The 56,977-nt window shown below is 70.3% G+C and carries 49 protein-coding genes (2 of these 49 only partly in view); 35 read left to right on the top strand and 14 right to left on the bottom strand.

The window, feature by feature from the left end; translation table 11 throughout:
• Both AB3M82_RS02990 and AB3M82_RS02985 read left to right on the top strand, forming a co-directional pair.
• Window positions 1-931 carry the 3' portion of a CDP-glycerol glycerophosphotransferase family protein gene (locus AB3M82_RS02990; RefSeq protein WP_412955499.1) on the top strand. It extends 326 nt beyond the left edge of the window, so only the last 931 of its 1,257 coding nucleotides appear in the window; its start codon lies beyond the left edge, outside the window; the stop codon is at window positions 929-931.
• The gene (locus AB3M82_RS02985) at window positions 928-2,364 is read left to right on the top strand and encodes a CDP-glycerol glycerophosphotransferase family protein (protein ID WP_412955498.1); all 1,437 of its coding nucleotides are present in this window, start codon (window positions 928-930) and stop codon (window positions 2,362-2,364) included. Before AB3M82_RS02990 ends, AB3M82_RS02985 begins: the two co-directional genes overlap by 4 nt.
• A 19-nt stretch (window positions 2,365-2,383) precedes the next feature.
• On the opposite strand, the gene AB3M82_RS02980 is transcribed toward AB3M82_RS02985, so the two are convergent.
• Window positions 2,384-3,454: a glycosyltransferase family 2 protein gene (locus AB3M82_RS02980; RefSeq protein ID WP_412955497.1), complete on the bottom strand. Its 1,071-nt coding sequence runs from the start codon at window positions 3,452-3,454 to the stop codon at window positions 2,384-2,386.
• A 75-nt stretch (window positions 3,455-3,529) separates the two neighbouring features.
• Between AB3M82_RS02980 and AB3M82_RS02975 the strand changes: the two genes are divergently transcribed.
• From AB3M82_RS02975 to AB3M82_RS02950, 6 genes are all read left to right on the top strand, one after another.
• Window positions 3,530-4,810: a CDP-glycerol glycerophosphotransferase family protein gene (locus AB3M82_RS02975; protein WP_412955496.1), complete on the top strand. Its 1,281-nt coding sequence runs from the start codon at window positions 3,530-3,532 to the stop codon at window positions 4,808-4,810.
• Window positions 4,807-5,580, top strand: coding sequence for a biotin--[acetyl-CoA-carboxylase] ligase (locus AB3M82_RS02970; RefSeq protein WP_412955495.1), 774 nt, complete (start codon window positions 4,807-4,809; stop codon window positions 5,578-5,580). Before AB3M82_RS02975 ends, AB3M82_RS02970 begins: the two co-directional genes overlap by 4 nt.
• 51 nt (window positions 5,581-5,631) lie before the next feature.
• Window positions 5,632-6,186, top strand: coding sequence for a PH domain-containing protein (locus tag AB3M82_RS02965; RefSeq protein ID WP_412955494.1), 555 nt, complete (start codon window positions 5,632-5,634; stop codon window positions 6,184-6,186).
• Between the two features lie 82 nt (window positions 6,187-6,268).
• The gene (locus AB3M82_RS02960) at window positions 6,269-7,420 is read left to right on the top strand and encodes a 5-(carboxyamino)imidazole ribonucleotide synthase (protein ID WP_412955493.1); all 1,152 of its coding nucleotides are present in this window, start codon (window positions 6,269-6,271) and stop codon (window positions 7,418-7,420) included.
• A 137-nt stretch (window positions 7,421-7,557) separates the two neighbouring features.
• Window positions 7,558-8,025 carry a 5-(carboxyamino)imidazole ribonucleotide mutase gene (gene purE, locus AB3M82_RS02955; protein WP_412957992.1) on the top strand — a complete coding sequence of 156 codons (468 nt, stop codon included), beginning with the start codon at window positions 7,558-7,560 and terminating at the stop codon, window positions 8,023-8,025.
• Between the two features lie 50 nt (window positions 8,026-8,075).
• Entirely contained in the window at window positions 8,076-9,476 is a 1,401-nt protein-coding gene (locus tag AB3M82_RS02950) for an LCP family protein (RefSeq protein ID WP_412955492.1), read from the top strand.
• 179 nt (window positions 9,477-9,655) lie between these two features.
• Here AB3M82_RS02950 and AB3M82_RS02945 read toward each other — a convergent pair whose 3' ends face one another.
• Complete coding sequence (locus AB3M82_RS02945; RefSeq protein WP_412955491.1) at window positions 9,656-10,252, bottom strand: LAVTG motif-containing sortase-dependent surface protein; 597 nt, start codon at window positions 10,250-10,252, stop codon at window positions 9,656-9,658.
• 142 nt (window positions 10,253-10,394) lie between these two features.
• Window positions 10,395-12,158, bottom strand: coding sequence for a DUF4012 domain-containing protein (locus AB3M82_RS02940; protein ID WP_412955490.1), 1,764 nt, complete (start codon window positions 12,156-12,158; stop codon window positions 10,395-10,397).
• Window positions 12,159-12,275: 117 nt separating this feature from the next.
• Between AB3M82_RS02940 and AB3M82_RS02935 the strand changes: the two genes are divergently transcribed.
• The 3 genes from AB3M82_RS02935 to AB3M82_RS02925 all read left to right on the top strand — a co-directional run bounded on the left by AB3M82_RS02935 (window position 12,276) and on the right by AB3M82_RS02925 (window position 17,494).
• On the top strand, window positions 12,276-13,349 hold the full coding sequence (locus AB3M82_RS02935; protein ID WP_412955489.1) for a glycosyltransferase: 1,074 nt from the start codon (window positions 12,276-12,278) through the stop codon (window positions 13,347-13,349).
• A 75-nt stretch (window positions 13,350-13,424) separates the two neighbouring features.
• Window positions 13,425-16,295 (top strand): hypothetical protein, encoded by a 2,871-nt coding sequence (locus AB3M82_RS02930; protein ID WP_412955488.1) that lies wholly within the window; start codon window positions 13,425-13,427, stop codon window positions 16,293-16,295.
• A 29-nt stretch (window positions 16,296-16,324) separates the two neighbouring features.
• Window positions 16,325-17,494 (top strand): acyltransferase family protein, encoded by a 1,170-nt coding sequence (locus AB3M82_RS02925; protein WP_412955487.1) that lies wholly within the window; start codon window positions 16,325-16,327, stop codon window positions 17,492-17,494.
• A gap of 87 nt (window positions 17,495-17,581) precedes the next feature.
• Here AB3M82_RS02925 and AB3M82_RS02920 read toward each other — a convergent pair whose 3' ends face one another.
• Together AB3M82_RS02920 and rfbB are read right to left on the bottom strand one after the other, a co-directional pair.
• Window positions 17,582-18,988 carry a sugar nucleotide-binding protein gene (locus AB3M82_RS02920; protein WP_412955486.1) on the bottom strand — a complete coding sequence of 469 codons (1,407 nt, stop codon included), beginning with the start codon at window positions 18,986-18,988 and terminating at the stop codon, window positions 17,582-17,584.
• A complete protein-coding gene (gene rfbB / locus AB3M82_RS02915) occupies window positions 18,988-19,986 on the bottom strand; it encodes a dTDP-glucose 4,6-dehydratase (RefSeq protein WP_412955485.1) in 999 nt (332 codons plus the stop codon). The genes AB3M82_RS02920 and rfbB overlap by 1 nt, the downstream gene beginning before the upstream one ends.
• 78 nt (window positions 19,987-20,064) lie before the next feature.
• On the opposite strand from rfbB, the gene rfbA reads away from it, so the two are divergent.
• The 8 genes from rfbA (at window position 20,065) to AB3M82_RS02875 (ending at window position 29,082) form a co-directional block, all read left to right on the top strand.
• Entirely contained in the window at window positions 20,065-20,934 is an 870-nt protein-coding gene (gene rfbA / locus AB3M82_RS02910) for a glucose-1-phosphate thymidylyltransferase RfbA (RefSeq protein WP_412955484.1), read from the top strand.
• A gap of 83 nt (window positions 20,935-21,017) precedes the next feature.
• A complete protein-coding gene (locus tag AB3M82_RS02905) occupies window positions 21,018-22,961 on the top strand; it encodes a rhamnan synthesis F family protein (RefSeq protein WP_412955483.1) in 1,944 nt (647 codons plus the stop codon).
• Window positions 22,961-24,850, top strand: a complete 1,890-nt coding sequence (locus AB3M82_RS02900; RefSeq protein ID WP_412955482.1) for a rhamnan synthesis F family protein — start codon at window positions 22,961-22,963, stop codon at window positions 24,848-24,850. Before AB3M82_RS02905 ends, AB3M82_RS02900 begins: the two co-directional genes overlap by 1 nt.
• Window positions 24,851-24,924: 74 nt before the next feature.
• Window positions 24,925-25,827: an ABC transporter permease gene (locus tag AB3M82_RS02895; protein ID WP_412955481.1), complete on the top strand. Its 903-nt coding sequence runs from the start codon at window positions 24,925-24,927 to the stop codon at window positions 25,825-25,827.
• A gap of 3 nt (window positions 25,828-25,830) precedes the next feature.
• Window positions 25,831-27,042, top strand: a complete 1,212-nt coding sequence (locus AB3M82_RS02890; protein WP_412955480.1) for an ABC transporter ATP-binding protein — start codon at window positions 25,831-25,833, stop codon at window positions 27,040-27,042.
• Window positions 27,039-27,911, top strand: a complete 873-nt coding sequence (locus tag AB3M82_RS02885) for a glycosyltransferase family 2 protein (RefSeq protein ID WP_412955479.1) — start codon at window positions 27,039-27,041, stop codon at window positions 27,909-27,911. Before AB3M82_RS02890 ends, AB3M82_RS02885 begins: the two co-directional genes overlap by 4 nt.
• A gap of 71 nt (window positions 27,912-27,982) precedes the next feature.
• The gene (locus AB3M82_RS02880) at window positions 27,983-28,711 is read left to right on the top strand and encodes a glycosyltransferase family 2 protein (RefSeq protein WP_412955478.1); all 729 of its coding nucleotides are present in this window, start codon (window positions 27,983-27,985) and stop codon (window positions 28,709-28,711) included.
• Entirely contained in the window at window positions 28,708-29,082 is a 375-nt protein-coding gene (locus tag AB3M82_RS02875; RefSeq protein WP_412955477.1) for a DUF2304 domain-containing protein, read from the top strand. The genes AB3M82_RS02880 and AB3M82_RS02875 overlap by 4 nt, the downstream gene beginning before the upstream one ends.
• Before the next feature lie 6 nt (window positions 29,083-29,088).
• On the opposite strand, the gene AB3M82_RS02870 is transcribed toward AB3M82_RS02875, so the two are convergent.
• Complete coding sequence (locus AB3M82_RS02870; RefSeq protein ID WP_412955476.1) at window positions 29,089-30,582, bottom strand: DUF2142 domain-containing protein; 1,494 nt, start codon at window positions 30,580-30,582, stop codon at window positions 29,089-29,091.
• 181 nt (window positions 30,583-30,763) lie between these two features.
• Between AB3M82_RS02870 and AB3M82_RS02865 the strand changes: the two genes are divergently transcribed.
• On the top strand, window positions 30,764-31,828 hold the full coding sequence (locus AB3M82_RS02865) for a glycosyltransferase family 2 protein (protein ID WP_412955475.1): 1,065 nt from the start codon (window positions 30,764-30,766) through the stop codon (window positions 31,826-31,828).
• An 11-nt stretch (window positions 31,829-31,839) separates the two neighbouring features.
• Window positions 31,840-32,931: a UDP-N-acetylglucosamine 2-epimerase gene (locus AB3M82_RS02860; RefSeq protein ID WP_412955474.1), complete on the top strand. Its 1,092-nt coding sequence runs from the start codon at window positions 31,840-31,842 to the stop codon at window positions 32,929-32,931.
• An 80-nt stretch (window positions 32,932-33,011) separates the two neighbouring features.
• On the opposite strand, the gene AB3M82_RS02855 is transcribed toward AB3M82_RS02860, so the two are convergent.
• Window positions 33,012-34,292, bottom strand: a complete 1,281-nt coding sequence (locus AB3M82_RS02855; RefSeq protein WP_412955473.1) for a lipopolysaccharide biosynthesis protein — start codon at window positions 34,290-34,292, stop codon at window positions 33,012-33,014.
• A 157-nt stretch (window positions 34,293-34,449) separates the two neighbouring features.
• On the opposite strand from AB3M82_RS02855, the gene AB3M82_RS02850 reads away from it, so the two are divergent.
• Genes AB3M82_RS02850 through AB3M82_RS02830 form a run of 5 tightly spaced genes read left to right on the top strand, consistent with a single transcriptional unit; the run spans window position 34,450 to window position 40,493 of the window.
• The gene (locus AB3M82_RS02850; RefSeq protein WP_412955472.1) at window positions 34,450-35,088 is read left to right on the top strand and encodes an acyltransferase; all 639 of its coding nucleotides are present in this window, start codon (window positions 34,450-34,452) and stop codon (window positions 35,086-35,088) included.
• Window positions 35,085-36,182, top strand: a complete 1,098-nt coding sequence (locus AB3M82_RS02845; RefSeq protein ID WP_412955471.1) for a DegT/DnrJ/EryC1/StrS family aminotransferase — start codon at window positions 35,085-35,087, stop codon at window positions 36,180-36,182. Before AB3M82_RS02850 ends, AB3M82_RS02845 begins: the two co-directional genes overlap by 4 nt.
• Entirely contained in the window at window positions 36,182-37,186 is a 1,005-nt protein-coding gene (locus AB3M82_RS02840) for a Gfo/Idh/MocA family oxidoreductase (protein ID WP_412955470.1), read from the top strand. Before AB3M82_RS02845 ends, AB3M82_RS02840 begins: the two co-directional genes overlap by 1 nt.
• On the top strand, window positions 37,167-38,318 hold the full coding sequence (gene glf / locus AB3M82_RS02835) for a UDP-galactopyranose mutase (protein ID WP_412955469.1): 1,152 nt from the start codon (window positions 37,167-37,169) through the stop codon (window positions 38,316-38,318). Before AB3M82_RS02840 ends, glf begins: the two co-directional genes overlap by 20 nt.
• 60 nt (window positions 38,319-38,378) lie before the next feature.
• On the top strand, window positions 38,379-40,493 hold the full coding sequence (locus AB3M82_RS02830; RefSeq protein WP_412955468.1) for a hypothetical protein: 2,115 nt from the start codon (window positions 38,379-38,381) through the stop codon (window positions 40,491-40,493).
• 29 nt (window positions 40,494-40,522) lie between these two features.
• On the opposite strand, the gene AB3M82_RS02825 is transcribed toward AB3M82_RS02830, so the two are convergent.
• Both AB3M82_RS02825 and AB3M82_RS02820 read right to left on the bottom strand, forming a co-directional pair.
• Window positions 40,523-41,464 (bottom strand): NAD-dependent epimerase/dehydratase family protein, encoded by a 942-nt coding sequence (locus AB3M82_RS02825; RefSeq protein ID WP_412955467.1) that lies wholly within the window; start codon window positions 41,462-41,464, stop codon window positions 40,523-40,525.
• Window positions 41,461-42,465: a glycosyltransferase gene (locus AB3M82_RS02820; RefSeq protein ID WP_412955466.1), complete on the bottom strand. Its 1,005-nt coding sequence runs from the start codon at window positions 42,463-42,465 to the stop codon at window positions 41,461-41,463. Before AB3M82_RS02820 ends, AB3M82_RS02825 begins: the two co-directional genes overlap by 4 nt.
• A gap of 88 nt (window positions 42,466-42,553) precedes the next feature.
• On the opposite strand from AB3M82_RS02820, the gene AB3M82_RS02815 reads away from it, so the two are divergent.
• The 3 genes from AB3M82_RS02815 to AB3M82_RS02805 are packed head-to-tail and all read left to right on the top strand — an operon-like array spanning window position 42,554 to window position 44,579.
• A complete protein-coding gene (locus tag AB3M82_RS02815) occupies window positions 42,554-43,054 on the top strand; it encodes a GtrA family protein (protein WP_412955465.1) in 501 nt (166 codons plus the stop codon).
• Window positions 43,051-43,845: an ABC transporter permease gene (locus AB3M82_RS02810; RefSeq protein ID WP_412955464.1), complete on the top strand. Its 795-nt coding sequence runs from the start codon at window positions 43,051-43,053 to the stop codon at window positions 43,843-43,845. The genes AB3M82_RS02815 and AB3M82_RS02810 overlap by 4 nt, the downstream gene beginning before the upstream one ends.
• The gene (locus tag AB3M82_RS02805) at window positions 43,845-44,579 is read left to right on the top strand and encodes an ABC transporter ATP-binding protein (RefSeq protein WP_412955463.1); all 735 of its coding nucleotides are present in this window, start codon (window positions 43,845-43,847) and stop codon (window positions 44,577-44,579) included. Before AB3M82_RS02810 ends, AB3M82_RS02805 begins: the two co-directional genes overlap by 1 nt.
• A gap of 48 nt (window positions 44,580-44,627) precedes the next feature.
• Here the strand turns inward: AB3M82_RS02805 and AB3M82_RS02800 are convergent, their stop codons facing one another.
• Together AB3M82_RS02800 and AB3M82_RS02795 are read right to left on the bottom strand one after the other, a co-directional pair.
• Window positions 44,628-45,242, bottom strand: a complete 615-nt coding sequence (locus AB3M82_RS02800; protein ID WP_412955462.1) for a hypothetical protein — start codon at window positions 45,240-45,242, stop codon at window positions 44,628-44,630.
• A complete protein-coding gene (locus AB3M82_RS02795; RefSeq protein ID WP_412955461.1) occupies window positions 45,239-46,201 on the bottom strand; it encodes a glycosyltransferase in 963 nt (320 codons plus the stop codon). Before AB3M82_RS02795 ends, AB3M82_RS02800 begins: the two co-directional genes overlap by 4 nt.
• Window positions 46,202-46,421: 220 nt before the next feature.
• Between AB3M82_RS02795 and galE the strand changes: the two genes are divergently transcribed.
• Window positions 46,422-47,417, top strand: a complete 996-nt coding sequence (galE, locus tag AB3M82_RS02790; RefSeq protein WP_412955460.1) for a UDP-glucose 4-epimerase GalE — start codon at window positions 46,422-46,424, stop codon at window positions 47,415-47,417.
• Between the two features lie 6 nt (window positions 47,418-47,423).
• Here galE and AB3M82_RS02785 read toward each other — a convergent pair whose 3' ends face one another.
• On the bottom strand, window positions 47,424-48,722 hold the full coding sequence (locus AB3M82_RS02785; RefSeq protein WP_412955459.1) for an O-antigen ligase family protein: 1,299 nt from the start codon (window positions 48,720-48,722) through the stop codon (window positions 47,424-47,426).
• Window positions 48,719-50,134 carry an O-antigen ligase family protein gene (locus AB3M82_RS02780; RefSeq protein WP_412955458.1) on the bottom strand — a complete coding sequence of 472 codons (1,416 nt, stop codon included), beginning with the start codon at window positions 50,132-50,134 and terminating at the stop codon, window positions 48,719-48,721. The genes AB3M82_RS02785 and AB3M82_RS02780 overlap by 4 nt, the downstream gene beginning before the upstream one ends.
• A 69-nt stretch (window positions 50,135-50,203) precedes the next feature.
• Between AB3M82_RS02780 and manA the strand changes: the two genes are divergently transcribed.
• The 4 genes from manA (at window position 50,204) to AB3M82_RS02760 (ending at window position 56,366) form a co-directional block, all read left to right on the top strand.
• Window positions 50,204-51,328: a mannose-6-phosphate isomerase, class I gene (gene manA, locus AB3M82_RS02775; protein ID WP_412955457.1), complete on the top strand. Its 1,125-nt coding sequence runs from the start codon at window positions 50,204-50,206 to the stop codon at window positions 51,326-51,328.
• Window positions 51,329-51,502: 174 nt separating this feature from the next.
• Window positions 51,503-51,820 carry a WhiB family transcriptional regulator gene (locus tag AB3M82_RS02770; RefSeq protein ID WP_412955456.1) on the top strand — a complete coding sequence of 106 codons (318 nt, stop codon included), beginning with the start codon at window positions 51,503-51,505 and terminating at the stop codon, window positions 51,818-51,820.
• 86 nt (window positions 51,821-51,906) lie between these two features.
• The gene (locus AB3M82_RS02765; protein WP_412955455.1) at window positions 51,907-54,987 is read left to right on the top strand and encodes a glycosyltransferase; all 3,081 of its coding nucleotides are present in this window, start codon (window positions 51,907-51,909) and stop codon (window positions 54,985-54,987) included.
• Window positions 54,984-56,366 carry a DUF5719 family protein gene (locus AB3M82_RS02760; protein WP_412955454.1) on the top strand — a complete coding sequence of 461 codons (1,383 nt, stop codon included), beginning with the start codon at window positions 54,984-54,986 and terminating at the stop codon, window positions 56,364-56,366. Before AB3M82_RS02765 ends, AB3M82_RS02760 begins: the two co-directional genes overlap by 4 nt.
• A gap of 13 nt (window positions 56,367-56,379) precedes the next feature.
• On the opposite strand, the gene AB3M82_RS02755 is transcribed toward AB3M82_RS02760, so the two are convergent.
• Complete coding sequence (locus AB3M82_RS02755; RefSeq protein WP_412955453.1) at window positions 56,380-56,808, bottom strand: metallopeptidase family protein; 429 nt, start codon at window positions 56,806-56,808, stop codon at window positions 56,380-56,382.
• 79 nt (window positions 56,809-56,887) lie between these two features.
• Here AB3M82_RS02755 and AB3M82_RS02750 point away from each other — a divergent pair, with 79 nt between their 5' ends.
• Window positions 56,888-56,977, top strand: partial view of a DUF3499 family protein gene (locus tag AB3M82_RS02750; RefSeq protein WP_412955452.1) — the start only. It continues 117 nt past the right edge of the window; the window shows 90 of its 207 coding nt (coding positions 1-90); the start codon lies at window positions 56,888-56,890; its stop codon lies beyond the right edge, outside the window.

The following is a 56,977-nucleotide window of genomic DNA, read 5'->3' as shown; positions in this document are numbered from 1 at the left end:
CAACCGCTACGCCGATGCGGGCGCGTTCGTGGTGCAGTTGTGGCACGGGATCCCGCTGAAGCGCATCGGCCTCGACTCGCCGGCGACCACGCAGGTGCCCCCCGTACCCGGGGCGCGGTACCTGCGCCGCCTCGTCGGCCTCCTGTACCGGTCCGCCGCGCGCCGCATCCGCGTGCTGCCGGCAGCGTCCCACCGCTCTCGGGGGAGGCTCGAGTCCGCCTTCGGACTCCCCGGCGACCGCGTCCTCGTCACCGGCGAACCCCGGGTCGACGTCCTCTCCGCGCGATCGGCGGACGAGCGCCGCGCCGCCGCATCCGCTCTGCTGCGGGAGAAGCTCGGCGAGGTCTCCGACACCGCCCGCCTCGTGCTCTATGCCCCGACCTGGCGCGACGGAGCGCCCGACCCCGCGGTGCCGACCGCCGAGGAGTGGATGCGCATCGTCCAGGTCCTCGAAGCCCACGACGCCGTCCTCCTCGTGCGGTCGCACCCGCTCGGGGCGGGGGCGTACGCGCCGCCGGTCCCGTCTCGACGGGTGCGGATGCTGGGCGCCGACGTGCTTGCGGACGTGACGCCGGCGCTGCCCGCCGTCGACGTGCTCGTTACCGACTACTCGTCGCTGGCGTACGACGTCGGGCTGCTCGCGATGCCCGTGGTCTACCTCGCGCCGGACGCGGAGGACTACGGCCGCACGCGGGGCTTCTACGGCCGCTTCGAGGAGGTCGCCGGGCCTGGCGCTGCGGCCTCGTGGTCCGAGGCCGCAACGGATCTCGAGGGGCTCCTCGCCGACGAGGCGGCCTTCGCAGCGCGCGCGGAGAGGTCCGCTACGCTCAGCGCGGAGATGCATGCGTTCCGGGACGGGCGCAACACCCGGCGGGTGTACGAGGCGATCCGCGCGCGGGCCATCCGCGCGCCGAAGGGAGCAGCAGCATGACGACGGCGCGCATCGACGAGGCGGCGCAGACCCTGATCGTCGCCGGGACCGGACCCCGCCCCGCGCACGCCGAGCTCGTCGGTCCGCGCGCCCGTGTCGAGGCCCGACTGACCGGGGGAGGCAAGACCTGGACCGCGACGTTCCGGCTGCAGGCCGCGCGCTGGGGCGGTCCCGCCCTCCCGCTGCCGTCCGGCCGCTACGAGATCCGGATCGCCGACGCCGACCTCTCCGAGGCGTCCGTCGCACCGACTCTGCTCCCCGGCCTCCGCGTCGCGGTGACCGCCGACGTCGTCCGCATCGCCCCGCCGATCGACCCCGTGTACGAGTCGGCGGAAGGGCAGGCGACGCTCGAGGAGCGGTACATCGCGCAGGCGGGCGGCACCGAGAACGCGGTCTTCTTCGAGAGCTTCTACGGGCGCAGCGTCGGCTGCAACCCTCAGGCCATCGACCGTGAACTCGCGGCGCGGGCGCCGGGAGTGCGCCGGTACTGGAGCGTCGTGGACTTCTCCGTCCCGGTGCCCGAGGGGGCGGTGGCGGTCGTGGAGGGCAGCCCGGAGTGGTGGCGCGCCCGCGGTGCCGCACGGCTCCTGATCGTGAACGACTGGCTGCGTCGGCGCTTCGCCCGCAAGCCGGGGCAGAAGGTGCTGCAGACGTGGCACGGCACGCCGCTCAAGCGCCTGGCGCTGCACCGACCCGGTTTCGACCCCCGGCGCATGGCGGCGGTCGTCAAGGAGTCGCGCCGGTGGGACGTCCTGCTCGCGCAGAACACCTACGCCGAGCGCATCCTGCGCAAGGCCTATGCGTTCTTCGGGCGTCCGATCTGGGTCGACGGCTATCCGCGCAACGACGCCCTCGTGACGGGCGATCCGCAGGTCGTGCGGGCGGCGCTCGGCATCGGCGCGGACGAGCGCGTGCTGCTCTACGCGCCCACGTGGCGCGACGACCGGTCGGAGATGGTCGACTTCGTCGACGCGGAGCGGCTGGCCGAGCAGACCGACGCGGTCGTGCTCGTGCGCGGCCATTCGCGGACGCTGCCGGAGGGGCGCGACCACGCCGGGGCGCGGGTCATCGACGTCACCGGCTATCCCGAGACGTCGCAGTTGCTCCTGGCGGCCGACGCGCTCATCACCGACTACTCCTCGGTCATGTTCGACTTCAGCGTCACGGGCAAGCCGATGTACTTCCTCGTGCCCGACATCGAGCACTACCGCGGCACGCTCCGCGGGTTCTACTTCGATCTCGTCGAGCGCGCTCCGGGACCGCTCGTCCGCACGCAGGAGGAGCTCGTCGCCGCCCTGCGCGACGAGAAGAGCGCCGCCGCGTACGCGAGCCGCTATGCCGCATGGCGTCGGCAGTTCAACACCCTCGACGACGGGCACGCGGCGTCGCGGGTCGTGGACCGTCTTCTGGACCAGGGGTACCTCAGCCGCTGAGGGCCCGGGCCGATCGGGCTCAGGGGAGCGGGGTGTTCCGCGTGCCCAGTCGCGACGCGTCGATCGTGTCCTGCGCGCCTCGCAGCACGCCGCCGAGGAACCCGATGCCCCAGGAGAAGTGCATGGTGGGCAGCACCGCGAGTGTCCAGAGCCGCTGGCGTACGCCCCCTCCGCCCGGCGCGAGCGCCACGGCGATCACCAGCAGCAGGTAGGCCACCAGTGGCAGGTACACGACCGAGATCAGGAGCGAGGCGAGTCCGGCGACGACACCGGTGAGCTGGAGGATGCCGACGACCACGGCGAGCGCCGTCAGCAGCACGAGCGCGGGCGGGGCGAAGTAGCGCATGCTGTTGCGTCGACCGAAGCGGCGCACGAGCTCGCCGCGCCAGGCCCCGGTTGCGCGGAACTGGCGCGCCAGCCGCACCCAGCTCTCCCGCGGCCAATAGGTGACGGACAACGTCGGGTCGAACCAGACCCGGTGGCCGGCCCGACGGATGCGAAGGTTGAGTTCCCAGTCCTCGCCACGTCGGATGGTCTCGTCGAAGAGGCCCACCTCGTCGAGTACCGGCCGACGCATCACGCCCAGGTACGCCGACTCCGCCTCACCCTCCTCGGTGCCGCTGTGGTAGGCCCCGCCGCCGAGACCGACGGGGGAGTTGTAGAGGCGGGCGACGGCACGCTGGAAGGGCGTGCGTCCCTCCGCGTGCATGACGCCCCCGACGTTGGCGGCGCCGGTGCGGCTGAGTGTCGTCAGGGCTCGGGCGGCATAGCCCGGGGAGAGTTCGGAGTGCGCATCGACGCGGATGATCGTGGAGTAGCGGCTCGCGCGGATCGCGGCGTTCAGGCCCACCGGGATGTGCGCCGCGGGGTTCTCGACGAGGTGGATGCGCGGATCGGCTGCCGCCAAGCGCTCGGCGACCTCGTTCGTGCCGTCGCTGGACGGACCGAGGGCCAGGATGAGCTCCACGGGCTCGTCGAGGTCCTGGGCGAGCACCGAGAGGACGGCGTGCTCGAGGTAGGCCCTCTCGTTCAGCACGGGCATCACGAAGGAGACTCCGAGGGGAGCGGCGGTCGGGACGTCGTCGTGCATTCGTCGATCATGTCACGCGGGATCGCTCCTTCGCTGGATCGCGCTGGCGTCGAGGGGACTCAGTATCCTGGAGGGATGGGTGCGGTGTCTGATGCGAAGAAGGCCTATCGTCTGCTGAGGCGGGCCCTCGCCTCGCGCAGCGCGGTCCAGCGGGTGCGACGTCGGCTGGCGACGCTCGAGCCGTACCCGGAGGACCACTTCCGCATCGCGGTCTATTTCGCGGACGGCGACGTGAACATGTACCAGATGCGTCAGTGGTACCGTCCGCTCGCGAAGCTGGCCGAACGCTGGCCCGTCGTGGTTCTGGCCCGCCACGCGACCGCAGCCGAGAAGCTGCTGGAGGAGGATGCCCCGCCCGTCGCGTTCGTCCCGCGGGTCCGCGACCTCGAGCGGTTCGTCGCGAAGCAGGACATCCGTATCGTCCTCTACGTCAACCAGAACACCCGGAACTTCCAGATGTTCCGCTACGGGCGCCGGTGGCACGTGTTCATCAACCACGGCGAGTCCGACAAGATGTACATGACCACCAATCAGTACAAGGCGTACGACTACGCGCTGGTCGCCGGCCAGGCCGCCCGCGATCGCCTGTCGCGCACGCTCTGGGACTACGACGTCGACAGCCGCACCATCGAGATCGGCCGGCCGCAGGCGGACCACTACTCGGGCACGCTGCCGTACACGCCGGACGACCGCCGGGTGGTGCTGTACGCCCCCACCTGGGAGGGGGATCGTCCCAGCGCCCACTACGGCTCCATCGCCACGCACGGCGAGCGTCTCGTCGGCGCCCTGCTCGCCACGGGCCGCCATCGCGTGATCTACCGTCCGCACCCCCGCAGCGGGGTGGTCGACGAGGCCTACGGAGCCGCGCACCGGCGGATCGTGGAGGCGATCGCCGCTGCGAACGCCGCGGATGCCGGTGCGCAGCACCTGTACGACGACGGCCCGGAGCTGAGCTGGCAGCTGTCGGCCGCCGACGTCGCCGTGGTGGACATCTCGGCGATGGTCTACGACCGTCTCGCGGCCGGGAAGCCGCTTCTCATCACCCGCCCGTCCGACGAGCGCGCCTCCGTCGACACCAACGGGTACCTCTCCGATTGCGAGTGGCTGACCGCGGATGCGGCATCCGACATCGTCGAGGAGGTCGAGCGGGTCCGCGCCGACGAAGCGGCGGTCGCACGCCTGCAGATGTGGGTGCGGCACTACTTCGGCGACACCACGCCCGGTGTCGCGACCGAGAAGTTCCACGCCGCGATCGCGCAGCTGCTCGAGAAGTGGGACTACTGGCAGGCCCATGAGGTCGGCGCCGTGCGTCCGGACGAGGACGACGACGACGACGAAGGCGACCCCGAGGCGTGAGCGGGGACTTCCCGCGGGCACGGGCCGCGGCCACCCGGCTCGAATCCGTCCCGCAGAGCGGGTCGACCAACGCCGACCTGCGGGCGCTCGTCGCCGAGGAGGCGGCGTGGCCGCATCTGTCGGTGCTCCTGACGCGGAACCAGACCGCGGGACGCGGGCGCCTGGACCGGTCGTGGGTCGCGCCGGCGGGAACGGCCCTGGCGGTCTCGGTGATCCTCCGGCGGCCCGCCGATCCGTCGTCGCGCGCCTGGATCCCGCTGCTCGCGGGAGCGGCCATGGCGGATGCGATCGCGGCGCAGCTGCCGGACGCGGCCGTCTCGGTGAAGTGGCCGAACGACGTCCTCGTCGCCGATCGGAAGATCAGCGGGATCCTCGCGGAGGTCGCCGGCGACGCCGTGGTCGTCGGCGCCGGGGTCAACACCGCGATGGACGAGGCACAGCTCCCGGTGCCGACCGCGACCTCGTTCGCCGTGAGGGGCGTGGCGGTCGACGAGGACCTGCTCGTCGCGGATTACCTCGGCGCGCTCGCCCGTCGCCTGGACGACCTGATCGCTGCGGGCGACCCCGTCGCGAGCGGGGCGTGGGAGGCCGTGAGCGAACGCTGCAGCACGATCGGACGAGCCGTCCGCGTGATGCTCCCGGGCGACGAGACGCTCGACGGCACGGCCGTCGGACTGGATGCGGAGGGCCGCCTGCGCGTCGTGGCACAGGGCCGGGAACGAGCGGTGCCCGCCGGCGACGTGGTGCACGTCCGCCCGCGACGAGACTGACACGCCGTCTCCGGCACCCGCCATGTCGGTGATCGCAGGCACAATGGTGGGGTGACGCAGCCTGTGACGCTCGGCGGTCGGCCGATGATGCCGCCGCCCGGCGCGCCCATCGAGGAGCGGCTCATCGCGCGCTTCCGGGGCCACGCGCGTCGGCTCTTCTGGTCCGCCCTCGTCCTCGTCGCCGTCTTCGGTGCGACCGCATTCTTCTACGACAACCTCCCGAGCCCGTTCGAGAACTGGATGCTGCTCGCTGCGGCGGGGGCCGTGGTGCTCCTGCTGGTCGTGATCCCGTTCGTCGTGTGGATGTCGAAGTCGGTGACCGTGACGACGCGCCGCGTCATCCTGCGCCGCGGCGTGGGTGCGCGTCAGAGGCGGGAGATGTCGCATGCCCGCGGCTACACGATCTCGGTCCGCCGCGGCCCCCTGCAGCGGCTCTGGGGTGCGGGGACGATCACCCTCTCGAACGGGGTCGACGCGCCGCTCCGGCTCGTCGACATCCCCCACGTGACCCTGGTGCACGAGACGCTCGCGGATCAGATCGAGGTCAGCCAGATCCTGGCCCACCGCGACGCGCAGTCCTCGGGCGACGGCTTCGGGGTCGACTGACCTCGAGAGAGCCCCGGTGCACCAGGTGGCCGCGCCGGGGCGACGACCGGCATGTCGCCCGGGCCGCCGACCATGCACGAGAATGGTCGAGACGAAACGGAGACATCACATGGCGTTGCGCGTGGGCGTTATCGGCGGAGGACAACTGGCCCGGATGATGATCGCCCCGGCGGTCGAACTCGGCCTGGACATCCGGGTGCTCGCCGAGGGAGAGGGCATGTCCGCCGGACTCGCGGCGACGGCGGTCGGGGACTACCGCGATCTCGACGTCGTCCGCGCGTTCGCCCGCGACGTCGACGTCGTCACGTTCGACCACGAGCACGTGCCGCAGGACGTCCTCCGTGCCCTGGTCGCCGAGGGGGTCGCCGTGCACCCCGGGCCCGACGCGCTCCGGTTCGCCCAGGACAAGCTCGACATGCGCGCCCGGCTCGCCGAGCTGGGCATCCCGCAGCCGGACTGGGCTCCCGTGCGCAGCGCCCGCGAACTGCAGGACTTCCTCGACGCGCACGACGGGCGAGGAGTGGTGAAGACGCCGCGCGGCGGATACGACGGCAAGGGCGTCCGCGTGGTGGGCGATCCCGGGGAGGCCGCCGACTGGCTCGACGGACTCGCCGACGGCGAGGCCCTGCTGGTCGAGGAGCTCGTGCCGTTCGTGCGGGAACTCGCGCAGCAGGTCGCGCGCCGGCCGAGCGGCCAGGTCGCGTCGTACCCGGTGGTCGAGACCGTGCAGCGCGACGGCGTCTGCGCCGAGGTGATCGCGCCCGCTCCGCACGCCGTCGAACGGCTGACGGAGGTCGCAGAGGAGATCGGCGTGCGGATCGCGGAGGGGCTGGGGGTGACCGGGATGCTCGCGGTCGAGCTCTTCCAGACCGACGACGACCGCATTCTGGTGAACGAGCTCGCGATGCGGCCGCACAACAGCGGGCACTGGAGCCAGGACGGCGCCGTGACCGGGCAGTTCGAGCAGCATCTGCGCGCGGTCGCCGATCTCCCGCTCGGCAGCACCGCGCCGCGGTCGCCGTGGTCGGTCATGATCAACATCCTCGGCGGCCCCTCCGAAGGATCTCTGGGCGACCGGTTCGAGAGCGCGATGGCCGCGTACCCCGAGGCCAAGATCCATACGTACGGCAAGGACCCGCGTCCCGGACGCAAGGTGGGCCACGTCAACGTCTCGGGCGAGGAGCTCGACGACGTCGTCTACACGGCGCGCGCCGCGGCCTCCCACTTCGACTGAGGGATCGGCTGCCGTCACTCGGCATCCGAGTCGGCGGCTGCCGCGTGCCGTTGGGGGAATCTCCAGCGCCAGACCGTAGCCTGAAGGGCGTGACTGAGCCACTGCACTCCTCGTCCGCGCCCCTGGTCGGCGTCGTGATGGGATCCGATTCCGACTGGCGAGTGATGAGTGATGCGTCGCAGGCGCTCGCCGACTTCGGAATCGGCCACGAAGTCGAGGTGGTGTCCGCGCATCGGACCCCCGACAAGCTCATGAGCTACGCCCGCGAGGCGCGTAGCCGCGACATCCGCGTGATCATCGCCGGTGCCGGCGGCGCGGCCCATCTCCCCGGCATGCTCGCCTCGATGACGCCACTGCCGGTGATCGGGGTGCCGGTCCCGCTGGCCTACCTCGACGGGATGGACTCGCTGCTCTCGATCGTGCAGATGCCCGCCGGCATCCCCGTCGCGACCGTCTCGATCGGCGGCGCCCGCAACGCCGGTCTGCTCGCCGCGCGCATCCTCGGCACCGCGGATGCCGCGCTCGCCGATCGCGTCGAGGCCTACGCCCGCGAGCTGGAGGAACAGGTCGAGGCGAAGAACGAACGGCTGAAGGGCTCGCTGTGACCATCGCGCCCCCACGTGCGGGAGGGCGTCCGCTCATCGAGACGCGCCCGATGCGTCACCCGGACTCCAGCCAGTCCGGAGCGATGACGAAGCGCGGGTGGTGGCTCATCGCCCTCAATCTGCTGTTGCCCGGCGCGGCGCAGGTGCTCGCCGGCAACCGGCGGCTCGGCCGGATCGGGCTGCGCGCCACCCTCACGGGCTGGTTCCTCGTGATCGTGACGGCGGGGCTGGCCCTGTTCGCCCGACCCGTGCTGCTGTGGCTGACGGTCGGTGCCGGATGGGTGTCGGCCGTGGTCCTGACGCTCGTGCAGATCCTGCTCGTCGGCTACGTCGTCCTCTGGATCGTGCTCACGCTCGACACCCTGCGGCTGGTGAGGCTCGTCAAGGTGCCCCCCGCCTCGCGTATCGCCATCCCCGTCGTCGCCTTGATCCTGCTGGGGCTCGTCGGGGCGGGAGCGGGCTACGCCGCCACCGTCGTGGAATCCACTCGCAGCACCGTCGGATCGATCTTCGGTCAGAGCGGCCCGAGCCTTCCTCCTGACGACGGCTACTACAACATCCTCCTGCTCGGCGCCGACAGCGGCGACGGCCGGGACTCCATGCGTTTCGACAGCATCTCCGTCGTCTCGGTCAACGCCGACACGGGTGCGGTGACCATCACCGGCATCCCTCGCGAGCTTCCGAACGCGCCGTTTAGCGAGGGGAGCCCGATGCGGGAGCTCTACCCGAACGGCTTCGAGGGTCACGGATCCTCGTCGTGCGGATGGAACGGCTGGATGAACCACGTGCGCAACGCCGCCGAGGTCTGCCGCGACGACAAGGGCGCCGGCCTGTACCCGCAGGCGACCGCGCAGGGTTCTGAGCCCGGCATCGAGGCGACGAAGGACGCGGCCGAAGGGGTGCTCGGGATCAAGATCCCGTACTACGTCTTCGTCGACATGCATGGGTTCGCCGACCTGGTCGACGCTCTGGGCGGCGTCGACATCACCGTGACCGAGCGCCTGCCGAAGGGCGGGCCGCCCGAGGGCTGGCACGGAACCGACGCCAATGAGTGGGCGATCGGATGGATCGAGCCCGGCGAGCAGCACATGGACGGCGACACCGCCCAGTGGTACGCCCGCTCGCGCTACACGACCAGTGACTGGGACCGCATGAAGCGACAGCGCGAGCTGCAGGCGGCGATCCTCGCGCAGTTCACCCCCGAGACCGTGCTGACGCGGTTCAAGGAGGTGGCGGCGGCCGGGACCGCTCTGATCGACACCGACCTGCCGCAGGACAAGCTCCCGGAGTTCTTCGACCTCATGATGAAGGCGAAGGAGCTGCCGGTCACGTCGATCGAGCTCACTCCCGAGAGCGGCGTCGACGAGCACCAGCCGGACTACGCGTACATCCACGAGATGATCCAGCAGGCGCTGCACCCGCCCACGCCGACGCCCACGCCCGCACCGTAACCCGATATCGCGCCGCTCCGCGGTCCGGATGGGCAGCGAAAGAGCCCACGGCCCTCTCGGGAGAGTGCGGAGAGAGCCGTGGGCTTCCGGTGTGACCACCGGATTCACCAGACGACGGTGATCGGAGGGGGAGGGATCACCGTCGTCCAGCCGACCGCCGCCGATGGCGACGATCTGGACTATGCGCGCTTGCGGCGCGTCGTGGCGACGACGAGGATGCCCCCTCCGACGGCCAGGGCCGCAGCCCCACCGCCGATGAGCCACGGAGAGACGTCCCCGCCGGTCAGGGCGAGCTCCATCGGGCTGCCGGTCAGCGGAAGCTCCGTTCCCGCCGCCGCGACCGCAGGGTCGCGCATGCAGCCGGACGAGGCGTCGTTGACCGTGATGACCGCGGTGTACTGGCCGATGCCGGCAGCCGCGGCGGCTTGCGCCGTCGTGGCGACCCCGCCCGAGGTGAACGTGACGGCGTATGAGCCGCTGCCACCGTCCGGCGGTCGGAATGTGACCGTCAGGCTTCCGTCGGCGGCCGCGGTGTTCCCGGACACGGCGGCGTCGGCCGCGTTGATCCCCGAGACGGAGACGCCGACCTGCTCCCCGGACAGGAACGAACCTGCTCCGAAGACGATGGTCGAGACGTCGCAGATGTCGATGATCGGGTCGTCGACCGTCACCTTCGGTTTGTCGGCGTAGGGGCCGGGATCGGCGGTTGCGGCGGTCGGCCCTGCGAGCAGGATGACGCCGGCGGCAAGGCTGATGGCAGCCAGCTTCTTCAGCATGATTTCTCCCCAGATGTCACGCGGAATCGCCTCCGGACACACCCCTGCGTCCGACTGCGCGGTCTCTTCCTGCCCCCACGGCAGGTTGTCAGAGACCAGATATTCCCCAGTGAGATGAAGGTACCCCATCACGGGGCGAAAGTCACGAAGCGCAGCGCAGTTCTTCTCGCGTCGTGTCCGGCGCCTCGATCGTCGGGGTGCTGACCACCCGGGTGAGGCGCTCGCCGGCCCCGGTGCCCTGGAACTCCACCGTGATCGTGCTGGATTCGCCGGGTGCGAGGAGGACGTCGTGCTGCACGGTGGACCGTGACCCGATCATCGCGGTCTGCACGGGTTCCTCCGTCCCGTCGCGGTCCGCGTGCGACAGGGAGGCGCCCTCCGGTCCGTACACGGCGACGAGGGTGCGGATCGTTCCGGCGGGAACGCCGTAGAACTCTCCGCCCGTGACGTACGGCGGCAACGTCGTCGCGGCATCCGCGGGAGCGTCGTTGGTGAACGTCACGCGGATCTGCGTGGTCGGCTCACCCTCGCAGGTCCCGATCGCCGTCGTGATCGACTGCCGCGCGTAGAAGTCCATCTTCCCGCCGGTCGTGTCGTTGTAGAGGACGCCGACGTGGCTCTCGTCGTCTCCGTCGGCCGGGATGGCGCCGCTCAAGGACGAGTCCGCGAGCACGCGCTGCTCCTCTTCGTGCGCGCTCCAGATGCGGATGCGGTTCTCGCCGGCGGACGCCGTCAGCGCCTCGAGCAGCGCGGGCGCATCGCCGTTCGTGAGTGCCGCGCCGAAGAGTCCGGCGGCGGCCTGCGCGAACACCTGGTCCTGCACGACCGGGTCGGGGATCGTGGCGTAGATGTCGGACAGCAGGATCCGGACCACGTCGTCGGCCGTCGCGGTGAACGGGCCGAAGCTCAGCGGGCCGACGGCGTCGGTCAGGTGGGCGGCGACCACCGCGTCGACCGCGACCACCCCGTCGACGGTCCCCCCGAACACCCCCTGCCAGCGGGTCGCGATCGCGGGACCGGCCTCGGTGAAGTCGGGGATGCTGCTGAGGTTCTGCAGGTAGCGTCCCGGGCCGTCCTCGAAGAGGGCGACGGTGGACTCGCTGAGGGTGAGCGGGGCCTCGAGGGGCGGGAAGTCCACGGCCGATGCCTGGCGCTCGAGCGAGATCCGGCCGTTCTCGGCGCGCAGCAGCGCCACGGACCCGACGATCCCGCCCGACGAGCGCAGCTCGGCGTTGTTCTGCATCGCGAGGACGTAGAACCGCGGACCGTTGGCTCCCAGCATCGAGGGCAGCAGCACGGATGCTCCGTGGAGGGTGCCGACCACGGTCGCGGCCTCGGTGACCGCTGCGCGCATCTCGCCCACGGCATCCGCCAGGGGCGGGAGGGTGGCGTCGGCGTCGATGCGCACGGCGCGGTCCAGCGCCGTGTCGAGTGTCTCGGACGCCGTCTCGAGCGGGGCCTGGATCAGGCCCAGCGGACCGAGGTCGATCGCCCCGTCCCGGAAGCCGAGGCTCGTGAGGTCGATGTCCGCCGCGGCGGCGAGCATCGGTTCGAGGGCGTCCTGGGCGACGTCGTCGGCGATGACGGCGATGTCGCTGACGGCGCGGAAGTTCGGACCCAGCCACGGCACGTAGCCGAAGCCCTGCCAGACCGGGTCGGCGGTGAGATCCCGGGCCGAGGCGGCGTGGATGGCGATGGTGTCCGAGATGTCCGCCGCGCGTTCGAGGTCGCCCTCGGCGATCGCCGACTTCAGACCGGCGGCGCCGTCTGCTACGCGTTGCAGACTCTCAACGGCTCCGATGCCGCGGACCGTGACCCAGCCGACGAGGAGGACGAGGCAGGTCAAGACGATCCCGAGAGCCCAGCCGACCCATCGGCGCTGCCGAGGAAGTCGACCGTCGCTCACGTGAGCATTCAAGCACGACCGCACCGCCCAGCGGGAGTCCGCAGGGAAATCGCTGTCAGAGGCGGGCGCCGGAGCGGCGCACAGTGGTCGCCCGGGAGGCGGCGATACCCTGAGTGCATGGGTGCTCGACTGCGTATGGTTCTGGATCAGCTGGTGCACGTCGTCGACCAGGATCAGGCCCGGGCGTCCATCGATCTGGCCCGGGGACTCGTCCGGACGGCCCCGTCCGGGTGCGCGGTCGACGCGATCGTCTGCGCGTCGAGCGAAGTGACCGTCGAGGGCATCGGGGAGGTCCGCACGCTCGGTCTCGCGCGCCGGGAGCTCGCCGCCTCATGGCAGCTCGGCATCGCGCCCGGTGTGGGCGGCGGCCTCATCCACTCCGCGTCGCTCATGGCGCCACTCGTCCGCCACGACCGCGTCCACGACAACGACCAGACGACCGTGACGCTATGGGGGCTCGACGCGTGGGACGCGCCGGCGGAGTCCTCCAAGTCGAACATCGCCTGGCACAAGGCGATGCTCCGCCGGGCGGTCAAGCACGCCGATGCCGTCGTCGTGCCCACCCACGAGATCGCCCGTCGCCTGAGTGAGATCGCGAAGCTGGGGGAGCGCATCCGGGTGATCGCCGGTGCCGCGCCGGAGGGCTTCGCCATCCCCGTCGACGCCGCTGAGCGGCGGGCGGCCCTGGGACTCCCCGACCGCTACGTGGTGCTCACCGGCACCGCGTCCTCTCTCGCCGAGGGGTTCCGCGGTGCGATCGCGGCCGACGCGCACGCCGTGGTGCTGGATGCTCCCGAAGGAGCCGAGCCTCGGCTCGTGGAGCTGGCGGCGTCCGCCGGGCTGCCCGAGCAGCGCGCCCACATCCGAGGCGCGCTCGATCCCGACGACCGAGCGGCCGTCCTCGCCGGCGCTACGGCGCTCGCGGCCACGAGCCCGGTCGCCGCCTGGCCGTGGCGGGTCATCGAGGCCATGCACCTCGGGGTGCCGATCGTCGCGATCGACGGCGGGGCGCACCGCGACGTACTCGCGGACGGAGGCATGCTGGTCGCCGCCGACGAGTTCGCGGATGCCGTCGCCCATGCCTCCTCGGAGGGAGCGCGACGTCTGTCGGTGCTCGCCGCGGACCGTGCGAAGGCCTTCTCATGGGCCAGTTCGGCCGAGCGGGTGTGGGCGTTGCACGCGGAGCTGTGACCCGATCGCGAAATCCAGAGCGGTTCGATGCGTGTCCACCGCGTGTTCGCGCGGAATTTCCGCCAGAATGACGGTGTGACTGGACACCCCCCACGTCCTCTTCGTGACGGCGCCCCCCACCGCTGGCTCACGGCTCTGCTCGCGGTGGCCGCAGTGGTGATCGGTGTGCTCGTGCCGACCGGTGCCGCACTCGCCGCCCCGGCGACCTCGACCGCGGCGGGGTCGTCGCTCGCGCGGGCCGCCGTCGACCCGGCGACGGGGATCACGAAGACGACCCTGGACGGGTTCACCCCTGGCAACATCATCAGCGACGCCGTGTTCACGAACAAGAACACCATGAGCGAAGCACAGATCCAGGCGTTCTTCGAGAGCAAGGTCGCCCGGTGCCAGGGCGGCACGGACGAGAACGGCAAGCCGATCGTCTGCATCAAGGACTTCCGGATCACCTCGGTCACCCGGCCCGCCGACGCGTATTGCAGCGGCTACACCGGGGCGCCCAACGAGTCGGCGGCGCGCATCATCTACCGCGTCGCGCAGGCCTGCAACATCAACCCGCAGGTGCTCATCGTCATGCTCCAGAAGGAGCAGGGCCTCGTGACCCACACATGGCCGAGCGCCTGGCGGTACAACATCGCGTTGGGTCAGGGGTGCCCCGACACCGCGCCCTGCGATCCGAACTACATCGGGTTTTTCCACCAGATCTACGGCGCAGCACGTCAGATGCAGATCTACATGGAGGGCCGCTGGTTCCAGTGGTACGCCCCGGGCAAGACCTGGAACATCCTCTACAACCCGAACGCCAACTGCGGCAGCGCGCCCGTCTACGTCGCCAACAAGGCGACCTCGGCCCTCTACTACTACACGCCCTACCAGCCGAACGCCGCCGCACTGCGCGCGGGCTACGGCATCGGCGACGCGTGCTCCGCCTACGGCAACCGCAACTTCTACAACTACTTCACCGACTGGTTCGGCTCCACGCAGGCCGTCGCCAACAACCCCTTCGGCAACATCGAGCTCGTGCAGGCGCTTCCCGGAGAGTTCCAGATCTCGGGCTGGGCCGCGGATCGCGACACCCGCGACCCGATCGCACTCCACGTCTACGTGGGATCGGTGGGCAGCGCCCACGTCGCCGACCGGGCGCGCAACGATGTCGGCGCGGCGTATCCCGACCTCGGTCCGAACCACGGGTTCGACATCCGCGTTCCCGCGACCGGGGCCGGGGCCGTGGACGTCTGCATCTACGGCATCAACGTCGGGTCCGGCGCGAACGTGCTCTTCCTGTGTCAGACGATGCAGGCGATGAGCGGTCCACCGCAGGGTCTCCTCGACTCGGTCGTGCCGGTCGACGGCGGCGTGCAGGTCGACGGCTGGGCGGTCGACCCCGACACCACCGGACCCACGTCGGTGCACATCTACGTGGACGCCGTGGGCACCGCCATCACCGCCGACAAGAAGCGCCCGGACCTGGTGCCTCACTTCCCGGCCTACGGTGAGAGTCACGGGTTCTCGGCGAAGATCCCCGCGTCCCCGGGAACGCACAACGTCTGCGCGTACGCCATGAATGTCGGTCCGGGTGCTCCCGTGCTGCTGCGGTGCCAGACGGTCGACGTGCCGGGCACGGTCGACCTCGGCCGTGCTCCCTTCGGCGGCTTCGAGGGCGTCTCCCTGGACGGCAAGGTCGCGACGGCATCCGGTTGGGCGATCGACCCCGACACCACGGCCCCGATCAGCATCCACCTGTACGTGGGCGCGGCGGGCGAGGCGTACACCGCCGACAAGGAGCGTTCCGACGTCGGAGCCGCCTACCCCGCCTACGGGAGCAAGCACGGCTTCGTGGAGAAGCTGACCGTGCCCGTGGGCAAGACCGACATCTGCGCCTACGCGATCAACAACGGCGCGGGAGGACACACCTTCCTCGGATGCCGTTCGGTGACGGTCGCGAGCCCGGTCGGCCCCGATCTCGGACGCGCGCCCTTCGGCTCCTTCGAAGGCGTGGAGGTGCACTCCGACGGCGCGACCGTGAGCGGGTGGGCCATCGACCCCGACACGGCGGACCCCATCTCGGTGCACATCTACGTCGACTCGACGAGCGCGGCGTACACGGCCGACAAGACGCGCAACGACGTGGGAGCCGCGTACCCGGCCTACGGTCCGAAGCACGCCTTCGGTGAGCGGATCGCGATGTCTGCGGGAACGCACCAGGTCTGCGTCTACGCCATCAACAACGGCGCGGGCGGCCATACCTTCCTCGGGTGCAAGTCCGTCACGATCGCGGCTCCGCCCATGGCGGACCAGGGCCGTGCGCCGATCGGCGGGTTCGAGGGCGTGTCGGCCTACACCGGAGGCGCGGAGGTCAGTGGCTGGGCGATCGACCCGGACACCGCGGACCCGATCTCGGTCCACATCTACGTCGACAACACCAGCGCGGCGTACATGGCCGACAAGACCCGCAACGACATCGGCGCGGCATATCCGGCGTACGGTCCGAAGCATGCGTTCGCCGAGCGGATCGCGATGTCCGCGGGCACGCATCAGGTCTGCGTGTACGCCATCAACAACGGCGCGGGCGGTCACTCCTTCCTCGGATGCCGGTCCGTCACCGTGGCGGCCGCGGCGGCGGGTCCGGATCTCGGACGCGTTCCCTTCGGTAACTTCGAAGCGGTCACGGTCGAGGGCGGCAACGCCACGGTGAGCGGGTGGGCGATCGACCCCGACACCGCCGACCCGATCTCGATCCACATCTACGTGGGTTCGACTGGCGCGCCGTACACGGCGGACAAGGCGCGGAACGACGTCGGGGCCGTATACCCCGCCTCGGGCCCGAAGCACGGCTTCGCCGAGACGATCGCGATGGCGGCGGGGACGCATCAGGTATGCGTCTACGCCATCAACAACGGCGCGGGAGGACCGGCACTCCTCGGATGCAAGGAAGTGGTGATCCGCTGAGCGAGCGATCTCCCGCCGCCGAACGTGCTGTGTCAGCTGGCTCGCCGGTATCCGACTCGTCGCGCCTTCCGGCGCTCGACGGCCTTCGAGGTGTGGCGGCGGCGATCGTGGTGGCCTACCACTTCGTGCTCGCAACGCACCTGAGCGACGACTACCTTCGCGTGCTGGCTGGGGGTTCGAGCGACTCTGGCGCGGTGAATCTTCTCGCCAACACCCCGGTGCGCTACCTGATAATGGGGCCGGAAGCCGTGGTCGTGTTCTTCGTCCTCAGCGGTTTCGTCCTCGTTCTTCCTCTGCTGCGGGGGAAGGGTCTGGACCTCTGGAACTACTTCCCCCGTCGGGTGCTCCGGCTCTGGTTGCCCTCAGCAGCAGCGGTCGTCCTGGCCGTCGTCGTGATCCTGGCTACCCCGCAGGACCCCGCCGGCCTTCCCAGCTCCTGGGCGCAGGCTTTCAGCTTCCCCGCTCCGACCGTGACCGACGTCGCGAGTTCCTTCTTCCTCATCACCGGCTCTCCGGTGCTGAACAACCCCTTGTGGACCCTGCGGTGGGAACTCTTGTTCTCGCTCCTTCTGCCGGTCGTCTTCGTCGTGATCGCACTCATCCGCCGCGGACGAACGGCATGGATCATCGTCTGCGGCGCCGCGACCGGACTCGGTGCGCTGTGGGGTGTCCCGGCACTCACTTACGGTCCGATGTTCCTGGTCGGCGGCATCCTCGCGGCCGTCTTCAGCGCTCGTGGCCAGAGCGCATCGCCGTTCCGAACATGGAGTGCGTTCGTCGGGGGACTTGTCCTGCTCGCCGTACCCGACATGGTCCGTCTGTGGACTCCTGAGGGTGCGCGAGTCGTCCTTCATCCGCTGTCGCAAGCCGCCGTCGTCTGGGGTGCAGCCCTGCTGGTGCTGGCTCTGAGCTCTTCATCGCACCTGTCGCGCTTCTTCTCCCTCCGGCCTTTCCGCTTCCTCGGCCGGATCTCCTTCAGCCTCTATCTCGTGCATGTACCGCTTGTCCTGGGTGCCGTTCACCTTCTGCCCGAGCACCCCTACCGGGCATTGATGATCGTCGCTCCGGTGATCTTCGCGGTCTCCTGGCTCTTCTGCCGGTACATCGAAGAGCCAGCGGCTCGGCTGGGGAGGGTCGCGGGCACGCGGACGTCCCTCGTCGTCGGCCGTATCGCCGATCGGGCGTCCGCTCGGCCGTGACCGGACGCCGCACCGCGGCGCCGAATCCGGTCACGTCGGCGAAGATCGGGCGCCAGCGCGGTGCAGACGCCCTTCTCCCCGCGTTCTTCAGCCGAGGTACGCGGCGAGCGATTCCAGCATAGAAGACGGCGTGAACCCGGCCGCGGTGATCTTGTCGAGGCTGAGCACGCTGTTCGCCGGACGCGGGGCCACGGGGCCGGCTGCGGAGGCGAAGTACGCGTCCGTGCTGACGCCCGACACGCGCTCGGGGTCGTGGCCGGTCGCGGCGAACACGCGCTGCGCCAGTGCGGCCCAGGTCAGAGGATCGCCGGCGGAGCTGACGTTGTAGATGCCGTAGGGGCTGCGCTCCCGGAGGAGATGGCGCACGGCGCCGGCGATGTCGGTGGTGAAGGTGAGCCGGCCGGTCTGGTCGTCTACGACGGCCGGGTCGATGCCGCGGTCCGCCAGGGAGGCCATGGTGCGCACGAAGTTCTTGCCCTCGCCGATCACCCAGGAGGTGCGGATGATGTAGTGCCGCGGCACGGTGGCGACGACGGCGTCTCCGGCGGCCTTCGTCTGCCCGTACACGCCCAGGGGGCGTACGGCGTCGTCCTCGGTGTACGCGCCGTCCTTCGTGCCGTCGAAGACGTAGTCGCTGGAGACGTGGACGAGGGTGATGCCGTGCTCGGTGGCGACCCGTGCGAGTGCGGCGACCCCGGTCACGTTCGCCGCCCACGCATCCGCGCGGCCTTCCGGCGTCTCGGCGAGGTCGACGGCGGTGTACGCCGCCGCGTTGACGATCGTGGCGTAGTCGCGCCACCGGCGCGAGTCGACGAACGACGGGTCGGCCAGGTCGATCTCGGCCCGGCCCGCGTACTCGAACTCGGGGGAGTCCCCGAAGGCGTCGCGCAGGGCACGGCCCAGCTGGCCGTTCGCGCCGATGACCAGCGTCTTCTTCGGCGGGATGGGCGTCACGTCGGCGAGGCGCGGGTGCGCGAGGTCCTTCGCCGAGATCTCGACGTCGGCCAGGGGGATCGGCCAGGCGATCGCGGCGGTCTCGTCGGCCAGGTTGAGGAAGGAGTACTCGGCATCCGCCGACCAGTGGTCGTTCACGAGATACGTGTAGGCGGTGTCGGGCTCCAGCGTCTGGTAGGAGTTGCCCACCCCGCGCGGCACGAAGATCGCGCGCGACGGGTCCAGCTCGGTCGTGAAGACGGTGCCGAACGTGGGGCCCTCGCGCAGGTCGACCCAGGCGCCGAAGATGCGTCCGGTCGCGACCGAGACCCACTTGTCCCACGGCTCGGCGTGGATGCCGCGGGTCGTCCCCGCCGCGTCGTTGAACGAGATGTTGTTCTGGACCGGTCCGAAATCCGGAAGCCCGGCGGCGAGCATCTTCTCGCGCTGCCAGTTCTCCTTGAACCACCCGCGCGCGTCGCCGTGCACGGGGAGTTCGGCGACCAGCAGGCCCGGGATGGGGGTCTCGGTGATGGTCAGCGACTTGCCGAACTCCGTCATCACTGGCCCTTGGAGGCGTAGAACGATTCGGTGGCGTCCTTCGACGGCGCCCACCACGACTCGTTCTCGCGGTACCACTGGATGGTCGAGGCGAGGCCCGACTCGAAGTCTCCGAACTTCGGGGCCCACCCCAGCTCGGTGCGGAGCTTGGTCGAGTCGATCGCGTAGCGAAGATCGTGGCCCGCACGGTCCGTGACGTGGTCGTAGGCGTCGGCCGGCTGTCCCATCTCGGTCAGGATCAGCTCCACGACGGACTTGTTGTCCTTCTCGCCGTCGGCGCCGATGAGGTAGGTCTCGCCGATCTCGCCCTTGTCGAGGATCGTGAGCACCGCCGAGGAGTGGTCGTCCGCGTGGATCCAGTCGCGGACGTTCTGGCCCGCGCCGTACAGCTTGGGGCGGATGCCGCGGATGACGTTCGTGATCTGCCGCGGGATGAACTTCTCGACGTGCTGGTAGGGGCCGTAGTTGTTCGAGCAGTTCGAGATGGTCGCCCGGACGCCGAACGAACGCACCCAGGCGCGCACGAGCAGGTCGCTTCCCGCCTTCGTCGACGAGTACGGGGAGGACGGGTTGTAGGGGGTCGACTCGGTGAACCGCTCGGGGTCGTCGAGCTCGAGGTCGCCGTACACCTCGTCGGTGGAGATGTGGTGGAAGCGGCGGTCGTGTCGGCGGGCCGCCTCGAGCAGCGTGTACGTCCCGATGATGTTGGTGTCGAGGAACGGCCGCGGGTCGTGCAGCGAGTTGTCGTTGTGGGACTCGGCCGCGTAGTGCACGACCGCGTCGACGTCCGCGAACAGCCCGTCGACGAGTTCGGCGTCTGCGATGTCGCCCTCCACGAAGCGCACGCGGTCGGCGGGGAGGCCCTCCAGAGAGGCGCGGTTGCCCGCGTAGGTCAGCTTGTCCAGCACGGTGACGTGGGAATCGGTGTTCGCGATGACGTGGTGCACGAAGTTGGAACCGATGAAGCCGGCGCCGCCGGTGACGAGCAGTCTCTGCATGGGAACCAGCGTACCGGGTGCGTCGGAGCCGAACCCCGGCGTTTGTCCAGGTGAGCGCGATCAGGGAGACTGTTACCCATGCGTGGCATCATTCTCGCCGGCGGCACTGGCTCCCGGCTGCACCCGATCACTCTCGGCGTCTCCAAGCAGCTGGTCCCGGTCTACGACAAGCCGATGATCTACTACCCCCTGTCGACGCTGATCCTCGCCGGCATCCGCGACATCCTGATGATCACCACGCCGCACGATGCGGAGTCGTTCCAGCGTCTCCTCGGCGACGGATCCCGCTTCGGCGTCTCCATCACGTACAAGACGCAGCCCTCGCCGGACGGACTCGCGCAGGCGTTCATCCTCGGCGAGGAGCACATCGGCTCCGACTCGGCGGCGCTGGTGCTCGGCGACAACATCTTCTACGGCCAGGGGATGGGCACGCAGCTGCGTCAGTACACCGACCTCGACGGCGGCGTGGTGTTCGGATACTGGGTCGACGACGCCACCGCCTACGGCGTTGTCGAGTTCGACGACGCGGGCAAGGTCGTCTCCCTCGAGGAGAAGCCGGCCCAGCCGAAGAGCAACTACGCCGTACCCGGTCTGTATTTCTACGACAACGACGTGATCGAGATCGCGAAGGCGCTGAAGCCCTCGCCCCGCGGCGAGCTGGAGATCACGGACGTCAATCGCGAGTACCTCGACCGGGGCAAGCTGAAGGTCCAGCTGCTCACGCGCGGCACGGCCTGGCTCGACACCGGGACGTTCGACTCCCTGGCAGAGGCGACCGACTTCATCCGCACGGTCGAGAAGCGTCAGGGGCTGTCCATCGGCTGCCCGGAGGAGGTCGCCTGGCGCATGGGCTTCCTCACCGACGACGAGCTCCGGCGCCTCGCCGAGCCGCTGCGCAAGAGCGGCTACGGCGAGTACCTCCTCAAGGCGCTCGCCCAGGGACGCTGACTAGGCTCGACCGAGTCCAGAGGCATCGCGCTCCGCGCGGTCGATGAGTTGTGCCCTCCGATCGGGGGCGGTGAAGGGATCAGATGACGACGCCGGGGCAGAAACCAGCGAGATTCCCGGACGGCGGGCGCCGTCTCGTCATCTACGTCGTGTACGACCGCCGGGGCACGGTCGAGGACTTCGTGCGGTACGCGCTGGAGGGCATGCGCGACGACGCCGCGCACATCCTCGCCGTGGTGAACGGGTCGCTGGACGACGCGGGTCGCGCGCTGCTCGAGACCGTGACCGACGACATCCTCGTGCGCTCCAACGACGGGTTCGACATCTGGGCGCACAAGGAGGGTCTCGCGCACATCGGCGACCGTATCGCCGAGTTCGACGAGGTGCTGCTGACCAACGACACGTGGTTCGGCCCCGTGCAGCCGTATGCTCCCGTCTTCGACCGGATGAACGCGCAGGACGTGCACTTCTGGGGCATGACCGATCACGAGTGGGAGCCCCTGAACAAGTTCACCAACGAGGGCGAGCTGCCGTACCACCTCCAGTCCTTCTGGATCGCTGTGCGCAAGGAGATGTTCCTCTCCCCGGAGTGGCACGCCTACTGGCGGGATCTGCCGGAGATGCCGTCGTACTTCGACGCGGTGCTCAAGCACGAGACGCAGTTCACCAAGCACTTCCAGGATCGCGGGTACTCCGCCGCCGTCGCCTTCGCGTCCGAGGACTATCCCACCGAGCATCCGGCGCTCTTCAACGCCGACCTCCTCCTCGCCGACGGATGCCCGCTGATCAAGCGGCGCCCGTTCTTCCACTACCCGCCGTTCCTCGACCGCCACGCGGTGATCGGGCGCCGTACCGCGGCGGTGGTGGAGAGCTACGGGTATCCGATCGAGCTGATGTGGAGCAACCTGGCCAAGAACGTCCAGCCCAAGACGCTGAACACGGACGCGGGGATGCTGGAGGTCCTGCCCGACGGTCCGGCGGCGGCGGCCTCCGACTTCCGGATCGCCGTCCTCGCCCACTGCGCCGATCCCCGGACGGTGGATCACCTGACAGGGCGCCTCGCGCTGCTTCCCGTCGGCGTCGACCTCGTCGTCACCACCCTCGACGAGGCCGGCGCCTCCCGCATCCGACAGGCTCTCGACGACACTCCGCTCCCGATGGTGCAGACCGTCGACATCCGCGTGCTCCCGTCCTCGGACGGGCGGGACATGAGCGCGTTCTTCGTGGGATGCCGCGACGTCCTGGAGTCCGGTCAGTACGACCTCGTGGTCAAGATCCACACCCGCGCCCCGCGCAAGCGCGGCGCGAACATCGCGCGCTACTTCCGGCGCTACCAGCTCGAGAACCTGATCTCCAGCCCGGGTCAGTTCTCGGCGCTGCTGGGGCTGTTCGCCCGCGAGCCCGGTCTCGGAGCGGTCTTCCCGCCGATGATGCACATCGGCTACACACTCGCCGGTCGGGGCTGGTCGCAGTACCGCGAGCCGGCTCTCGAGATCTGCAAGCGCCTCGGCATCAAGGTGCCCTTCGACGGCGCGACGCCGCTGGCACCGATGGGCGGGATGTGGGTCGGCCGGCCGGAGGCGCTCCGACTGCTCCTGCAGGACCGTCTCGGGTACGACGACTACGCGGTGACGTCGAGCGGCAAGCGGGACGCAGCCGACCTCGCCCGGGTGCAGGAGCGCCTGGTGCCGATGGCGCTCGGCGAGCTGGGCTACCACTGCCGTACCGTGCTGAACCAGGAGCACGCGGGGATCGCCTACGCCAACCTCGCCTACAAGCTCGATCAGCTGTCGATCACGCCGCCCGGATACCCGCTGGAGCAGATCCAGTGGCTGCACCGCGCCGGATGGGCGGGTGCCGGCGGCATCGTCGCGATGACGCGCATGTACATGCGCCTCAACCACCCGGGCGTTGCGGCGCGCCTCGCGCCCGTTGTCCGCCCGTTCGTCGGGCTGGCGCGTCGGGGGATGCACGTGGTGCGGACCGTCCGGCACCGGGGACGGCCGATCGAAGGGGAGATGCAGTGATGTCGAGCCAGCGCCCGGTAAGCCTCACCGCCGAGAGCAAGCGCGCCGTGATCTACGTGATCTTCGATCGCCGCGGAGCGGTAGAGGAGTACGTCTCGTACGCGTTGAGCGGCTTGCGCGACGACGCCGATCACATCCTCGCCGTCGTCAACGGCGCGTTGAGCGAAGAGGGCCGGACGCGTCTGGAGGCCGTCACCGACGACATCCTCGTGCGCCCGAACGAAGGCTTCGACATCTGGGGCCACAAGGCCGGGCTCGAGCACCTCGGCGACCGGATCGACGAGTTCGACGAGGTCGTGCTCACCAATGACACGTGGTTCGGCCCCGTGCGCCCCTACGCGCCGGTTTTCGAGCGCATGGCCGATCGCGAGGTCGACTTCTGGGGCATGACGGACAACGTCCGCATGAAGAACCCGGCGACCGGTCACGGCGTGGTCCCGGACCACCTGCAGTCGTTCTGGATCGTCGCACGCCGCCGGCTGTTCCAGTCCGAGGCCTGGCGCGACTACTGGCGCTCGCTCCCCGCCATGGACGACTACTACGCCGCGGTCCTGAACCACGAGGTGACCTTCACCCAGCGCTTCGTGGAGGCGGGATTCGTGGCCGAGGCGGCCTTCCCCGCCGAGCGCTATCCCACCGACCATCCCGCGCTCTTCAACGCCGATCTGCTGATCGCCGACGGCTGCCCGCTGGTCAAGCGGAGGCCGTTCTTCCACTGGCCTCCCTACCTCGACCGGCACGGCGTCATCGGACGCTGGATCGCTGAGGACATGGCGTCGCACGGCTACCCGGTCGAGCACATGTACTCGAACCTCGCGCGCAACGTGGCTCCCAAGGACCTCAACGTCGACCTGGGCCTCAACGACGTGCTCGCCGACGTGGACCAGGGATTCGACGCGTCCAAGCCGCCGCGCGTGGTGGCGATCCTCCACATCTTCTACGTCGACATGACCGACGAGATGCTGGATCGGGTCGACACGCTCCCGACCTCCTACGACCTGGTCGTCACGACGCAGGACGAGGAGCGGGCGGCGGCGATCCGCGCGATCATCGACGCGCGCCCTCGCGAAGGGCGACGGGTCGACGTCCGCGTGGTGGCCTCCAACGACGGACGCGATCAGAGCGCGTTCCTGGTCGGCTGTAAGGACGTGCTCCTCAGCGGAGACTACGACCTGGTCGTCAAGCTCCACTCGAAGAAGACCCCGCAGGACGGCTTCAACGTCGGCCGGGCGTTCAAAGAGCAGCAGTTCTCGAACCTCCTGGCGAGCCCGGGGTACACCGCCAACGTCCTCGCGCTGTTCCAGCGGGAGCCCGGACTCGGCCTCGTGTATCCGCCGATGGTGCACATCGGCTACCCGACGATGGGCCGCGCCTGGTGGTCGAACAAGGCGCCGTTCGAGAAGTTGGCCGCCCGGATGGGCATCATGGTGCCGCTCGACGACATCTCGCCGCTCGCTCCGTACGGGTCGATGTTCATCGCCCGGCCCGAGGCGCTGCGTCTGCTCGTCGAGCAGCCGTGGGAGTACTCCGACTTCGGCGGTGCCGAGGCCTACCAGGACGGCGGACTCGCCCACGTGCTCGAGCGCGTGCCGAGCTACGCCGCGGCGGAACTGGGCTACCACACCCGGACCATCACGAACGCCGAGTACTTCGCCGCCAGCTACACGACGCTCGACTTCAACTTCGACGAGATGTCGTCGACCGTTCCCGGGCGCACCTACGAGCAGATCATCTTCCTCCGCGGCATCGGCCACGTCGGGGAGGGCAAGCTCCGCGACTTCGCGCGCATGTACCTGCGCCGAAATCACCCCGGTGCGGGGGAGCGGCTGCGCGCCCTCCGCGAGCGCGTGGTCGGCGGCCTCCGCAGAAGACTGCCGGGCCGGCGCTGAGGCGCGCCGAAACCGGCGAACACGCGCCCTGAGACTAGGCTCAGGGGCGACCCGAACACCCGAGAAGGAATACCGTGGACAGATTCACTCGGCTCGCCGCCGAGCCGTTCACCACGATCGATGCCCGCGGCCTCCGCGACGGCGGACGTGGCGGCAAGGTCGGCGAACTGTACCGTCGGCGCGAGCTGCTGATGCTGCTGATCCGTCGCGACCTCCAGGCACGGTACCGCGACAGCTTCCTCGGCTTCCTCTGGACCGTGATCCGCCCGCTGGTCCAGTTCCTGGTGTACTACATCGTCCTGGGGCAGCTGCTCGGCGCCGCGCGCGGCATCGACAACTTCGCGATCTACCTCTTCGCCGGCTTCACGCTGTACACGTTCTTCGCGGACGTCATCTTCGGCGCGACGGGCTCGATCATCGGCAACGCCGGTCTGGTCAAGAAGATCTATCTGCCCAGGGAGATCTTCCCCCTCGGCAGCATCGGGGCGGCGAGCTTCATGTTCCTGGTGCAGCTCGGCGTGCTCCTGGTGGCGGCGCTGCTGCTGAACGGCCTGCCCGCGCCGGTCCACATGCTCTGGTTCTTCCCCTCGCTCGGGATGGTGCTGGTGTGGGGTGTCGCGATGGGGCTGCTGCTCTCGGCGCTCAACGTGTATCTGCGCGACATCCAGTACCTCACCGAGGTCGTCATGATGCTCGCGATGTGGGCGTCGCCGATCGTCTACTCCTGGAACATGGTGAAGGACATCGTCGCCCAGTACCAGTTGCCGACGTGGCTGCTCGACCTCTATCTCGCGAACCCGCTGACCATCGGTGTGCTGGGATTCCACCGGGCGTTCTGGGGCGCCGGCACCATCGCCGACTACCCGGCGAACCTCGGACTCCGGATGCTGGTCATGGCCGTGATCGGCCTGGCGTTCCTCTGGATCTCGCATCGCGTGTTCACGCGCATGCAGGGCAACTTCGCGCAGGAGCTGTAAGCCATGATCGACAACACCGACCTCGAATCGCGCCCGGACATCATCCGTCTGAGGAACATCAGCAAGCAGTTCCGGGTGCGCAAGGACAACAACCTCAAGGACCGCATCGTCCACTTCGGGCGGCACGGCAAGGCGTTCCGCGAGGAGTTCACCGCCGTCCACGAGGTCTCGCTCGACATCAAGGCGGGAACCACCGTCGGACTCCTCGGCCAGAACGGGTCAGGGAAGAGCACGCTGCTGAAGCTCATCGGCGGCATCGTCGCCCCGACGACCGGGACCGTCGAGTCGCGCGGACGCATGGCGGCGCTGCTCGAGCTCGGCGCGGGCTTCCACCCGGACCTCTCCGGGCGTGAGAACGTCTACCTCAATGCCGCGATCCTCGGCCTCAGCCGCAGCCAGATCGACGCCCGATTCGACGAGATCCTCGAGTTCAGCGGCATCGGCGAGTTCATCGACACCGCCGTGAAGTTCTATTCCTCGGGGATGTACGTGCGGCTCGCCTTCGCCGTGGCCGTGCACACCGACCCCGACATCCTCCTCGTCGACGAGGTGCTCGCGGTCGGCGACGAGGCCTTCCAGCGCAAGTGCATGGATCGGATCCACCAGTTCCGCAACGAGGGCCGCACGATCATCCTCGTCAGCCACTCGGCGCAGCAGGTCCAGGAGTTGTGCGACCGCGGCATCCTGCTGCATCACGGCGAGCTGGTGTTCGACGGCGACATCAACGCGGCCGTCGACGGTCTGCGCGACGTGCTCGCCGGCCGCGAGGTGGGGGAGGCCCCTCCCGAGGAGACGATCCACCCGATCCAGGTCAAGCGCATCGAGCTGGTCGACGACGCCGGCGCGAGTGTGAAGGAGCTGCCCACGGGTGCGCCCTTCACCATCCGGGTGCACGTCGACACGCTGCGCCCGATCGACCGCTGGGAGATCGGCTTCAGCATGGACACGCCGCTGGGACAGATGGTCATGGCGTCCAACACCGAGGTCCTCGGCGTCACGCTCGACCGGATCGCCGGTCCCACGGTGGTCGACCTCCGGGTCGCGGACGCGCGGTTCGGTCCCGGAGACTACTTCGTCAATGCGAACGCCGCCGGGGTGAGCGAGCCCAGCAGTCACGGTCTGATGCGCGGGGCGACCCTGCGCGTGCGCACCGACAACACGACCATGGGCACCGTCTCGGGGATGATCAGCGTGACCTCGGCGGAGAAGGAATGACGGGGACGGCCCGCGTCGCAGCGGTCGTCCTCGCGTACCGACCCACCGCGAGCATCGTGGACAACGTCGCGAAGCTCGCGGAGCAGGCCGATGCCATCTACGTGGTGAACAACTCTCCGGAGGACGCGGCGACGGACGAGGTGCTCGCGGTGGTCGACGCGATCGACGCGGTGACGATCCTCGATCAGGGCCGGAACGTCGGCGTCGCGGCCGGCTTCAACGCCGGGATGCGACGGGCGCTGGCAGACGGCCACGACTTCGTGTGGATCTTCGACCAGGACAGCACCGTCGCAGAGGGCATGCTCACGGCACTGCTCGGCGCCTTCGACGCCCCGGGCCGCCCGGTCGCGATCGCCGGGCCCGCACTGCGCGCCGAAGAGACCGGTCACCTGTACGACGGCGAGCTCCGCAGCGGGGTGCGGGACCAGACCGCGCTGATCTCGTCCGGAGCCCTGTTCTCGCGTGCCGCGCTCGAGCGCATCGGCCTCCATGACGAACGGCTCTTCATCGACTACGTCGACCACGACATCTCGTTCCGCGCCCTTCGGGCGGGTCTCCGGCTGGTCAAGGTGTACGACACCGTCCTGGACCACCGCTTCGGCGCCTCCGTCGAATCCCGCTTCCTCGGGCGACGCATCTACCTGTCGAACTACTCGCCGATGCGTCACTACTACATGACCCGGAACCGCATCATCATGATCCGCCGGTACGGTTTCGGCCGATGGTTCTGGGAGGACGCCGCCTACGCGACCAAGGCCTGGATCAAGGTGCTGCTGTGCGAGAGGGACCGCGGTCCCAAGGTGCGCGCGGCGCTGCGGGGTCTGGTCGCCGGCGTGCGGTTCCGTCAGGTGGATACGAAGGTCGACTGAGCTCCGCTCCCGCCGCCTTCGGCAGGAGGAGGCGGCCCGGGTCGGGGTGAGCGTTGCGGATAAGATGGGCGATGATGTCGGAGAAGTCGGGTCGGGTGCTGGTGATCGTTCCCGCGTGGAACGAGGAGTCGAACGTGGGGATCACCGTTCGGGAGATCCTCGCGGCGGATCCGGGGTACGACGTGGTGGTCGTCGACGACGGGTCGACGGACCGGACGGCCGACGTCGCGCGTGAGGCCGGGGCCTCCGTGCTCGTGCTCCCCTTCAACCTCGGAGTGGGCGGCGCGATGAAGACGGGGTTCACCTTCGCGCAGCGGCACGGGTACGAACGGGCCATCCAGGTGGATGCCGACGGGCAGCACAATCCGGCGAACATCGCCGAGGTGCTCGCCGGACTCGCACGCGCCGACATCTCGATCGGCGCCCGCTTCGCGGATGTCGGCGACTACTCGGTGCGAGGACCCCGCCGTTGGGCCATGCTCTTCCTCGCCTCGGTCGTGTCGCGGGTCGCCAAGGCGCGTCTGACGGACGTCACGAGCGGCTTCCGGGCCGCGAACGCACGCGCGATCTCGCAGTACGTCAAGTACTACCCGGCGGAGTACCTCGGCGACACGATCGATTCGCTGGTCGCCGCGGCGCATGCCGGGCTGAGGGTCACCCAGGTGCCGGTCGCGATGCGCCCCCGCAACTTCGGCCGTCCGTCGCAGGGACCGATCGGCTCGACCATCTACCTCTTCCGCTCGGTGTTCGCTCTGGGGCTCGCGCTGATGCGCGGCCGTCGCTGGGAGGCGGGCGCATGATCGTCATCGTCGGCGTGATCTTCGCGCTCTTCATCCTCGCCATCATCGTGTGGATGCTGCTGAGCCACCGTCTGCGCGAGAAGTACGCGATCCTCTGGCTCGTGATCGGGATCGCGATGCTGGTGCTGACGATCTTCCCCGACCTGCTGTTCTGGCTCTCGGAGGTGCTCGGCGTGCAGGTGCCCGCCAACCTGCTCTTCGTGGCCGCGCTGGCGCTGCTCATCGGGGTGACGCTGCACCAGTCGTGGGAGCTCTCGACGGGGGAGGACGAGACGCGGCGGGTCGCCGAAGAGGTCGCCATCCTCCGGGCCGAGATCGAGTCGTTGCGCGCCGAGCGCGACGATCGGGATCGCGCGCCCCGCGACGAGTGACGCGCCTCAGCGGCTGACAGCGAAGAGGTCCGCGTCGCGCAGGCTGGCCCGCGGAGTCGTGCGGGTGATGCTCGACCACGCGAACCACACGAGCGTGCCGAGCGCGACGGCGAACGCGACCGAGCCGATGATCCAGACACCCATCGGGCTGAGCGGGGCGTTCCACCACCACTCGATGTCCCGGTCCAGGTTGAGGCCGGTCACGTCCGCACCGGTGATGTACCGCCGGAGGTTCGTGTGCAGCGCGAGGCTGTTCGCGCCGATCAGGCCCGCCGCGACGATGCCCGCCTGGATGCGGCTCAGCCCCAGCATCGCGTCGCGGATACCGACGAGGGCGACCCCGGCGAGCATGATCACGAGCGGATACACGTAGCGCGGCTGCACTCCCGAGCCGACCAGGATGCCTTCGCGGACGAGGATGTAGAGAGGCACGACGATCAGCGCCGCGACGACTCCGGCCAGCGCGAGCCACTTCCGTCCGTTGCCGTGCCGCAGACCCCAGAACACGACCGCGGCGAACAGGCCGTAGACGGTGCCCCAGACGAGGGTCGGCATCATGGTGTCGAGCCAGCCCAGACCCCAGAGGCCGAGAGACCCGATCCAGAGCTGGGGGAGCTCCTGGATGTTGGAGAAGAGCAGCGAGACGAAGGGCATGTCCCCGGTCTGACTCTCGCTCGTCAGCACGCCCGACTGGCCGCTGGTGAGGAAGAGGGCGGCCGCGATGACGGCGAGGAAGGCCGGCAGGATCAGCTGCAGGAGGAACGCCTTGGTCGGGCGGAACGCGAGCACGATCGCGACGGCCAGGGCGACGATGCCGTAGGCCGCGGAGTCGCTGCGGGAGCCGGCTCCGAAGATCATCAGAGCGGTGGAGAGCACCGCCAGCCCCGCCTTCCGCCGCCCGGTCTGCTCGAAGAAGCCCCAGACAGCGAGCCACAGCCCGCTCGCCTGGAGGATGGCCCAGCTGCTGGGGTTCGCGCTCGGGATCAGGAACATGCCGAGGGGCACCACGCCGATCAGCGCGGACCACACGAGGTTCGGCCGCATGCGCAACGGGAGCAGGAAGAAGAGCGCGCAGAGCGTGCCGACGAACAACAGAGCGTTGAACGCGCGCATCATCAGAATGGAGACGGAGACGTCGTCGGTCACGAAGACCGTCATGGTGCCGTAGAACACGGGCGGGTAGCCGTTGTCGACCCAGTCGCCGCGCAGGGTGCGCGACATGGCGTCCTCGTCGAGGGGACAGGTGGCCGCCTGGTCGGGCTGGAAGGCGTAGCACTGCGCCGCCTCGGCGAGATCCTCGGGAAGCACGCGGACCGCGTCCGACTCGGTGGTCTCGCAGCGGCCCTCGATCGGACCGTTGGCGCACCAGATGCTGCCCATGTGGTAGTCCTCGTCGGGACTCGATCCCTGAGGGGACGACACGCCCCATGCCACGAAGGCGATGAACAGGGCGAGGGGGACGATCACGGCTGCGACGATGTGTCGTGTCCGGCGGGTCATCGCAGAGGGCTCCTCGGTTCGGGGCGCGCGGCCATGCCGCCGATGGTTTCGGCGGTGCGAACGGTCGCGGGTATTCTTGGGGGGTGCGTCTTCACCGAGTCCCATCCTATCCGCGCGCCCCGCGGACCCTTCGATGCACGCCCGCCTCGACCGGAGATCGTCCGGTGCAGGGGCCTGCGCGGTGAGCGGCTCGGGCGAGCGCGCGCTGAGCGTCGTCATCCCCTCGTACAACTCGGCCCCCTGGCTGCCGTCCACGATCGACGCGCTCGCGGAGGCCGTGCGGGTCGCCGGCGCAGCGGTCGAGGTCATCGTCGTCGACGACGGCAGCGATGACGACTCCGACGCCGTGGTGCGGCGCTTGGCGACGACCTTCCCGGGCGACCTGCAGATCGTCCGGCAGGAGAACAGCGGACGCTTCCTCGCGCGCTGGTCCGGCATCGAGCGTGCATCCGCCGACCTCGTGCTGCTGCTGGACTCGAGGGTGATCCTCGCGCCCGACGCCCTGTCGTACCTGCTGTCGGCCGTGGCCGCGGACCCCGCGCCGGCGGGCTGGAACGGCCACGTGCACACCGATCCGACGTCGCCGCTGGTCGGCCGCTTCTGGGAGGTGCCCACGTTCGTCTTCTGGGGGCGGTACCTGCGCGATCCCCGTCCGTACGACTTGACGCCCGAGACCTTCGACTCCGCACCCAAGGGCACCGGCGCCTTCCTCGCGCGCACGGAGACTCTGCGCGAGGCGTTCCTCCAGGCATGGCCCGAAGGCGACGCCAAGCTGATCTCGGACGACACGAAGATCCTGCGATGGGTCGCGGAGCACGGCGGCATCCGCCTGGATCCCGGGTTCTCGGCGACCTACCGCCCCCGGACGACCGTCCGCGGCTTCGTGCAGCACTCCTTCGACCGCGGCACGCTGTTCGTCGACAGCTACGCCGGGACGTCGCTGCTGCGCTCGATCGTCCTCCTCGTCGCTGCGGCCGCGCCGATCGTGGCCCTCGCCCTCCTCGTGTGGCTGACGGCGATCGGAGCCGGGCTCGTCGCCCTCGGCGTGGCGGCGGTGCTGGTGCTCGGGCTGCTCGCGCCGTTGGTCCCGGCGGCGATCAACCGGTGCCCGGGCCGGGCCGTGCTCGCCTACCTGACCTATGTCCTCGTCTTCCTCGTCCCCTTCTGGAGCGGCCTCGTGCGGGGCATCGTGATCCACCGGTCGGCGTTCTCCGACCGGACCCGTTCCGCCGGCTCCCCGGCCTGAAAGGCGCATTCATGATCATCTTCATCTACGGAACCACCGCCGAAGCCATCAAGATCGCGCCCGTGGTCCGACGGCTCGGTCGCCAGGGCATTCCGGTGCAGCACTGGGTCACGCAGCAGCACACCGAGTCGCTGCGCAAGGCGATGCCCGAGCTCGGCTTCCCGGCGCCCACCGAGGTGATCGCCAACGGCTTCCGCGGGAAGCCGCTGAAGTCGCCCGTCCAGATGATCGGGTGGATGTTCGACGTCGCGCGCTGGTCGTTCGGCAACATCCGCCGTATCCGCAGGTCGCTCCCCGCCGGCTCCGTGGTGGTCGTGCACGGCGACACGATGACGACCGTCCTGGGAACCTTCATCGGCCGCCGCCTCAAGGTCCCGGTGGCGCACATCGAAGCCGGCCTGCGGTCGGGCAACTGGAGGCACCCCTTCCCGGAGGAGCTCGACCGGCGCATCGTCGGCAAGTTCGCGCACATCCACTACGTCCCGACCGAGGAGGCGGCGAACAACCTCTCCACGCAGCGGAACGTCGTGCTCACGCACGGGAACACCGCCAAGGATGCGGTCCGCGACGCCGCGCGCGACACCGACGCCGTCACTGAGCCCTACGGCCTCGTGCTGCTGCACCGCTTCGAGTTCATCTCGAACTCGGCGCTGGTCACCGAGACGCTGCAGACGCTGGACCGCCACAGCCCGCTCCCGCTGCACCTGATCGTCGACGCGTATTCGCGGGACGCCATCGAGCAGACGATCTCCGACCTGGGTCTGACGAAGTTCACCGTCATGCCGAAGCTCGAGCACAGCGAGTTCGTCGCGGCGCTGCGCGCGGCGAACTTCGTGGTGACCGATTCCGGCGGGATCCAGCAGGAGGCGGCGGTGTTCGGCATCCCGACCCTCGTGCATCGCAAGGTGTCGGAGAGCCGGGAGGGCATCGGCACCAGCGCCCTCCTCTCCGGCTGGGACCAGAGCGTGGTCGCCGACTTCCTCGCGCATGCCGACGACTATCGCGTCTCGGACGTGGATCCGGGGGCGTCGCCCTCGGACATCATCGTCGAGGACCTCATCGCCCGCGGTCTCGCGCGACCTGCTCCCCGTCCGACCGCCTGAGCGGACCACGACGCGCCGGACGCGGCGCGGACGGGCGGCGACGCGCCTCGCCCCGCGGGCGAAGCGTGGCCCGACGGGCGTCAGACGGCGGCGATCGCCGTGCGCAGTCGCCGCGCGTTCCTCATGTCGATCACGAAGAACGCGATCAGGACGACGGTGCCGATCGCCGCGTAGGAGACCAGCATCCCGGTGATGTCGGGGATGGTGACCGTGAAGGCGATCCACTGGGCGATCGAGGCGGCCAGGAGCAGGATCGCCGCAGCCGGCGAAGCCGAGCTGGTCATCTTGATCATCATCCCCTGGGCGGCGATCCACGGGAGGTACGCGAGTGCGGTCGGGACGAGCAGGTCCGCGGCGGGGGCGTACGCGGCCGGGTAGATGAGCCCCACGATCCAGTCGCCGAGCAGCAGGAACACGATCACCATCGCCACGCTGGTCGCGAGCGACAGCCCGAGGGTCGCGAGCACGCCGATCCGCGACAGGTTCGGGTTGTCGCGGTGCTTGACGAAGCGAGGGAGCAGGTAGAGCGACAGCGTCGACGGGAGCAGGAAGCCCGTCTTCACCAGGACGGTGACGGAGGCGTACATCCCCGCGAGGTCCTCCGGCGCTCCCGCGCGGAGGAAGATGACGTCGGAGCTCGTCAGCCACGCGAACGCCACCGTGAGCACGACGATCGTCATGCCGGCCCGGCTGAAGACGCCCTCCCGGGGACGGGGGACCCGGCGAGCCGTCCAGACGCCTCCCACGACGGCGACGACGAGAGCCGCGAGGACAGCGCCCACGATGCCGCCCAGGCCCGTGCCGATCGCGATCGCGAGCACCGCGAACGCGACACGGGCGATCTGCGAGAACGTCGACCACCAGACGGCTCGGGCGACCTGCGCCGAGCCCTGCAGCAGGCCCATGGCGTCGGCGAACACGAAGCTCAACGGGATCGTGGCGGCCGCGGCCAGGATCACGAGAGGCGTGGTGGCGAGCGCGGAGGCGAGCCACGGCGCGAGGGCGGCCACGACCGCGGCGCCGCCGACGCCGAGAAGGATCGCGTCGAGGGGCCAGCGACGGCGCCGCTCCGGTGCCGCGTCGTCCGACGTGAGGGCGGATGCCGTCTGCACCGTGACGCTGCTCTGCAGAGAGGCGCTGCCGATCGCCGCGACGTTGACGATCACGAAGAACGCTGCGAGGAGGCCGAAGTCGGCGGGGGAGAGGAATCGCGCGCTGAGGAGCTGGAACGCGAACGAGGCGATGATCCCCAGACCGCTCGCGACGCCCACGGCGAGGAGCGCCTTGCCGTGCGACCGCACGTGCACGCCGAGACCGGTCCGCTGGCGTCCCGAGTCCATCACCGTGTCGTGCTCGGCCATCGCGTGATCATCCTGACGTCAGTGGGGGAGTGCGCGAGCGCACCGGTCGTACACGGAGACCCGTGCCGCGGCCATGATACCCGCGGGGTCTGGGGGCACGCCGTGCGACGGCGCAGCTCCACGGCCGTCGTGATGCAGGAGGGTAAGCTTCTTCGTTGTGACACCTCCCCAGGACTCCGACACCGCGGCAGCCGCCGTCAGCGGGACGCGCATCGCCCCGAGCGCCGACGTCTCCGACGACGCGATCATCGGAAGCGGCAGCTCCATCTGGCATCTGGCACAGGTCCGGGAGCGTGCGGAGCTCGGCCGGAACTGCATCGTCGGCCGCGGCGCCTACATCGGCACCGGCGTGCGCATGGGCGACAACTGCAAGGTCCAGAACTACGCCCTCGTCTACGAGCCGGCCGTGCTCGGCGCGGGCGTCTTCATCGGCCCGGCGGTCGTGCTCACCAACGACACCTATCCCCGCGCGGTCACCCCGGACGGCCAGCTGAAGACGGCGGACGACTGGGAGCCGGTCGGCGTCACCATCGCCGAAGGCGCCTCGATCGGCGCTCGGGCGACCTGCGTCGCACCGGTCCGCATCGGCGCCTGGGCCACGGTCGCCGCCGGCGCGGTGGTGGTCAAGGACGTGCCCGACTTCGCGCTCGTGGCCGGCGTGCCCGCGCGACGGATCGGATGGGTCGGCCGCTCCGGCATGCCGCTCACCGAGTCCGAGCCGGGCCTGTGGGTCTGCCCGACGACGGGCGATCGCTATCTCGAGACACAAGGCGTTCTCGCATTGGAGGAACGATGACCGAATTCATCCCGGCGGCGAAGCCGCTGATCGGAGACGACGAGCGCGCGGCCGTGGACCGCGTCCTGCAGAGCGGCATGGTCGCCCAGGGCCCCGAGGTCGCCGCCTTCGAGAAGGAGTTCGCAGGCCACTTCGTGGAGGACCGCCCGGTCGTCGCGGTCAACTCCGGGACCTCCGGTCTGCACCTCGGCCTGCTCGCGGCGGGCGTCGGACCCGGCGACGAGGTCATCGTGCCGTCGTTCACCTTCGCGGCCACGGCCAACGCCGTCGCCCTCACCGGCGCGACCCCCGTCTTCGCGGACATCGAGCCGGAGACGTTCACCCTCGATCCGCGCGCCGTCGAGGCGGCCGTCACGGAGCGTACCCGCGGTATCCTCCCCGTGCACCTCTACGGGCACCCCGCGCGCATGGCCGAGCTGGGCGACGTCGCGGCGAAGCGCGGTCTTGCGCTCTACGAGGATGCCGCGCAGGCCCACGGCGCCGCGCTGAACGGCCGACCCGTCGGCACCTTCGGGGAGATGGCGATGTTCTCGCTCTACCCCACGAAGAACATGACGAGCGGTGAAGGCGGCATGGTCGTCACCGCGGACGAGGAGACCGCCCGTCGCGTGCGCCTGCTGCGCAACCAGGGCATGGAGCGGCAGTACGAGAACGAGCTTATCGGCTACAACGCCCGGATGACGGACATCCACGCGGCGATCGGCCGCGTGCAGCTCACGAAGGTCGATGCCTGGACCGAGAGCCGCCGGAGCAACGCCGCGTTCCTCGATGCGAACCTTACCGGTGTCATCGTCCCGCCGGTGGCGGACGGCGCCCGGCACGTCTACCACCAGTACACGATCCGCGTCGAGGAGGATCGCGACGGCTTCGCCCGCGCGCTCAAGGAGGAGTACTCCATCGGAAGCGGCGTCTACTACCCGATCCCGAACCACCGTCTCCCCTCGCTGCAGCAGTACGCGCCGGGGCTCGACCTGCCCGAGACCGAGCGCGCCGCGCGCGAGGCCGTCTCGCTGCCGGTGCATCCCTCCCTCTCGGCGGAGGACCTCGATCGCATCGTCGCCGCCGTGAACGCGCTGGCCGGAGCGGGCAGCTGATGGCGGCTCTGCGCGCCGGTCTCCTGGGCATCGGTTCCATGGGGCGCCATCACGCGCGGATCCTCCGCGACGTCGAGGGCGTGGAGCTCGTGGCCGTCGCCGATCCGGGAGGGGACCCCTACCGTGTGGCGGGCGGCATCCCCCTTCTCGCGGACGTGCACGAACTGATCGCGGCGCGCATCGACATCGCGGTGGTCGCGATCCCCACCCGGTTCCACGCGGAGGCCGCGCTCGCGCTGGCCGAGGCGGGGGTGCACACCCTCGTCGAGAAGCCCATCGCCGACGACAGCGCCTCCGGCCACCGGGTGAGCGAGAGCTTCGCGGCACGCGGGCTCGTCGGCGCCGTCGGGCACGTGGAGCGCTTCAACCCCGCTCTGCAGCAGCTGCGCCGACGCCTTGCGGAAGGCGACGCGGGATCGGTCTACCAGATCGCCACGCGACGGCAGAGCACCTTCCCCGCCCGCATCGGCGACGTCGGGGTCGCGAAGGACCTCGGCACCCACGACATCGATCTGACGGCCTGGGTCGCCCAGTCGTTCTACTCCTCCGTCAGCGCCCAGACGGCGTTCAAGAGCGGACGCGAGTTCGAGGACATGATCGCCATGACCGGTCGGCTCGAGAACGGGATCGTGACGAACCACCTCATCAACTGGCTCAGTCCGATGAAGGAGCGCGTCACCATGGTGACGGGCGAGCGCGGCACGTTCGTCGCCGACACGGCGACGGGCGACCTGACGTTCCACGCCAACGGCACAGAGCCGCTGGAGTGGGAGTCGGTCTCCTGGTTCCGCGGGGTCTCGGAGGGCGACGTCACGCGCTTCGCCTTCGCCAAGCGAGAGCCTCTGCGCTCGGAGCTCGAGGCGTTCCGCGATGCCGTGCTCGGACAGCCGAGCGAACTGTCGACCATGGGCGAGGCGGTGCACACGCTCGAGGTCGTCGAGTCGGCGCTGGAGTCCGCTCGCGACGGCGGGAAGCTGGTGAGCATTGGGCGCGCAGGGAGCTGACCTCCTGGTCGTGGGCTCCGGCTTCTTCGGACTCACGATCGCGGAGCGGGCCGCGGAGGCGGGCCGGAAGGTCACGGTCATCGACCGCCGCTCCCACATCGGCGGCAACGCCTACAGCGAGGCGGAGCCCGAGACGGGGATCGAGGTGCACCGCTACGGCGCGCACCTCTTCCACACGTCCAACCCCACGGTCTGGGAGTACGTCAACCGCTTCACCTCGTTCACCGACTACGTCCACCGCGTCTACACGACCCACAAGGGCACGGTGTTCCCGATGCCGGTGAACCTCGGCACGATCAACCAGTTCTTCCAGTCGGCCTACACGCCCGACCAGGCGCGCGCGCTCGTGCGGCAGCAGGCAGGCGAGTTCGACGTCAAGACCGCCGAGAACTTCGAGGAGAAGGGGATCGCGCTCGTCGGGCGACCGCTCTTCGAGGCGTTCTTCCGCGATTACACGGCGAAGCAGTGGCAGACCGACCCGCAGAAGCTCTCCGGCGACATCATCAGCCGGCTGCCCGTGCGCTACACCTACGACAACCGCTACTTCAACGACACCTGGGAGGGGCTGCCGACCGACGGGTACACGGCCTGGCTGGAGCGCATGGCCGACCATCCCCGCATCGAGGTCGAGCTGGGCGTCGACTTCTTCGACTCCTCGCAGCCCCTGCACAAGGCCGCGACCGTCGGCCAACTGCCCATCGTGTACACCGGGCCGGTCGACCGCTACTTCGACTACGCGGAAGGTGCTCTCAGCTGGCGCACGCTCGACTTCGAGCAGGAGGTGCTTCCGATCCGGGACTTCCAGGGCACCAGCGTCATGAACTACCCCGACATGGACGTGCCCTTCACGCGCATCCACGAGTTCAAGCACTTCCATCCCGAGCGCAAGGACGTGTACGAGTCCGACAAGACCGTGATCATGCGGGAGTTCTCGCGGTTCGCGGGGCGGGACGACGAGCCGTACTACCCGGTCAACACGCCCACCGACCGCCAGGGTCTGCTCGCCTACCGGGAGCTGGCGAAGGGGGAGGCCGACGTTCACTTCGGCGGACGCCTGGGCACCTATCAGTACCTCGACATGCACATGGCGATCGGCTCGGCGCTGTCGCTGTGGAACAATCAGCTGGCGTGAGCCTCGCGGAGGATGCCGCCGGTTCGGAGGCGTCCGGGCGCGATCAGTAGACTCGACCCCATGCCTGCCTCGTCATCGCCTGCCGCCACGCCCTCGACGTCGCCAACCGCGACGCGCGGAACCACGGAGACGCGGGCGCCCCGGCTCTGGTCGCGCACGACCACGGCGCTGCTGCTCCTGGTCGGCGTGGTGATGGGCGCGATCGGGTTCGCGACCGTGATGTCGATGGGGGACATGCTCTGGCACAGCGGCCGGGACGCCGAGCTCGTCGCCACCTACGACGCCTATCAGGAGACCGGCACCCTCCTCATCAAGGAGACGGGTTCCGGCTCGTACGGCGTGCAGGCGCCCGCGGACGGTCCGCTCACCTTCGCGACGTGGGACGACGACCCCGGGTCGTACCTCATCGCCAGCCTCATGTCGCACGTGACCGGATCGTCTTCGCCGTACCCCGGTCTGACGATCGCCCAGGGTCTCCTCGTGGCGATCCCGCTGGTCTGGCTTCCGCTCGCCGTCGCCCGGATCGTGGGCCGAGCCCGCGCGGGGTTCGCGATGATCCTCCTGCCGTTGGTCACCTGGCTGTTCAACCACGGTGCGACCCTCGTCGGAACCGAGTACGGCCTCTCGGACCAAGTGAGCACGCTCCCGGTCTACTCGCTGTACGGAACCGCCGCGTCGTTGGCGTTCCTCTCGCTCTCGCTGATCGTCCTGCTCAGCGCCTACCGCCTGAACCTCGTGGGCCTGATCGGCGCCACGCTCGGCATCGCCGTGCTGGCGGCGTTCGGCAACATGTCGCGATCCCTGTCGGGGATGGGGATCGCGGCCGCCGTCGGCATCCTGTGGTGGATCTTCGCCCGAGGCCGATGGCGGTGGGTCTCCGCCATCGGCGGCGCGCTCGTGACGATCCTGCTGGCGACGGTGATCCAGACCGGCATCATGACGGCGATCAACGCCCAGCGGGCGGAGACCACCGGACAGGCCATGACCGAGGTGCCGGACGCTCACACGGCGTGGCACTCGCTGTATCTCGGGCTGTCGTACCCCACACCGCTGAACGGCCAGGCGTCGCACTTCCCCGTCACCTGGTCCGACGAGTTCGGCTGGGAGAAGGCCCGCGAGGTCGACCCCGACGTGCTGGTCGCGAGCGAGAAGTACGACGCGATCCTCAAGGACCTGTACCTGGAGCAGGTGCTCGCCGACCCCGTCGGGGCCGTGAAGCTGTACCTCCAGAAGTCCCTCTTCCTCGCCAAGCACTTCGGCGGACTGCTGCTCTTCATCGTCATCGGGTTCGTGGTCGGGATGTCGGTGCGGTCTCGGCCGCGTCCGCTTCTCGGGAGGGTGCTGGCCATCGCCGCGCCCCTGCTGCTCCTGGGCCTCGTGCCGGCCATCCTGGTCATGCCGATGCTGTACTACTACTCCGAGCTCTCCGCGGCTCTCGGGCTGCTGGCCGCCGTGTCGCTCGGTGTCATCGTGTGGGCGCTGACGTCCTGGCCGGCCCGGGCGCGCGCCCGGGAGGCGCGCCGCCTGCAGGCGCCCGAGGCATCGGATGCCGAGGCAGGGGTGAGCGTCGTTCTCGACGCCGATGCGCTCGACCGCGACGCCGTGACCGTGGTCGCGGCGGAGCTGTCGGAGGGCGACGAGGTCATCCTGGTGTCCGCGACGGCGGATGCCCCGGGCTCCGGCGCCGACGCCACGACGACCGGCGCGGACGTTCGGCACCTCACGCGACCCGGCTCCGGGGCGGGTGAGCGCCTGCGATCCGGCATCCTGCAGACGACGGGGCGCCGTGTGATCGTGCTCGGAGCGCCCTGGAGCGGCTCCGCCGCGGACCTGATCGAGGCCGCACGGCTGTCGGAGGGTGAGACGTCGCCCGCGGTTCCGGCGGACGAGCCGCGTGACGTCATGCGGGACGCCCTGCTGGGTTCGGCCGAGACGGCTCCCCGGCGCTTCGCCCTCGACGGAGCCGACGCCCGCGGCCTCGCCCACGTCTCGAAGGAGACCGGACCCCTGTGGTTCGACGAGATGCGGTTCGGTGCGGCCGAGAAGGGGGCGAACGTCGTCGCGCTCGGCAACGGATCGTCGGCCGAGCCCCGCCCCTCGTTCCGCACCCGGGCTGCCGGCTTCGGCCGGATCGCCCTGCGGCGCGAGGAGTACGCGGCGGCTCCGTCCCGCTGAGGGGGCGTGGGTCGTGCCCACGGCCGGGATCAGGAGGCGACGGCCATCGTCAGGCGGATGCCCTGCAGCGTGCGGGCGATGCCGTCGGCGAGGTTCGTCGAGGCCCGCTGGTCCAGATCGGGCCAGACCGTCGATCGCATGCGGAGATCCCGGCTCTGCAGCGCCGAGACCGGTGAGCTGCCCATGACGATCTCGGGCCGCCGTCCGACCACGCGGCGGAATTCGCCCAACAGCGCTCCGATGCTCACCGAGCGTCCCGAGGCGAGCACCTTCATCCGGTACGCGCCGGTCGGCTCCTGGACGAGCCGCTCGCAGGTCGCGAGGACGAGGGCGGCGCAGTCATCCACGAAGATGTAGTCGCGCAGGGTGTCGAGAGGCACGTACACCGACAGCGGCGTGCGCCGCACATGCGCGCGGCAGAGGTGCGAGATCAGACCCTGCGGCTTCGCGAGACTCTGACCCGGACCGTACAGGTTCGCGATGCGTCCGACCACGCAGCGCACCGAGGCGCCTGCGGCGAACCGCTCGGCGGCGCGTTCGATCTCCTGCTTGGCGAGCCCGTAATCCCCGAGAGGGTGGGGAGGCGTCGACTCGTCGAAGGGGGCGCCGTGGGATCCGGCGTACATCGCGCCCGCCGAGGACGCGACGAACAGCAGGCCCCGTTCGCGCACCTCCGGCGGCAGCGCGGCGATCGCCGCGAGCAGGCTCTCGAAGCGGGCGACCTCCGTGTGCAATGACGCGGCGCTGGACCCGGTGACCCCCACGCCCGCACACCAGAAGACACGCCAGGGTCGGTCTCCGGCGTGCGCCACCAGGTGCTCGACGCCGGCGCGGAGGTCGTCCTCCGCCTCCGGTCCTCCCCATCGGATGACCGGTCCGCGCCAGGCGGGCGTCCCTCGAAGGCTCAGGCTGCGCACGACGGCGGAACCGAGCAGACCTCGGGCGCCGATCACCCAGTCGACGGGCGTCATCCGAGCTTCTTGCGCCTGCCGAGCGGGCCGTCGGCGGGATCGCTGACGATGAGGTACGGGGGCTTGCCCATGGCCATGTTGACCGCCATCCCCAGGTACTCCGCGACCATGCCCAGGGAGATCAGCAATGCCCCGGAGGTGAGCAGGATGACGGTCATGAGCGAGGTCCACCCGGCCGGCAGGTCGGCCCCGAGGAACCACTGCACCACGAAGACGATCGCGAGGATCACGCCGATCGCGGCGAACGTCGCCCCGACGAGGGCGACGACGCGCAGGGCGCGGGTGCCGCTCGACAGCACGAGTTTCCAGAAGTGACTGAGCAGCTTGCGGCCGGAGTAGCCCGACACGCGCTCGCCCTCGTCGCGGAAGTGGACGTCGGCGGTGACGGCGCGGGAGGCCACCCACCCGAAGGCGATGTCGAGGTACACCCCGGAACCGGCGTAGGCGGCGACGCTGCGGCCGATCTCGCCCAGGATGAGGCGGAAGCTCTGGAAGTCGGAGGTCTTCTGCCCGTCGGCGAGCCCCGACATCAGGGCTTTCGCCCCGCGGGAGGAGGCGTTGCGCAGAGCGCCGTGCGGCTTGGTCGTGATCGGCTTGGCGTAGACGAGCGGCGCATCGTTCGCGACGGCCGCGTCGAGCAGCACACCGATGTCCGCGGGGTCGTGCTGGCCGTCCTCGTCGATCGTGGCGATCCATTCCGAACCGCTCGAGGCCATGCCCGCGAGGGTGGCGGCGTGCTGACCGAAGTTGCGGCTGAGCCAGACGGGGCGCACGAAGTCGAACTCGGCGGCGAGGGCGCGGATGACCGAGGCGGAATCGTCGGGACCGTTGTCATGGACGAGCAGGACCTCGCTGACCCGCCACGGGATGCCGGCGGGGGAGAGCGTCATCTCGGTGACCGCGAGGATCTCGTCGACGAGTGACCGCAGCGTCAGCTCGCCCTTGTAGACCGGCACCACAATCGAGATCTCGTGCGGGTCGGCAGTGACGTCTGAGGACATGGGGGCCTTCGCGGTCGAGCGAGGAGGGGTCCGTCGCCGCACTAGACTAGCAATCCGGGACAATCGTTACGAAATCGGTGGGCGGTCCATGCGAGCATCTCTACGCCGCGTCCTCGCGAGGGTTCTCGGGGACCAGCGGGTGCGCTTCCTCGCCGTCGGCGGCGTGAACACGGTGCTCGGCTACGCGATCTACGCCGTGCTCGCGCAGTGGGTGTTCGCCCACGTGCCGCTGGGGTACTTGCTCGCGCTCATCATCTCCTACGCCATCGCGATCTGCGTGGCGTTCGTGCTCTACCGTCGCTTCGTCTTCGTCGTCAAAGGCAACGTGCTGGTCGACTTCGTCCGCTTCGTCGGCGTCTACGCGGTCTCGATCCTGGCCAACGCCGCCGCGCTCCCGGTGCTGGTGGAGCTCCTCCACCTGCACCCCCTCGTGGCGCAGGCGATCGTCCTGGTGGTGACGACGCTCATCAGCTTCGTGGGCCACAAGCACTTCTCGTTCCGGCGTCGCAAGCCCGCGGCGCCGGTCGCGGACACCCCTGCGTCCCCTCAGGGTTCGTCGGGCCCCGGCCCCATAGACTCGTCATCGTGAGTCACGCTGCCGTCGGGGCGCCCGGGACGCCCCGGCGCTATCTGCATTCGCTGTGGCTGCTGTCCGCGCGCGATCTCAAGGTGCGCTACTCGACGAGCTTCCTCGGCTACCTCTGGTCGGTGCTCGACCCGCTCGTGATGAGCGCGATCTACTGGTTCGTCTTCACCCAGATCTTCCACCGGGACGTGGGGGAAGAGCCGTACATCGTGTTCCTGATCAGTGCACTGCTGCCCTGGGTGTGGTTCAACTCGTCCGTCTCCGACTTCACCCGTGCGTTCAAGAAGGACGCGCGTCTGGTGCGCTCCACGTCCATCCCGCGATCCATCTGGGTGAACCGCATCGTCCTCAGCAAGGGCATGGAGTACCTCTTCTCCCTGCCCGTGCTGGTGCTGTTCGTCGTCTTCACCCCCGGCACCGAGGTGGGCTGGGGCGTGCTGTGGATGCCGGTGGCCATGCTCCTGCAGACCATCCTGCTGGTCGGGCTCGGCCTGCTGGTCGCCCCGCTGTGCGTCATGTTCGTCGACCTCGAGCGCACGACCGCCCTCATCCTGCGGGCGATGTTCTACGCGACCCCGATCATCTACAACGTCACCGATCTCCCGGGCCTGTTCCAGACGCTGGGCGCCTTCAACCCGCTCGCCGGGATCTTCATGCTCTACCGGATGCCGTTCTTCCCCGACCAGTGGAACCTGTTCACGCTGACGGTCAGCGTGGTCATGACCTTCGCGATCCTGGGGCTCGGCGCGTGGGTGTTCCGGGCCATGGAGCGTCCGGTGCTGAAGGAGCTGTGATGGAAGCGGCGATCGAAGTCGAGGATCTCGGGGTGCACTTCCGGCGCAACCGGCGCGGCCGCCGGAGCTTCAAGGATCTCTTCGCCGGAGCGTCCCGGCGCTCGCGTCCGGGGGAGTTCTGGGCCCTGCGCGGGGTGTCCTTCCGCGTCCACGCCGGCGAGTCGATCGGCGTCGTCGGTCGCAACGGCCAGGGCAAGTCGACCCTGCTCCGCCTCGTCGCGGGCGTTCTCCTGCCGGATGAGGGTCACGTCACCGTGAACGGCGGCGTCGCCCCGCTCATCGAGATCACGGGCGGCTTCGTCGGTGACCTGACCGTGCGCGAGAACGTGCGGCTCACTGCGGGTCTGCACGGGATGTCACGCGACGAGGTGTCGCGCCGGTACGACGACATCATCGCCTTCGCGGAGCTCGCGGGCTTCGAGGAGACCCCCTACAAGCACCTTTCCAACGGCATGAAGGTGCGGCTGGCGTTCTCGGTCGTCTCGCAGCTCGACGAGCCGATCCTGCTCGTCGACGAGGTGCTGGCGGTCGGTGACAAGGCCTTCCGGGAGAAGTGCTACAAGCGCATCGATGAGCTGCTCGCCGATGGGCGCACGCTCTTCTTCGTCAGCCACAACGAACGCGACCTCCGGCGGTTCTGCACCCGTGGGCTCTACCTCGACAAGGGTGGCCTCGTGCTCGATGCGCCGATCGCGGAGGTCCTCGAGCGCTACAACGCCGACTACTCCGCCTAGCGCGAAACCCTCATCGACGCAGCGGCGGACGCCCGCCGTCGCTCCGGCTCAGAGTCCAACGACCGCGGCCAGGTTCTGCACGGCGCTGCGCGCCGCATCCACGGCGCCCGAGACGCCGGAGCCGCTGGAGATCGCTCCACGGAGCTCGGCGAGACGCTGCGCGTACGCGGAGACGCCGTCGCGCCACTGCGGGTCGATGGACGACGGCGGCAGGGCATCCGACAGTCGCTGCGCATCCTGCTCGAGGGTGTCGAGCACCGCCAGTCCGTCCTGTCCGCTCGAGCCGGCGATGATGTCGAGCCCGCGGGGCGCGTCGGTGATCCATCCGCTGACCTGGCTGCGGAACGTCTCGATCGTGGGGTCGGCCGGGACCGGCGGCGTGTTCGCGGGCGGCTCGGAGGAGTCGGGGTCCGGCGACGCCTCGGGCGAGGCGGACGGGTCGGGCGTCGCCGATCCGGTCGGGGACGACGACGGGCTCGGGCTCGCACTCGCGTCCGGCGTCGGCGCATCGCCGCGGGGGAGGAGGAAGAACAGCAGGGCGCCCACGATCGCGAGCGCCGCGATGGCGAGTCCGACGATCAGCCACAGCCGACGGCGGTTCTTCGGCTTGCTCTCGAGAGGTGCCCAGCGGATGTCGGGCTGCGGCGACTCGGCCATCGTCATGCCTCCAGAGGGGCCATGGGCTGCCAGGAGCGGTCGCGTGAGATGCGTCCGCCCTCCCGCAGACCGCGGAAGAGGTTGCTCGTGCCCCGCACGGTCCGCTCGACGAAGAAGAGGCGGATGAGCTCCTTCGCGAACGTCATCGCGGTTCCGAGGCCGAAGAGCACCGGGTTGTAGACGCCGTGGGTGCGGTAGTAGTGCTTGATGAAGGCCCGGTTGCGCATGATGTAGAAGCGGTAGGCGTTGCTCGAGGCGTTCATGTGGCGGATGCCCATGTCCCACTGCTTGATCTCACGGGTGCGACGCAGCACGAACTCGTCGACGATCACGGCCGTGGTCTTTCGGGAGGCGAGCCAGCCGTACATCTGGTCGTCCCAGTAGATGAAGAAGCGCGGGTCGGGGAGGCCGATCTGGGCGACGATCGAGCGGTGGATGAACATCCCCTCGAAGCATCCGCTGTTCATCTCCTTGAACCCCGAGGCGTCGAAGCCGGACGGGGCGAAGGGGATCGGGATGCCCATGCGGTCGGCGATGCGGTACTGCCAGTAGAACTCGCTGCCGTCGTAGTCGTACCGGCGCCCCTGGATGCTCTTGAACCGCGGCGCCCACTTGCCCATCTTGGCGAGGCCGTCGGGAAGCACCTCGACGTCGTCGTCCATCATCCAGATCCATTCGGACCCGATCTCGTAGGCGGTGCGCATGCCCTCGCTGAACCCGCCCGAGCCGCCGGTGTTCGTCTCGAGGCGTCGGTAGACGACCTCGGTGCCGATCCGCTCGCGGAAGGAGTCCACGACCTCGGTCGTGTCGTCGGCGGAGGCGTTGTCGATGATCACGACGTGCCCCGGCTTCGGGTCCATGCCGGAGATGCTCTCCAGCAGGCCCGTGAGGAGGTGGGAGCGGTTGTACGTGACGATGACGATGGTCGCGGTCTTCGGATCGAAGACGGCGGATGCCGGGGTCACGCGCGCTCTCCGGCGACGGCCAGGGGAGCGGGGTCGTGCTCGAGGGGGAAGACGGTGTGCAGGACGTGAGCCACGGGGGAGTTCTCCGAAGGGGATGTGCGCCGGCTGCCGCCGAGACGGGGCAGGGTGCTCTGCGAGCACTGATCAGCCTACCCTCCGCGGCTCGGCGGACGCGGGGCGCCACCCCGGTCGGGCGGAGGCACCACGATACGATGACGCGATGAAGGTATTGATCACGGGCGGCGCCGGGTACATCGGATCCACCGTCGCGACGGCGTGCCTGGAGGCCGGCATCGAGACGGTCCTCATCGACGACCTGTCGACCGGGCTGCGCGCGTTCGGCGAGGGCCGCTCGCTCTATGTGGGAGACATCGCCGACGAGGCCTTCGTCGATGCCGTGCTCGCGGAGCATCCCGACGTCGACGCGGTCATCCACTGCGCGGCCCGGATCGTCGTGCCCGAGTCCGTCGCGGAGCCGCTCGGATACTACGACGCGAACGTCGGCAAGTCCGTCCGGCTGTTCCAGCGGCTGCGGGCGGCGGGGATCGACCGCATCGTCTTCAGCTCGTCGGCATCGGTCTACGCGGGCGATGCGGGGGAGGGCGTCGCCGAGGACGGGATTCTGGCGCCCGCGAGCCCGTATGCGACCACCAAGGCCATGGTGGAGCAGATCCTGCGTGACGCGGCCGCGGCGGGAGACGTCCGTGCGATCGCGCTCCGGTACTTCAATCCGATCGGTGCGGACCCCCGCCTGCGCACGGGTCTGCAGAACCCCCGGCCCTCGCACGCGCTGGGCAAGATCATGCAGGCTCGGGCCGAGGGCGTGCCGTTCACCATCACCGGCACCGACTGGCCCACCCGGGACGGGTCGGGTCTGCGCGACTACATCCACGTCTGGGACCTGGCGCTGGCGCACGTCGCCGCGGTCCAGCGCTTCGACGAGATCTCGCCGACGACCTCGCCCTACCGGGTGATCAACATCGGGACCGGCGACGGGGTCACCGTGCGCGAGCTCGTCGCGGCGTTCGAGCGCGTCACGGGTGAGGCCCTGGACGTCGTCGACGCCCCTCGACGTCCCGGCGATCAGGCGGGGGCGTTCGCGATCGTCGACCGTGCCCACGAGCAGCTGGGCTGGCGCGCGGAGCGGTCCATCGACGACGGCGTACGCGACGCGCTCGCGTGGTCGCAGCGGCTGCCGGCGCTGATCGGCGCCTGAGCGGCCTCAGTGCTCGGAGCGCAGGGTCGGGATCGCCCCGGTCTGCGCGGCGTCGATGTTCTCCCGCCACGATCGCGACTGGCCGGCCCGCAGTGCGCACAGAACGAGCAGGAACCACCCCGCCCCGACGACCGTGAAGCTCTCGAACATCGAATCCACCGCGAGGGTCACCAGGGTGATCGGCGTCCACGCGTAGACGACCGAGCGGCGGATGCTCGCGACCAGCCAGGAGCGCACGAGAGCGACACCGCCGAGGATGAGGAACAGCACCAGACCGGCCGCGCCCAGCTGCAGGAGGATGTCGAAGTACGCGTTCAGCGCGCTCTGGTGCCGGTCCTCGAGCTGGAAGTTGATGAACGTGAACGGGTACTCGCCGCGCGCCCAGGATCCGAACCATCCCCAGCCCTCGATCGGCTTGAGGGCGACGAAGTCGAGGATCTTGTTCCACAGGTCCGCGCGGATCGAGAAGTCGGAGCCGGCATCCAGCAGCGCGATGATCTGATGCCGCAGCACGAACGCCGCGGTGAGGGCGACGGCGACGAGCGTGCCGAGCGTCCACTGGACCATGCTGCGCCGTTCCGGTCGCGCGTGCCGCACGAGGGTGAGCGCGAAGGTCACGATACCGACGGCCGCCGCCAGCACCAGCACGGTCGGGGAGGACGAGAGGAAGGCGAGTCCGGCGGCGAGGGCGATGGAGGGGATCGCGAGCGCGCGCGAGACCGACTGCGTCCGCCATTCGATGACGAAGGTGATGAGGGCGAGCACGGCGATGAAGCCGAGCATGTTGCGGCTGCCGAAGATGCCCTGCAGCGGGCCGCCGATGGGGAGGTTCCCCTCGATGCCGAGCAGCGTGAACGGCAGGTCGAGCAGGATGCCCGAGACGATCTCGAGGCCCAGCGACACGGACAGCAGCACGCGCAGCGTGTCGCCGAGGGCGCGGACGGTCTGCAGGGTGTCGCGGATGTGGCCGATCGTGAGGGCCAGGAAGGCGTAGCCGGCGAGGGAGAGCCAGCCGAAGGCCGTCTCGGTGCGATCGCTGGTCCACAGGAGGCTGAGGAGGGCCCAGCCGAGGAAGGCGAAGAGCGAGGAGGGGGCGATCCGCAGCGCCGACAGCTCCTCCCGTCGCACCCACAGGATCGCCGCGCCGATCAGGCACAGGACGGCGATGATGGTCGCCATCGTGACCTGCGAGGTCATGCGCTCGATGGCGAAGGAGGCGAACACCGCCCCGAGGGAGGCGAGCGTGAACGCGCGGGCCATCTCGACCGAGCCGAGAAGCCTCGAGATCCCGTGGGTCGCCGTCACGGGATCCGCCGCGGCGGCGCGCCCCGCTCGGAGATCTGCTCGCGCTCGCCGACGCCGACGAGGGGGACCGACTTCAGCTTGAAGGTGAGCAGGATCAGCAGCATCCAGCCCCACAGCATGATGGGCGTGGACTCCGACAACCCCTGCACGAGCAGCACCACGGTGAAGAGGGTCGGCAGCAGCGTCAGCGGGGAGTAGCGGCGCTCGGCGTCGAGGTCCCAGCGCGGGCGGTCGACGGCGAAGAACCAGGCGCGCCAGAGCAGGCCGAGGTACGCGGCCGCCAGGAGGATCAGCCCGACGACGCCGAGCTGGAGCAGCGCGTCGAGCCACATGTTGTGGGCGTGGAACACGGTGAGACCGTGATCGACGATCCAGCCGTCGAAGGCCGGATCGGTCGGCACCCAGGGACTCGAGAAGCCGTTGCCGAACACGGGATGCTCGGCGGCGCGCTCGAGCACCTTCGTCCAGATCTTGTCGGAGCGACCGGTGAGATCGGCGCTGCGACCGACCAGGGCGAGCAGCGGCTCACGGAGCAGCCACAGGGCCGAGCCCACGACGACCGTCCCGCCGATCGCGATCACGTAGATGCGGGTGCGCGCTCCGGGCGTGCGGGCTCGCCGCATCAGCAGCGCGACGAGCAGCACCACGGCCGCGGCGGCGGTGCAGGCGAAGGCGGTGGCGGACGCCGTGCGGAGGAGGAAGTAGGCGGCCAGCAGCATCCACAGCGCCAGGGTGGTGCGCCACCGCGCCCGGGCCGCGAACAGCACGCCGAAGGCGATCAGCGCGAACAGCGAGATGATGCCCAGGAGGTTGGCGTTGCCGACGATGCCCTGGATGCGTCCGCCGTCCAGGAGGTTGTCGCGCACCCAGTACCACTGCGGGTCGATGTCGCCGTCCGGCACCGAGGTGAAGTTGGGCAGGAGCGGGCCGTGGATCACGAGCGAGACCCACAGCTCGAGCGCGAGCGACAGGCCGAGGATCCACTTGAAGGCGGAGGAGAGCGCCCGGACGATCTCGGGCCAGCTGAGGACGTGCGCGATGAAGAGGCCGTTCACGGTGACGGCGGCGAGGAGGAGCCAGGTGAGCACGGAGGCGCCGCGCCACTGCGACCATGCGATCGACAGCAGCGCGAAGGTCGTGTACGCCACCGCCGACCAGGGCAGGCGACGCCACCGGAAGGGCTGGGGCTGCCGCCTCGCCAGCATCGGGATGCCGATGGCCAGCGTCGCCAGGGTGAAGACCGCCAGCGTGATCGCTGCGCCGACGATCCCGAGCAGGTTGTACACCGCGGAGTGGGCGAACGTCACCAGCAGGGAGAGGATCACGAAGCCGCGCAGCAGCAGGTGCCCCGTGGACTCGCGCTCGGGGGCGCGGGGCGGGGCGGTGACCGGATGCTTCGTGTACTGGGCCATCGCGTTCAGGCTACCGCCACCGGCATCCGCTCGTCTGTGAGGCCCGCGCGCCGGCTCTACGCTGGGACCATGCTGCTGCGTCTCACGAATGCCCCCCGCGACTACGCCTGGGGATCCGACACCCTGCTGGCCGAACTCGAGGGCCGGGAGCCGACCGGGGCCCCCGAGGCGGAGGTGTGGTTCGGCGACCATCCGGGCGACCCCGCCGACGTCGACGGCGACGGGACGCTCGACCAGGTGACCGGCGGCTCACTGCCGTATCTGCTCAAGCTGCTCGCCGCCGCCCGCCCGCTGTCGATCCAGGTGCATCCGACCGTCGAGCAGGCGCAGGACGGCTGGGCGCGGGAGGGCTCGCTGCCCCTGGACCACCCCGAGCGCAACTATCGCGACGCCAACCACAAGCCCGAGCTGCTGGTGGCGCTGAGCGACCGCTTCGAGTCGTTGAGCGGTCTGCGCCCGGTCGACCGGACGCTCGACCTGCTGACGGCGCTGGGCGGATCGGAGCACGTCGCAGCCCTCCGGGACCGTCTCGCGGGCGAGGGCGATGCCCTCCGGGAGACGCTCGAGTGGCTGCTGGACGGCAGTGCCGGCGCGGCGGTCGAGGGCATCATCGCCGCCGTGGTCGAGGCGTCCGCCACCATCGAAGGGGAGTGGCAGACGGCCGTGCGCGCCGTCGCCCGCATCGCGGAGACCTATCCGGGAGATCCCGGGGTGGTGGTCGCGCTGTTGATGAACCATCTGGTCCTGCGGCGGGGCGAGGGCGTCTTCCTCCGAGCCGGGCTGCTGCACGCCTACCTCTCGGGTCTCGGCGTCGAGATCATGGCGGCGAGCGACAACGTGCTCCGGGGTGGACTGACCCCCAAGCGCATCGACGTGCCCGAGCTGCTCTCGATCGTCGACACGACGCCGGGCGAGGTCCCGGTACTGCGTCCGCAGGCGGCGGGACCGGTCACGGTCTACGACGTGCCGGTGCCGGACTTCGCCCTGCACCGCATCGTCGTCGACGACGAGCCCGTGAGCGTGGCCGTGGAGGGCCCGACCATGGTGCTGGCCACGACGGGATCGGTCCGGGTCGAGTCCGCCGAGACGTCCGTCGACCTCTCGGTCGGAGCCGTCGCCTTCGTGTCCGCCGATGAGGGCGAGGTGCGCGTGTCGGGTACGGGCGAGGCCTTCGTGGCGATGCCCGGGCGCTGAGCGACCACGCCGCGCATCATGGCGGTGTCGGGCGCGACACGCCGACGGGACGTCAAGAACCTTCGAGACCGGATTGAGGGTTTACGATCTGCGACTTGACCGGAGCGAATGACACGGGTGTAATTAGGTGATGCACGGCCCGGCGGGGGCACTCACGAGGGGTTGGAGGTCGAGATGACGGGATACCGATCCGACGTACCGGAGAACTGGTTCGTCGATCCGGTCAACCTCGGGGTCCCCGGGGTGCGCAGGGTCGAGTCCGACGACGACAATGCTCTCGCCTGGCAGACCGACGCGCTGTGCTCTCAGACCGACCCGGAGGCGTTCTTCCCCGAGAAGGGCGGATCCACGCGCGACGCCAAGCGGATCTGCACCTCGTGCGACGTCCGCGGCGAGTGCCTCGAGTACGCGCTCGACAACGACGAGCGATTCGGCATCTGGGGCGGCCTCTCCGAGCGCGAGCGCCGGAAGCTCAAGCGTCGCGCCAGCTGACCCGGTGCCGCAGCGCGCGGAGCTTCGCGGGCGCGCCGGAGACGCTGCCTCGACGTCCGTGATTCCGCGCATAGGCTGACCACGTCATGCCAGCCCGAGTTCACGCCATCATCGTCGCGCGCCCCGGAGCCACCGCCCGTGCGCAGCTGCTCCGCACCTTGGAGGCGGTCCGCGCCCAGACCGTGGCGCCGTCCGCCGTGACCCTCGTCATGTGCGGCGACGCCCGCACCGCCCGCGAGAGCGAATCCGTCGCGAGCACGGTCGAGGGGATCATCGAGACGCGATCGTCGACGTCCTTCGCCGACGCCGTCGAGCTGGCGCGGCCGCGTGTGGCGCCGGGCGACGCGGTCTGGCTCCTCGCGCACGACACGGCCCCGCATCCGCGTGCCCTTGAGCGGCTGAACGGGATGCTCGAGCGCTGGCCGTCCGCGGCGATCGTCGCCCCGAAGCTCGTGGCGACCGACAACGAACGGGAGATCGTGTCGCTGGGCGTCACGATGACCTCGCTGGGCCGCAGCGTCGAACTCGCCGCGGGTGAGCTCGACCAGGGTCAGCACGACGGCGTCGACGAGGCGCTGGGCGCGGACGTGCGCGGCATCCTCATCCGATCCGAGGTCCGCGACGCCCTGCGTCCCGACCCCGCCCTCGCCGGCGCGGACGAGGGCCTCGACCTGGGCGTCCGCGCGCGACTGGGCGGCGGACGAGTGGTGCTGGCTCCTGCGGCGCGCATCTCCGTGTCGCCGGACGGTCCGGCCGCCCTTCCCTCCGGGCGCACGCGGCGGGCCTACGTGACCCGGCTCGCGCAACTCCACCGTCGGCTCTCGTACGCCCGCCCGGTTCTGCTGCCCCTGCACTGGCTCAGTCTTCTTCCGCTCGCGCTCTGGCGCTCCCTCGCGCACCTGGTCGGGAAGCGGCCGGAGGCGGTGGCACCGGAGTGGGGCGCGGCCGTCGTGGCCCTGCTGCGCTTCGGCGCCGTCAGCCGTTCGCGTGCGGCGATCCGCTCGTTCCGCACGGCGTCGTGGACGAGCATCGCCCCGCTCCGCGTCACCTCGTCCCAGCTGAAGCGCCGCCTGGACGACGGGCACGGCAGCGAGGGCGGCGCGGTCAGCGAGCTGCACTTCTTCTCCGGCGGCGGAGCCTGGGCCGTCCTCACCGCTCTGGTGGTGAGCATCGTCTGCTTCACGTCGCTGCTGGCCTGGCCCGCGCTGGGCGGAGGGGCGCTGCTGCCCCTGCGCGACACGGTCACCGGCCTGTGGCACGATGCCGGCTGGGGCATGCGCGGTCTGGGGATCGACGTCGTCGGGCCCGCCGATCCGTTCGCCGCGGTGACCGCGGTGCTGGGTTCGCTGTGGCCGGGGCATCCGTCGTTCGTGCTCGTCCTCCTCTGGATCCTCGCCCTTCCCCTCGCCGTCCTGGGCGGATGGTTCGCCGCGACCCGCGTCACCGACCGCGCCGGCCTGCGCATCTTCGCGGGCGTGGCCTGGGCGGCGGCGCCGACCTTCCTCGCCGCCCTCGTCGACGGACGACCCACAGGCGTCCTCGTGCACCTGCTGCTGCCGTGGCTGTTCCACGCCGCGGTCGTCGCCCACCGCTCCTGGGGTGCGGCCGGTGCGGCATCCCTGATCTTCGCCGCGGTGGCGGCCTGCTCGCCGTCGCTCGTCCCGGCACTTCTGCTCCTCTGGGTGATCGCTCTGGGCATCACCCTCGGCACGGCCCAGTTCCGCGGCGCCGTGCGCCTGCTCTGGCTGCCGGTGCCGGCGCTCGCCCTCTTCGCCCCGCTGATCCTCTGGCAGCTGGAGCACGGCTCCCTCCTCGCCCTCCTCGGCGACCCGGGGATGCCGTGGGCGGGACCCCAGGCCGCGGCGGACGTCGCCGGGCGCACCGCGATCGCCACCGGGTTCCCGACGGCGGACTTCGCCGGCTGGAGCTCCTTCGGCCTCGCCCCGGTGGGATCCTGGGCGGCGGTGCTCGGCGCGCCACTCGCCCTGCTCGCCCTCGCCTCGGCGATCGCGCCCCGTTGGCGGGCGGGCATCACGCTGCTGGTCGTCGCCCTCGCCGGCTTGGCGACCGCGTTCCTCGCCGCGGGCATCGCCGTGACGTTCGCGCAGGGCGCCCCCGTGGCGATCTGGCCCGGTGCCGGACTCAGCCTGGCGTGGATCGGCCTCGTCGGCGCCGCTCTGGTCACGCTCGACACCGCCGTCACCATGCCGGTGCTGCGCACCATCGCCACAGGCGTCGCCGCGATCGCGTTGATCGTCTGCGCCGTGCCCGCGCTGACGGCCTTCCACATGGGGCGGTCGGTGCTCACCGACGGGCCGACGTCCACCCTCCCCGCCTACGTCGCCGCGCAAGCGGCGGGCGACCGGACGATCGGCACCCTCGTGCTGACGCCGCAGAACGACGGAGGGCTTGCCGCCGAGGTCGTCTGGGGAGCGAGTGAGACCCTGAACGCACAGACGACCCTGATCTCGACCGCCGAGCGGCCGCTGGGCACCGACGTCTCCACGGCGGCGGTCGATCTGATCTCCGCCCGCGACTTCGACGCCTCCGGCCAGCTGGCCTCCCTGGGCGTCGGCTACGTGCTCCTCGCGCAGGTGCCGGGGGAGGAGGCCGACAAGGCCCGCGCGCTGCGCACCTCGGCGGTGACCAAGATCGATCAGCGTGCCGGGTTCGTGCACGCCGGCACGACCGTCCGCGGAGTGCTCTGGCGCGTCGAGGGAGACGTGGCGGAGCCGGCGGGACTGACCGCCGCGCAGGCGCAGAACGCCGGGTTCGTCACCACGCTGCAGCTGCTGGTCGTGTTCGCGGCCCTGCTGCTGTCGCTGCCCACCCGGGCGTCGCGACGCGCTGCCCGTGCGAAGTCGCGCATCGTCGGGCGAGCACCCGACGAGCCGATCGTGCTGCCCCGTCGGCACGAGGACGTCCGGGACGAGGAGCACCCCTACGAAGAGGAGGCCGAGGCCGTCGTCGCGGACACCGGCCCCGATACCGATCCCGACGGTGCGTCGTCCCCGGCCGATCCGCCGACCGGGGCGGATGCCGCCGACGCCGGCGCACCGGATGATCCCTCGGTTCCCGAGGCGGAAGCGGAGGCGGGGGAGGACGCGCCGCCGGCCGTCGCCGCCGCCCGCCCGGGGATCGTCCACGCAGAGGAGGAGCAGCGATGAGTCGCGAACGCGCCATCCGCATCGTCGCGAACGGTGCCCGGGTCGCCGTGGGCGCGGCCGTCGCCGTGGCGTGCGTCGTGGGCACCGTCGCCGCGATCCATGCGCCCTGGCCCGAGGTGGCACACCAGGCTGCGCAGGTCGAGGTGACCCCCTCGCCGGGCGCGCCCCTCCTCGTGTGCAACGGCGACCTGCGCGCGATCGGCCGAGACCTGTCCGACCCGCTGGCCCAGCGATCCGCGGGAACCCCCGCGATGACGACCGGGAGCACGGGGGAGGAGCCGATGGAGAGCGCCCTCTCCACGCCGATGCTCGCGGATCCCGGCCCCCTGCTCGAGCTCACCGGCACGGTCGACGGACGCTCCGCATCGCTGATCGCCGCCGCCGAGTCGCTCACGGCATCCGCGCCGGACCTGGCCGGTTTCGCGGCCCTGCCGTGCGGCGAGAGCCGACTGGACTCGTGGCTCGTCGGCGGCAGCGTCGCCACCGGGACCAAGGACATGATCGTCGTGACCAACGCCGCCGCGGTGGCCTCGACCGTCACGCTGTCGATCTACGGCGAGTCGCGCAGCGAGCGCACGGTCGTCGTGCCCGCGAACAGTCAGGCCGCCTGGCCGCTGTCGTCCCTCGCCGCAGGCAACGCCGCCCCCGTGGTGCAGGTCTCGGCCGAGGGGGCGCCCGTGCGCGCGGTGCTGCAGTCCGCGTTCGTCCGCACCCTCGATCCCGCCGGGATCGACCTGCAGGACGCGGTGCCCGCCGCCCAGCAGCATCTCACGGTCGCCGGCGTCCTCACCTTCGACGGCGAGGGCGACAACTCCGACATGACGGTACTGCGCCTCCTGTCCCCGTCGGACGAGACGCAGGCCACCGTGACGGTGCGTGCCACCGGCTCCGCATCGACGGCGGAGGAGTTCACCGTGCCGCTGCCGGCGGGGATGCCGCAGGAGATCTCGCTCCGCGATCTCGCCCCGGGGGCATACAGCGTCGACATCACGGCCGATGCGCCGGTCGTGGCCGCGGTGCGTCAGCAGGAGGGCTTCGGGCTCGGCTCCGACTTCGCCTGGGTGACGCCGGCCCCGGAGATCGACGGCGACGCGCTTTTCGCCGTGCCGGAAGGCCCGGCCGCGCAGCTGCACCTCGTGAGCGCCGACGACGGCGACGTCACGGTGACGCTGAGCGAGGCCGACGGAGACGGCGCACGCGACGTCGTCGTCCCCGCGGGCAGCTCGGCGAGCGTGGACGTGGATCCCGACGCCGTCTACCTGCTCCGCTCGGCCGGACCCGTTCGGGCGGCGATCACGATGCGGGGTGAGGGGGCACTGGCGGCCTGGCCGCTCGCCCAGGGCGCGGGAGCCGAGCAGAGCATCACCGTCTACCCCTGAGCGGCGCCGGGGATCAGCGGTCGTGGCCCAGATCCCAGGGCTCACGCCCGACGTACTCCGCCGCAGCGCGGAAGACGGCGCTCTCGATCGCCATGCGGCGGTGGGCGCCGTCGTCGTGCCCGGGAGGGAGCAGGCGCTCGATCGGCAGGCGGAAGAGCACGATCCGACGGTTCTGATGGTCGAGCTGCCACCGGGGCACCTCGTCGGCCGACACCGAGGTCGGCATCGCGCCGATCTCGAAGCGGACCTGCTGCAGCTCCGGCCACGTGCCGCGCAGGAACTCCACGGCGGTTCCGACGGCGAGGTCGAAGCGATCGAGCCGCCCGTCGAGCGGAGCCAGCGGCGGCTTGACGACCTCGCTGCGTCCCAGGCGACCATGGCGACCGTGGCGGTCTCCGCGGCGGGGGGCTGCGGTGGCGCGGAACGCACGTCGGCGGGGCATGACGAAAGTCTAGGCGGTGTGTCCGACTCCGCGGCGCGGCATCCCGGGCGCCGATCGGCCGAGGCATAGCCTGACCGGGATGGACGGAAGACTCTGCTCGAAGGTGGGCTGCGCGCGAGAAGCGGTCGCGACCCTGACGTACGACTACGGCGACCAGATGGCGGCACTG

The organism is Microbacterium californiense, assembly GCF_047246625.1.
Classification (GTDB): Bacteria; Actinomycetota; Actinomycetes; order Actinomycetales; family Microbacteriaceae; genus Microbacterium.
This window is presented reverse-complemented; position numbering and strand designations above follow the sequence as displayed.

Excerpts from the sequence above, each read along its gene's own strand:
- AB3M82_RS02855 (WP_412955473.1), bottom strand. The coding sequence starts at position 34,292 with ATGGCCGAGCACGACACGGTGATGGACTCGGGACGCCAGCGGACCGGT.
- AB3M82_RS02890 (WP_412955480.1), top strand. The coding sequence starts at position 25,831 with ATGATCGACAACACCGACCTCGAATCGCGCCCGGACATCATCCGTCTG.
- AB3M82_RS02840 (WP_412955470.1), top strand. The coding sequence starts at position 36,182 with ATGGCGGCTCTGCGCGCCGGTCTCCTGGGCATCGGTTCCATGGGGCGC.
- AB3M82_RS02975 (WP_412955496.1), top strand. The coding sequence starts at position 3,530 with ATGGGTGCGGTGTCTGATGCGAAGAAGGCCTATCGTCTGCTGAGGCGG.
- AB3M82_RS02825 (WP_412955467.1), bottom strand. The coding sequence starts at position 41,464 with ATGACGCCCGTCGACTGGGTGATCGGCGCCCGAGGTCTGCTCGGTTCC.
- AB3M82_RS02870 (WP_412955476.1), bottom strand. The coding sequence starts at position 30,582 with ATGACCCGCCGGACACGACACATCGTCGCAGCCGTGATCGTCCCCCTC.
- manA (WP_412955457.1), top strand. The coding sequence starts at position 50,204 with ATGCTGCTGCGTCTCACGAATGCCCCCCGCGACTACGCCTGGGGATCC.
- AB3M82_RS02980 (WP_412955497.1), bottom strand. The coding sequence starts at position 3,454 with ATGCACGACGACGTCCCGACCGCCGCTCCCCTCGGAGTCTCCTTCGTG.
- AB3M82_RS02945 (WP_412955491.1), bottom strand. The coding sequence starts at position 10,252 with ATGCTGAAGAAGCTGGCTGCCATCAGCCTTGCCGCCGGCGTCATCCTG.
- AB3M82_RS02985 (WP_412955498.1), top strand. The coding sequence starts at position 928 with ATGACGACGGCGCGCATCGACGAGGCGGCGCAGACCCTGATCGTCGCC.
- AB3M82_RS02960 (WP_412955493.1), top strand. The coding sequence starts at position 6,269 with ATGGTCGAGACGAAACGGAGACATCACATGGCGTTGCGCGTGGGCGTT.
- AB3M82_RS02860 (WP_412955474.1), top strand. The coding sequence starts at position 31,840 with ATGATCATCTTCATCTACGGAACCACCGCCGAAGCCATCAAGATCGCG.
- AB3M82_RS02770 (WP_412955456.1), top strand. The coding sequence starts at position 51,503 with ATGACGGGATACCGATCCGACGTACCGGAGAACTGGTTCGTCGATCCG.
- rfbA (WP_412955484.1), top strand. The coding sequence starts at position 20,065 with ATGCGTGGCATCATTCTCGCCGGCGGCACTGGCTCCCGGCTGCACCCG.
- AB3M82_RS02885 (WP_412955479.1), top strand. The coding sequence starts at position 27,039 with ATGACGGGGACGGCCCGCGTCGCAGCGGTCGTCCTCGCGTACCGACCC.
- AB3M82_RS02815 (WP_412955465.1), top strand. The coding sequence starts at position 42,554 with ATGCGAGCATCTCTACGCCGCGTCCTCGCGAGGGTTCTCGGGGACCAG.
- galE (WP_412955460.1), top strand. The coding sequence starts at position 46,422 with ATGAAGGTATTGATCACGGGCGGCGCCGGGTACATCGGATCCACCGTC.
- AB3M82_RS02820 (WP_412955466.1), bottom strand. The coding sequence starts at position 42,465 with ATGTCCTCAGACGTCACTGCCGACCCGCACGAGATCTCGATTGTGGTG.
- purE (WP_412957992.1), top strand. The coding sequence starts at position 7,558 with ATGGGATCCGATTCCGACTGGCGAGTGATGAGTGATGCGTCGCAGGCG.
- AB3M82_RS02905 (WP_412955483.1), top strand. The coding sequence starts at position 21,018 with ATGACGACGCCGGGGCAGAAACCAGCGAGATTCCCGGACGGCGGGCGC.
- AB3M82_RS02805 (WP_412955463.1), top strand. The coding sequence starts at position 43,845 with ATGGAAGCGGCGATCGAAGTCGAGGATCTCGGGGTGCACTTCCGGCGC.
- AB3M82_RS02875 (WP_412955477.1), top strand. The coding sequence starts at position 28,708 with ATGATCGTCATCGTCGGCGTGATCTTCGCGCTCTTCATCCTCGCCATC.
- AB3M82_RS02845 (WP_412955471.1), top strand. The coding sequence starts at position 35,085 with ATGACCGAATTCATCCCGGCGGCGAAGCCGCTGATCGGAGACGACGAG.
- AB3M82_RS02760 (WP_412955454.1), top strand. The coding sequence starts at position 54,984 with ATGAGTCGCGAACGCGCCATCCGCATCGTCGCGAACGGTGCCCGGGTC.
- AB3M82_RS02900 (WP_412955482.1), top strand. The coding sequence starts at position 22,961 with ATGTCGAGCCAGCGCCCGGTAAGCCTCACCGCCGAGAGCAAGCGCGCC.
- AB3M82_RS02920 (WP_412955486.1), bottom strand. The coding sequence starts at position 18,988 with ATGACGGAGTTCGGCAAGTCGCTGACCATCACCGAGACCCCCATCCCG.
- AB3M82_RS02780 (WP_412955458.1), bottom strand. The coding sequence starts at position 50,134 with ATGGCCCAGTACACGAAGCATCCGGTCACCGCCCCGCCCCGCGCCCCC.
- AB3M82_RS02880 (WP_412955478.1), top strand. The coding sequence starts at position 27,983 with ATGATGTCGGAGAAGTCGGGTCGGGTGCTGGTGATCGTTCCCGCGTGG.
- AB3M82_RS02755 (WP_412955453.1), bottom strand. The coding sequence starts at position 56,808 with ATGCCCCGCCGACGTGCGTTCCGCGCCACCGCAGCCCCCCGCCGCGGA.
- AB3M82_RS02800 (WP_412955462.1), bottom strand. The coding sequence starts at position 45,242 with ATGACGATGGCCGAGTCGCCGCAGCCCGACATCCGCTGGGCACCTCTC.
- AB3M82_RS02830 (WP_412955468.1), top strand. The coding sequence starts at position 38,379 with ATGCCTGCCTCGTCATCGCCTGCCGCCACGCCCTCGACGTCGCCAACC.
- AB3M82_RS02765 (WP_412955455.1), top strand. The coding sequence starts at position 51,907 with ATGCCAGCCCGAGTTCACGCCATCATCGTCGCGCGCCCCGGAGCCACC.
- AB3M82_RS02950 (WP_412955492.1), top strand. The coding sequence starts at position 8,076 with ATGCGTCACCCGGACTCCAGCCAGTCCGGAGCGATGACGAAGCGCGGG.
- AB3M82_RS02935 (WP_412955489.1), top strand. The coding sequence starts at position 12,276 with ATGGGTGCTCGACTGCGTATGGTTCTGGATCAGCTGGTGCACGTCGTC.
- rfbB (WP_412955485.1), bottom strand. The coding sequence starts at position 19,986 with ATGCAGAGACTGCTCGTCACCGGCGGCGCCGGCTTCATCGGTTCCAAC.